The organism is Streptomyces sp. AMJ-169 (assembly GCF_055597585.1).
Genome location: NZ_JBVLTJ010000011.1, coordinates 285,379 through 338,694, shown reverse-complemented (window position 1 = coordinate 338,694; position 53,316 = coordinate 285,379). Strand labels below are relative to the sequence as shown.

Here is a 53,316-nt window from a genome sequence, read left to right as displayed (position 1 = left end):
AGCGCCTGTCTAGACTGCTCGCCACCACACGTCAGTGATCACGTGTTGCGACGACCTCTGGAATCCGCCGGGGAGGGACAGGGGCTTGCGGGAAGAGGCCCGTCAGCCCGCCCCCACGAACAGCACCAGGAGCGCCCAGCACACCGGCGCCGTCGGCAGCAGCGAGTCTAGGCGGTCCATGATGCCACCGTGGCCGGGGAGCAGCGTCCCCATGTCCTTGATGCCGAGGTCGCGCTTGATCATCGACTCGCCGAGGTCGCCCAGGGTCGCGCTGGCGGCGACGGCCAGGCCGAGGAGGAGGCCCTGCCACCAGGTGCCGTCCTCGATGGCGTACTGCATGAGCAGCGCGCCGGCCGCCATGGCGAACGCGATCGCGCCGAGCAGTCCCTCGCGGGTCTTGCCGGGGCTGATGCGCGGAGCGAGCTTGTGCCGGCCGAAGCGCCAGCCGACGGCGTACGCGCCGGTGTCGCTGACGACCGTCAGCACCAGGAAGACCATGACGCGGCGGGCCCCGTCGTCCGCGGTGAGCATCAGCGCGACGAACGTGGCCAGGAACGGCACGTAGAACGCCGCGAAGACCCCCGCGGTGACGTCCTTGAGGTAGCCCTCCGGCGGTTCCGTCATCCGCCAGACCAGCACCGCGAGCGCCGTGAGCGCCGTCGCGACCCAGGCGCCCTCGGGGCCGCGGACGTACCCGGCGACGACCATCGCGGCGCCGCCGACGGCGAGCGGGACCAGGGGCGCCTTGATGTCCTTGCGCTCCTGGAGCCGGCTGGTCAGCTCCCACAGCCCGACCACCACGGCAACCGCTATCACCCCGACGAACACGGCCTTGACGATGAACAGCGAGGCGACGATCACCACCCCGAGCCCGACCCCGACCCCTATGGCCGCACCCAGGTCACGCCCCGCGCTCTTCTTCTGCGGCGCCGGCTGCTGCGCGTCGGCCATGGGCTCCGGATTCTGCGGCACCGCCGCCTGAGGCTGCGCCGACGGGTTCTCGTCGCGGAACGGGGGACCACCGCCCGCGGCGGCGGCCCCCCAGTCGTCATCCTGGTCTCCGCCATGAGCGGGTACGTCGGGCATGGGCATGGAGCGAGTCTGCTGCGCCGCCGGCGCATCGTAGGCGGGACCCGCCGGAGCAGCCCCCTGGACAGGCCCACGGTCGGCGCCCGCCCAGTACCCGGCATGCCCTGCCGTCGGGTGGCCGGCCTGTCCGACCGGTGGCGGCGCCCCCCAGGAAGAGTCGTTCATCAGACTTCGAGCAGCTCCGCTTCCTTGTGCTTGAGCAGCTCGTCCACCTGGGCGACGTACTTCGCGGTCAGGTCGTCGAGTTCCTTCTCCGCGCGGCGGACCTCGTCCTCGCCGCTCTCCTTGTCCTTGACCAGCTTGTCGAGGGTGTCCTTGGCCTTGCGGCGCACGGAGCGGATCGACACCTTGGAGTCCTCGGCCTTGCCGCGGGCGACCTTGATGTACTCGCGGCGGCGCTCCTCGGTCAGCTCGGGGAACGTCACGCGGATGATGTTGCCGTCGTTGCTGGGGTTGACGCCGAGGTCCGAGTCACGGATCGCCTGCTCGATATTGCGCAGCGCGGTCTTGTCGAACGGGGTGACGACCGCCATGCGCGGCTCCGGCACGGAGAACGAGGCCAGCTGGTTGATCGGCGTCAGCGCGCCGTAGTAGTCGGCCACGATCTTGTTGAACATCGCCGGGTGCGCACGGCCGGTGCGGATCGCGGCGAAGTCCTCCTTGGCGACCACGACGGCCTTCTCCATCTTCTCCTCGGCTTCGAGGAGGGTCTCTTCGATCACCACTTGCTCCTGCGTGTCTTGAGTAGGCCCGGCCGCGGCTTCCTGGCGGGGCGGCGGCCGGCTGCGTCGTGTCTTCTTCCTGCACGGTTCCCGACCGGCAGGACATTGTCCATCCCCCGGTCAGGCCCGGGTGTCCTGGTCACCCACCAGAGTGCCGATCTTCTCACCCTTGACGGCGCGCGCGATATTGCCCTCGGCCAGCAGCTCGAAGACGAGGATGGGCAGCTTGTTGTCACGGCACAGCGTGATCGCGGTGGCGTCGGCGACCTTGAGGTCGCGGGTGATGACGTCGGCGTAGCCGAGCGCGTCGTACTTGACCGCGTCCGGGTTGGTCTTGGGGTCGGAGTCGTAGACGCCGTCGACGCCGTTCTTGCCCATGAGGAGGGCTTCGGCGTCGATCTCCAGGGCGCGCTGGGCGGCGGTGGTGTCGGTGGAGAAGTACGGCATGCCCATACCGGCGCCGAAGATGACGACGCGGCCCTTCTCCAGATGGCGCACGGCGCGCAGCGGGATGTAGGGCTCGGCGACCTGGCCCATGGTGATGGCGGTCTGGACCCGGGAGTCGATGCCCTCCTTCTCCAGGAAGTCCTGGAGGGCGAGGCAGTTCATGACGGTGCCGAGCATGCCCATGTAGTCCGAGCGGGCCCGGTCCATGCCGCGGACCTGGAGTTCGGCGCCGCGGAAGAAGTTGCCGCCGCCGATGACGATGGCGATCTCGGCGCCGTCGCGGACCACGGCGGCGATCTCACGGGCGATCTTGTGCACCACGTCGGGGTCCACACCCAGGCCCCCGCCGCCGGCGAACGCCTCTCCGGACAGCTTCAGCAGAAACCGGCCGCGTACCTTGCCGTCGTCGCTCTTCTGTGTGGTGGTCATGGGTGTTCGCCTCTTTCACGTGGTGCACATACGAAGAAGGCCATTGCCGTGGGGTGTTCGCAACCCGTGCGCGGCAATGGCCTCCTCGTCAGATCTGCTGTCGTCGCTCACGCGCCCCCGACCCTATCGGGACCGGGCGCTCGTAGAGGTACGGACTCAGATGCCGACCTTGATACGCGTGAAGCGCTTCAGGCTGACACCGGCCTCGTCCAGGATCTTCTGGACGGACTTCTTGTTGTCCAGGGCGTACTCCTGGCCGAGCAGCGTGGCGCTCTTGAAGAAGCCGTTGACGCGACCCTCGACGATCTTCGGGAGCGCGGCCTCGGGCTTGCCCTCGGCGCGGGTGGTCTCCTCGGCGATGCGGCGCTCGGACTCGACGACCTCGGCCGGGACGTCCTCCTTGGAGAGGTACTTCGGCGCGAAGGCGGCGATGTGCTGGGCGATGCCCTTGGCGACCTCGGCGTTGGGCTTGTCCAGCTCGACGAGGACACCGATCTGCGGGGGCAGGTCGGGCATCGTGCGGTGCATGTAGGCGAAGACGTAGCCGTCGGCGTACTGCGCGAAGCGGTCGAGGACGATCTTCTCGCCGAGGTTGGCGTTGGCCTCGTCGACGAACGCCTGGACGGTCTTGCCGGGCTCGATCTCGGAGCCGAGGAGGGCGGCGAGGTCGGCCGGGGCGGTCTTGGCGACGTGCTCGGCGACGGCCTGGGCGACGGCCTGGAACTTCTCGCCCTTGGCGACGAAGTCCGTCTCGCACTTCAGCTCGACGAGGACGCCGGAGGTGTTGTCGTCGGCGATGATCGAGACCACGGCGCCGTTCTCGGCGGAGCGGCCCTCACGCTTGGCGACGCCCTTCTGGCCCTTGATGCGCAGTGCCTCGACAGCGGCCTCGACGTTGCCGTCGGCCTCGTCCAGGGCCTTCTTGCAGTCCATCATGCCGGCACCGGTCAGCTCGCGGAGCTTCTTGACGTCGGCGGCGGTGTAGTTCGCCATGAGTCGATAAGTCTTTCTCGAAGTCTGGAGGATCGAAGGCCAGCGTCCGGGCCGGGGGCGGCCTGGTGCGGGCCTGCCGGTGAACGGCGGGGGCGGACTGGGTGTCGCCCGCCCCCGCCGTCAACCTGACGGATCAGGCCGGGGTCAGGCCTGCTCGGCGTCCGCGGCCGGGGCCTCGGCGACGGGGGCTTCCTCGGCGGGGGCCTCGGCGGCGGCCGGGGTCTCCTCGACGACCGGAGCGGCCTCGGCCTCGGCGGCGGGGGCCTCGGCGACGGGGGCGGCTTCGGCGGCGGGGGCGGCCGGGGCCTCCTCAGCCTTCTTCTCGCCTTCGAGCAGGTCACGCTCCCACTCGGCCAGCGGCTCGCCGGCGGCCTTCTCGCCCTTGTCGCCGGTGGCGACGCGGGAGCGGGAGATGAGGCCCTCGGCGACGGCGTCGGCGATCACGCGGGTGAGCAGGGTGACGGAGCGGATCGCGTCGTCGTTGCCCGGGATCTTGTAGTCGACCTCGTCGGGGTCGCAGTTGGTGTCGAGGATCGCGACGACCGGGATGTTCAGCTTGCGAGCCTCACCGACGGCGATGTGCTCCTTCTTGGTGTCCACGATCCAGACGGCGCTGGGCACCTTCTGCATCTCGCGGATACCGCCGAGGGTCTTCTCCAGCTTGGCCTTCTCGCGCGAGAGCACGAGAAGCTCCTTCTTGGTCAGACCGGACGCGGCGACGTCCTCGAAGTCGATCTGCTCGAGCTCCTTGAGGCGCTGGAGACGCTTGTAGACGGTGGAGAAGTTGGTGAGCATGCCGCCGAGCCAGCGCTGGTTGACGTAGGGCATGCCGACGCGGGTCGCCTGCTCGGCGATGGCCTCCTGCGCCTGCTTCTTCGTGCCGACGAACATGACCGTGCCGCCGTGGGCGACGGTCTCCTTGACGAACTCGTAGGCGCGGTCGATGTACGACAGCGACTGGAGCAGGTCGATGATGTAGATGCCGTTGCGCTCGGTGAAGATGAAGCGCTTCATCTTCGGGTTCCAGCGACGGGTCTGGTGACCGAAGTGGACGCCGCTCTCCAGCAGCTCCCGCATCGTGACGACGGCCATGGCCGCACTCCTCATGTTTCTCGGTTGCCGCGAAAGCCGGACGGCTCCCGCGCCTGACGCCCGCGGTGCGCCGAGCCACGAAGGACCGAGGGGCGCGAGTACGGACCGTTTCCGGCTCCGTACCGGGGCGTGCGAAGTCGACCCGGTGGCCCGGGTCGCCAAGAGAAGTGTACGGGACCACCGAACCCCCTCACGACGCCGAGTTGTCCACAAGGGCGCACTGGTCCACAGCCCCGAGCGGAACTCCTCGTGCACACCGGAGGGTGGGCGTATGACGAGAATCCGACTGCTGGTGCTCCTGCTGCTGCCGCTGCTGACCCTGGCGGCGACCTGGCCCCTGACCCCCCGCCCGCCGGTGGTGCGGGGCTGGTCCCCGCCCCCGACGCCCTACGCGAGCGGCCACCGGGGGGTGGACCTGGCGACGACGGCGGGGGCCACGGTCCGGGCGGCGGCGCGGGGAAGGGTGGTGTTCGCGGGGCGGGTGGCGGGGAGAGGGGTGGTCACGGTGGAGCTGGGCGGGGACCTGAGAACGACGTACGAGCCGGTGCGGGCGTCGGTGGCGGCGGGAGAGCCGGTGGAGGAGGGCGCGACGATCGGCACGCTGGAGGAGACGGGGTGGCATTGCGGGACGCCGTGCCTGCACTGGGGATTGAGGAGGGGGGAGACGTATCTGAACCCGTTGTCGCTGCTGACGCGGGGGGTACACCCGAGATTGCTGCCGGTGCTGGGGGTTCCGTTGCCGTGAGCGTCAGCCTCGCACCCCGCGCAGCACCATCCGTACCGCGGCCTCGGCGACCACCCCCGGCTCCTCGGCGGCCCCCAGCTCGATGCGCCGCACGGCCGCGTCCACCACCCCTTGGACCAGCATCGCCGCGAGCCGGGGCTCCTCGTGCCCGAGTTCGGCGAGGGCGTCGACGATCATCGCGACCAGCCCCCCGTGCGCGGCCCGGATCTTCTCCCGGGCGCCGGCGTCGAGTTCGCTGGCGGAGATGGCGACGACGGCCCGGTGCCGCCGGTCCCCGACGAGCTCCAGCTGCTTGCGGACGTACCGCTCGACCTTGGCCTCACCCCCGTCGGCGGCGGCCATGGCCAGCTCGACCTCGGCGGCCCAGACGGGGAAGTCGACCTCGCACAGCTCCTCGACGACGGCCGCGCGGGAGCGGAAGTACTCGTAGACCGACGAGCGCGCGAGGCCCGTCCGCTCGGCGAGGGCGGGGAAGGTCAGCGCCTCCGTCCCCCCTTCGGAGAGCAGGGTGCGCGCCGCGTCCAGCAGGGCGGCGCGCTGCATCGACCGGTGCTCGGCCACGGAGGCCGCTCGAATCCTTGGCACGTCAACCACTCTACGGACGCTTCACCCCGCACGGGAGTTCAGCGGCCGAACCCGGCGAGCTTGGCCCGCAGCTGAAGCACCGACTTGGTGTGGATCTGACTGACCCGGCTCTCGGTGACCCCGAGCACATTCCCGATCTCGGCGAGGGTCAGCCCCTCGTAGTAGTAGAGCGTGACGACGGTCTTCTCCCGGTCGGGCAGCGTGTTGATGGCCCGCGCGAGGAACCGCCGCAGCTCCCGGTCCTCGGCGACCTCGACGGGGTTGTCGGCGGCGTGGTCCTCAAGGGTGTCCATGAAGCTGAGCCCGTCCCCGCCCTCGCCGCCGACGTGCAGCAGTTCGTCGAGGGCGACGACGTTGGCGAGCGAGAGCTGGCTGAAGACGGCGTGCAGCTCCTCGACGGCGATCCCCAGCTCGGCGGCGACCTCCTGCTCACTGGGCGTGCGCCGCAGCCGGGCCTCCAGGGTGGCGTAGGCGCGCTCGACGTTGCGGGCCTTCTGCCGCACGGACCGGGGGATCCAGTCCAGCGCCCGCAGTTCGTCGATCATGGCGCCCCGGATCCGGGTGATCGCGTACGTCTCGAACTTGATCTCCCGGTCGATGTCGAACTTCTCGATCGCGTCGATCAGCCCGAAGATGCCCGAGGAGACGAAGTCGGCCTGCTCCACGTTGGGCGGCAGTCCGACGCTGACCCGCCCGGCCACGTACTTCACCAGCGGCGAGTAGTGCAGGATCAGCTGCTCCCGCAGCTTCTCGTCCCCCGTCGCCTTGTACGACCGCCACAGCTCGTCGAGGGTCGAGGGAGCGGGCGGACGCACGCCGCCCCCGTCTCGGGCGGCTGGGGGGACCGCCGCCCGGTCGGACCCGGAGGTGTGCTGGGGCATTCGTCGCCTTGTGCCGTTCTGCCGTGAAGTACGTGAGGTAGGAGCGTCTGCGGCCGGTCTGTACCGGAATCCTCGTGAGCGTAGCGTGACTGAAGTGTCGCGGTGTGCGAGTAACAGGCCCGAGGCGGTGCGCAGATACGTTCACTCGGCCGTCCCGCGCGGCTCGGCGGGGATCGCCCGCACGCTGCTTCCGGCGTCAACTGCCGGAATTCCCAAGGGGTTACGCATTCCCTCGGACGGCCGAACCGGTACGCTCACCCCGCCGCCGCCCGGCCCCGAACGGACAGCACCGCCTGGCGTGTCAACTTCCAGCTCTCGCCGTGTCGTTCGACGTAGCCGAGCGCGCGCAGCTCGTACAGCCGGGCGATCGCCGCGCCCCGCGTGGTCTGCGCGCCCCGGGCCACCTCCGCCGCCTCGGCGGCCCTGTCGCCCGGCAGCGCGTCCAGCACCTGCCGGGTGCCGGCCTCCAACAGGTCGCGCGGCAGCACCGGTCCGCGCCGCTCAGGCGCCAGTTCCCCCATCTCTCCCACGAGTTCGACGACCTCGGCCGCGTCACCGACCAGCACGGCGTCCCCGCGCAGCAGTTGGTGCACCCCGGCCGACAGCGCGCTGGTCGCGGGCCCCGGCACCCCCATCGTGTACCGCCCGAGCCGCTGGGCCGCGCGGGCGGTGACGAGGGAGCCGCTGCGCAGGGCGGCCTCGACGACGACGGTTCCCCGGGTGAGCGCGGCGATGACCCGGTTGCGCAGCACGAACCGGCTGGCCGTCGGATGGTCCCCCGGCGGCAACTCGCCGACGAGGAGCCCCTGTTCGGCGATCCGCCCGATGAGTTCGGTGTGCCCCGGCGGATAGGCCCGGTCGACTCCGCACGCCAGCACGGCGACGGTGGCTCCGCCGGCGGCGAGCGCGCCCCGGTGCGAGGCCCCGTCGACCCCGTACGCGCCGCCGGACACCACGACCCACCCCCGCTCGGCGAGCCCGCTGCCCAGCGCGGCGGCCATGTACGCCCCGTACTCGGTGCAGGCCCGGGCGCCCACGACGGCGACGGACTTGAGCGCCCAGACCCGCAGATTGGCGCCCCCGCGCACCCACAGCCCGATCGGCTGCCCGTCCCCCAAGTCCCCCAAGGTGGAAGGCCATTCGGCGTCCCCGGGACAGACGAACCTCCCCCCGACCCGCTGCACGGCCGCGAGATCCTTCTCCGGCTCGGCAAGACCGGCCCGCTCCCGCATCCCGCTCCACCGCCGCTCACCGGCCCAGCTCGGCCGCCCCCGCCCCCGGGTCAGCGCATGAACAGCCCCCAACACCCCCACATCCCGCACCCACCGCCCGGCATTCTCATCCCCCGGCTCAACCACCCGAGTAAGAAACACCCGCCCCATCCGCTCGTCCTCGCTCATCCCTGCCTCCTTCGACAACGACACCAACGGCACTGCTGCGGGCCCGAGTTCTTCTTCTCCGCCATCAGCCGCCCCCTCTTCCGCAACAGCACCACCGCGGCCCCGGGTACCCCTTCCCGGCGGCCCTCCAGACGCCGCCGGAGCAGATCCGCGTGTGCCGGGACTCCCCCGTCAGCCGCTCCCCTCTGCCGCAGCAGCACCGCCGAAGTCCCCTCCGGGCCTCCTCGCCGGTCCCGCCGCGAGGCCGGGCGGGCCGCGTCCGCGGCCCGCCCGTGCCGTTCACGTGAGTGCTCCGATCGCCATCGGGACGCCGCGCGGGACGCCGGTGCGCAGTTGCAGGGCCAGGGCGACGTCCGTCGCGTCGGGGCGGTCGTGACCGAGGAGGTCGGCGACCGTCCAGGCGACCCGCAGGACCCGGTCCACTCCGCGCGCGGTGAGCACACCCCGTTCCAGGCCCCGTTCGGCCTCGTCCATGGCGCCCGGCACCGCGTGCCACCGGCCGCGCAGCTCCCGGCCGGGGACCTCGCTGTTCGTCCGCCACGGGGTTCCGGCCAGCCGCGCGGCCGAGCGTTCGCGGGCCGCGAGGACCCGGGCGGCGACCGTCGCCGTGGACTCCCCGCCGGGGCCTCGGTGCGCCAGTTCGGCGCGGCTGACCGGGTCCACCTCGACCCGCAGGTCGACCCGGTCCAGCAGGGGCCCGGAGAGGCGGGCCTGGTAGCGGCGGATCACCGAGGGCGGGCACTCGCACAGCGTGTCCCGCTGCGAGAACCGCCCGCAGGGGCAGGGGTTGGCGGCCAGCACCATCAGGAACCTGGCGGGGAAGCGCACCACCCCGGCGCTGCGGGCGATCACGACATGCCCCGCCTCCAGCGGCTGGCGCAGGGCGTCGAGCGCGGTGCTGCTGAACTCCGGAGTTTCATCCAGAAAAAGCACCCCTCGATGTGCGAGGGACACCGCTCCGGGCCGCGCGATACCGGCACCGCCGCCGACCAGCGCCTGCATCGTCGCCGAGTGGTGCGGGGCGCAGTAGGGGGCGGCGTCGACGAGCGGCTTGCCCGGCGGCAGCAGCCCGGCCACCGAGTGCACCGCGGTGACCTCCAGGGACTCCTGCCGGGCCAGCCGGGGCAGGACGGCCGGCAGCCGTTCCGCCAGCATGGTCTTGCCCGCTCCGGGCGGCCCTTCGAGGAACAGATGGTGGCCTCCGGCCGCCGCCACCTCCACCGCCGTACGGGCCGACATCTGGCCCACCACGTCGGACAGGTCGTGCCCCAGGTCCTGCTGGGCGGCGCCCACGCTGTGCATCCCGGTGGCCGCCCCCGTGCCCGGCATCCGCAGTCCGGCCAGTAGCGGGTCCGGGCGGCCCACGGCATCGGGCTCCTCCTCCGGCACCGGCTCGTCCGCGAGGACGGCGATCAGCTGCCGCAGGCTGCGCACCCCGAGCACGGACATCCCCGGGACCAGGGAGGCCTCGGCGGCGGCGCACTCCGGGACGACGACCTGCTCGAACCCGGCCTCGGCCGCGGCGAGGACCGCGGGCAGGATGCCCCGCACCGGGCGGACCCGGCCGTCCAGCCCCAGCTCACCGATCATCACCAGATCGGCCAGGACCCGGGGGTCGATCCGCTCCGCCGCGCCGAGCACCGCGCAGGCGATGGCGAGGTCGAAGCCAGCGCCCGCCTTGGGCACCGAGGCCGGGCTCAGTCCGACGGTGAGTTTCTTCTGCGGCCACTCGCCCCCCGAGTTCACCACCGCCGCCCGAACCCGATCCCGGCTCTCGCTCAAACTCTTGTCCGGCAACCCCACCAACGTGAACGCCGCCACCCCGGGCTCCAGATCCGCCTGGACCTCGACGACCACCCCCTCGACCCCGACGAGCGCCACGGAACACGTACGCGCGAACCCCATCTCAGACCACCCCCCGCACATGCTCGACGAGAGCGGCCCCGCGCCGGGGCAGGACGACGCCGACGACGTCGATGCGGACCCCGCCGGGCGGCGCGCCCCCGTGGGCGTGCAGCCACTGCTCCGCGAGCCCCCGCAGCCGCCCCGCCTTCCGCCGCGTCACCGCCGCCAGCGGATGCTGGAACCACCCGCCGCGCCGCGTCTTGACCTCGCAGACGACCAGGACGTCCCCGTCCCGCGCCACGATGTCGATCTCCCCGGTCCTGCCGCAGCGCCAGTTGCGCTCCAGGACCGTCATCCCCACATCCGCCAGCCGCCGCGCGGCCAGCTCCTCGCCGTACTCGCCGAGTGCCTTGCGTGCCAGGTCTGCGTTCATCGGCACCACCTCCGGCACCGACGTTCCCGCAACCGCCCACCACCGATTGGATCTTGGTGGACAACCCGGCCCCTGTGGAAAACTCCGTCACCCGATCAAGCGACGCCCACGCAGCGATCAGCTCCCCGGCAACTCCAGATCACTCTTGTTCAGCTCCTCAATGTTCACGTCCTTGAACGTCAACACCCGGACCTGCTTCACGAACCGAGCCGGCCGGTACATGTCCCACACCCAGGCATCAGCCATGGACACCTCGAAGAACACCTCACCCTGAACCGAGTGCACCTGCATCTCGTAGTCATTGGTGAGATAGAACCGCCGCTCCGTCTCGATCACATATTTGAACAACCCGACGACATCGCGGTACTCCCGATAGAGCTTCAGCTCCATCTCGGTCTCGTACTTTTCGAGGTCCTCGGCGCTCATGGCATGTTCCCCTTCAGCCGTGCGGTCCCACCATTGTGCTCCAGTCCTGCGCGCCCCTAGACGATTTCGGTGTCAAGGGTCAGCGGCCGGGCCGGGGGACCTTCGTCGAACAGCCGGCGCAGCAGCTCGGCGAGTCTGGTCGGGTACACCGTCTCATGGGCCCGCTCCAGTTCCCGCCAGGTCCACCACCGCGCTCCGGTCACACTGCGCCGCTCCAGCTCGGTCAGCGCCGCGGCCCGGGTCTGCGTGGTCGTCGTACGGGCCAGGAAATACCACTCGTCCTGGTCCCAGCGCCGCCCCGCGAACGGGAACGAGCACACCCGCCGCCACAGCACCGGGCCCAGCCGTACGTCCGTGATGCCGGTCTCCTCGGCCAGTTCCCGCACGGCGGCCTCCTCCCGACTCTCCGCGCCCTCGACCCCGCCGCCGGGCGTGAACCACCAGTCGTCGGCCGGGTCGTCCGGCTCGTGCCCGTGCAGCAGCAGAATCCGGTCCCGGGGGTCGAGCAGCACGACCCGGGCGACCTTCCGCAGCCCGGCACCCGGTCCCACGACGTCCTCAGGCACCCGCGACCGCCCCCGCCGCCGTACGCGACCGCCGCCGCCCCACGAACCCCGCGACCGGCCCGTACGCCCCGCCCCCGAGCACCAGCGCGGCCCCCACGGCGATCGCCGTGAGCATCAGCCGCAGCGGCCCGGGCCGCGACACCCCGCTGCCCAGCACCTCGAAACCCGTGGCGGGTTTCAGCATCCCGTTCATGGGCCAGACGACCGCGTCGACCCGCGCCTTCACCGAACCGCGCGCGACCGTGCCCTGGGCGGCGTCCGTCAGATGGGCGGTGGAGTCCAGCGAGCCCTGCCGGTCGTCGCCGAGCAGGAACAGCCGTCCCTCGGGGACCGTCACCGTGCCGAAACCGGTCGTCTCCGCGATCCCGTCGGCCAGATACGGCTCGTCGATCCGCTTGCCGTTGACCGTCAGCTTCCCGTCCGTGCAGCAGGAGACGGTGTCCCCGCCGACCGCGACGACCCTCTTGACCACGGGCGCGTTGCTGACCCATGTCCTGTCGGTGAAGACGACGACGTCCCCGCGCCGCACGTCGGCCCCGTCCACCCGCTCGGCCAGCACCCGCGCGCCGACGGCGATCGTGGGCGACATGGAGCCGGTCGGCACGGTGTACGGCCGGTAGACGACCGCCGCCCAGGCGAACCCGCCGAGGAACAGCAGCATCCCTATGGCGATCGCCGCCCCGGACAGCCGCTGCCCGAGCCGCCCGCCCGCCTGCCCACCACTCTCGCCACCCATGGACCCGCACCCTACCCGGCGGTACCGAACCGGGTCAGCCCGAGCGGACCAAAGGTTCTCCCAGCCCACACACCCCGGCCCGCACCCCCGCACAAAAAACGGGGCCCGCCCGGCATGCACCCGGCGGACCCCCCACCTCACATCCCCAGAGGCCCCGAAGAACCCCCGGTCACCCCAGCAGGCCTCAGCCCCGCACCTCGATCGTCATCTTCCGCCGCCGCCACACCGCGACCGGCACCACCCCGGCCAGCGCCAGCCCCTGCGGCGCCACCGTCAGCAGCCCCGCCGCGGCCGACTGGTTCCCCAGGCCGCTCTGATCGAACGTGTCCGGAATCGGCAGCGTCCCCCACCGGTTGATCGGCCAGGCGCGGACGATCGCCCGCCCGACGACCTCGTTGACCGGGACCATGCCGTGGTTCTTGTCGGACTGGTTGTAGCGCGAGTCCCGCGAGTTCTGCCGGTGGTCGCCCATCACCCAGATCATGCCCTTGGGCACCTTGACCTTGAACTGCCCGCCCTGGTCGTCCATGGAGCAGGGCGTGTTGCCCGGGTAGACGTACGGCTCGTCGAGGGCCTTGCCGTTGACCTTCAGCGGGCCCGTCTTGTTGCACTCGACGGTGTCGCCGCCGACCCCGATGACCCGCTTGATCAGGTCCTTCTCCTGGGCGGACGGCATCAGGCCGATCCAGCTGAGGAAGGTCTGGAGCGCGTTGGGCTCGGCGGTCGGCTCGCCGGCCAGCCAGTTGTCCGGGTCGTGGAAGACGACGACCTCACCGCGCTCGGGCTCGGAGCCGAACCAGGGGGTGAGCTTGTCGACGAGGACGCGGTCACCCTGCTGGAGGGTGTTCTGCATCGAGTCGGAGGGGATCGAGAACGCCTGCACGAGGAACGTCTTGATCAGCAGCGCGAGGACGAGCGCGATGCCGATGAGGATCGGCAGCTCCTTCCAGAAGGAGCGCGGCTTCTTCACCTTCGGCGCGCCGCCGGACCCCTCGTTCTCCGTCACCGGGGACTCACTCCCTGAGGTTCCCGAGGTCTCTGAGGTCCCCGGGGTCACAGCGCCGTCCGCACCCGGGACGGCGTCCTCCACGGAACGTCCGCGGTGATCCTCGCCGTCCTGACCGGACCGTGCGCCAACCGCCACATCCCCCACGCCAGCTCCTCACTCTGTGCCGCTGCCCGCCCCACATACGGCGCAGGCCCACTACTCCCATAACGAGCGGGAGTTCCGCAGGGCTCGGGAGTCGGACGGTTCCGTTCGGATCGTCGGAGGCAACCCTATGCGACGGGGAAGAAGCCGAGGCCGTCCTGGAGGTGGACTTGGCCACTGAAGCAAAGGTTTGCGGTTCCTTGAGACTCGTCCAGTGGCCGATGGGCCAGGCGATGACCTTGGCCCTCCCTACCACCTCGTCCAGCGAGACCGTACCGCCGTAAGAGGTGTTCTGGTGCGAGCGCGAGTCCGCCGAGTTGGCCCGGTGGTCACCCATCACCCACAGCCGCCCCTTGGGCACCGTCACCTGGAAGGGGGTCGCCGAGGGGGCGTTGCCGGGATAGAGATACGACCCCTCCTCCAGGGGCACGCCGTTGACGGTCACCCGCCCTTCGGCGTCACAGCACTTGACGACGTCCCCGCCGACCCCGACGACCCGCTTGATCAGGTCCTTCTCGTTGTCGGACGGCAGCAGCCCGATGAAGGTGAGGGCTTCCTTGACCTGCTTGACGACGATGGGGTCGTCCTTGGTCGTCGTCGACGTCTCGTCCTGGAGCCAGCCGCCGGGGTCCTTGAAGACGACGACGTCCCCGCGCGTGGGCTCGGAGCCGAACCAGGGGGTGAACTTGTCGACCAGGACGCGGTCGCCGATGCGGATCGTCTGCTCCATCGAGCCCGAGGGGATGACGAACGCCTGCACCAGGAACGTCTTCAGGACCAGGGCTATGAGGACGGCCACCCCGATCAGCAGCGGTATCTCCCGCACCGCCGAGCGCCGGCGCTTGCGTTTGACCTTGCGCTGGAGTTTGCGCCGCTCCGCGCGCGAACGCCCGCCGGAGGGGCTGGACGCGCGCCGGGCGCCGGTCGGCAGCAATTGTTCCGCCCCTCCTGTGGGCACCCCGCGCGGTTTGCCCCGGTTACCCATGCGCGCCCGCCGCGGCCGGCACGCGCGCGTAGGCGTCGGTCCCCTTGAGGCTCCCGGCGCGCGCCCAGGGCCAGACGATCCACTGCGCCCGCCCGATGACGGCGCCGACGGGGATCATCCCGCCGCCGGGCGAGCCCAGGTGGTCGCGGGAGTCGCTGGAGTTGCCGCGGTGGTCGCCCAGGACGAAGAGCGTGCCCGGGGGCACGACCACGTCGAAAGGCACCGAGGACGGACTGTCACCGGGGTACAGGAACGCCGTCTCGTCGACGGACCGGCCGTTCACCTCGATCTCGCCCTCCTTGTCGCAGCAGACCACTCGGTCACCCCCTACCCCCACGACGCGCTTGACGTAGTCGGAGTTCCCGAAGTACCCGGTGCCGTCGAACACGACCACGTCCCCGCGGCCGGGCGCGGCACCGAAACGGTACGCCAACTTATTTACGAGAACCCGGTCCCCGATCCTCAATCCGTTCTCCATGGATCGGCTGGGAATCTCGAAGGGCTGGGCCACGAACGCGTTGAACAGGAGCAGCGAGACCAGGCACAGCAGCGCGGTCAGGGTCCAGTACCCACCGGGGACGGCCCGCGCCGCCCATGCGAAACGCGACCGGCCCTCCCCGTCCGGTTCCGGCGGGGAGGAGCGGTCGCGCTCCGTGGGAACTGCTTCGGTGTCCATCGGGGCCAGATGCTATCCGGCCCCGCTGTGACCCCTACGGTGACGTCACTTGTCGCGCTTCTCCTTGATCTTCGCGGCCTTGCCGCGCAGCTCACGGAGGTAGTACAGCTTCGCGCGACGCACGTCACCGCGGGTGACGAGCTCGATCTTCTCGACGATCGGGGTGTGCACCGGGAAGGTGCGCTCGACGCCCACGGAGAACGAGACCTTGCGGACCGTGAAGGTCTCGCGGACACCGCTGCCCTGGCGGCGGATGACAACGCCCTTGAACTGCTGCACACGGGAGCGGTTGCCCTCGATGACGCGGACGTGGACGTTGACGGTGTCACCCGGGCGGAAGGCCGGGATGTCGTCGCGCAGCGACGCGGAGTCGACGGTGTCGAGCAGGTGAGACATTTCGTCTGCTTTCTTCGCCCATGCCACAGGTCATCGGCGGGAACTAGGTTTCACAAAAGAGGTCTGCCGCGGCTGTCGGGGCGGGCGTCGTGTCCCCCCGTGGCAGGGGCGCACGCCGGACGGCGACACAGCAGCTGCCTATTCTTCCACGTCAACGACGCGACGCCAAAATCGGCCGTACGCGGCACCCTTCGGATCGGGTGCCCAGCCCAGGATGGAGAGCATCTCGCGGTCCTTCTTGTCGAAGGCCTTGGGGTCGCAGCCCTCGATGAGGTCCGGCCGGCTGGCGGTCGTGCGCCGCAGCGCCTCGTCGCGCCGCCAGCGGGCGATCTTCCCGTGGTGGCCGCTGAGCAGCGTCTCGGGGATCTCCCGGCCGCGCCAGGCGGGCGGCTTGGTGTAGACGGGCCCTTCGAGGAGGCTCGCCATCGCGCCGGGCGCGAAGGAGTCGTCCCGGTGCGACTCGGCGTTGCCCAGCACCCCGGGCAGCAGCCGCGCGACGGCCTCGGTGACGACGAGGACGGCCGCCTCCCCGCCGGCGAGGACGTAGTCCCCGATGGACACCTCGTACACCGGCATCCGCGTCGCGTACTCGTCGACGACCCGCCGGTCGATGCCCTCGTACCGGGCCGGGGTGAAGATCAGCCAGGGGCGCGCCGACAGTTCGACGGCGAGTTCCTGGGTGAACGGGCGTCCGCTGGGCGTGGGCACGATCAGCGCCGGCTCCCGCGAGCCGTTCTCGTACCCGTCGGCGAGCACCTGGTCCAGCGCGGCCCCCCACGGCTCGGTCTTCATGACCATGCCGGGTCCGCCGCCGTAGGGGGTGTCGTCGACCGTGTTGTGCCGGTCGTACGTCCAGGCGCGCAGGTCGTGCACCTGGACGTCGAGCTGCCCGCGCGCGCGGGCCTTGCCGACGAGGGAGACGTTCAGGGGGTCGAGGTACTCGGGGAAGATCGTGACGACGTCGAGCCTCATGCGCCGTCGCCCTCGGGGTCCTTGCTGGAAACGACCTCCGCGCGGTCGTCGATCAGCCCGGGGGGCGGGTCGACGACCGCCTTCTGCTCCTCCAGGTCGATCTCGACGACGATCTCCTCGACGAACGGGATCATCACCTCGGTGCCGTCGGCGCGCTCGACGATGAAGAGGTCCTGGGACGGCAGGTGCGAGATCTCGGTGATCCGGCCGACCTCGGTGCCGTCGACCGTGACCACGTCGAGGTCGATCAGCTGATGGTCGTAGTACTCGTCCTCGCCCTCCGGCAGCTCCTCCGGGTCGATCTCGGCGATCAGGAGGGTGTTGCGCAGGGCCTCGGCGCCGTTGCGTTCGGTGACGCCCTCGAAGCGCAGCAGGAGCCGGCCGCTGTGCACCCGGCCGGTGGCGATGGTGAGCGGTCCGGCGGCGGCCGGGTCGGTGGCCAGGACGGCCCCCGGGGCGAGCCGCAGTTCCGGCTCGTCGGTGCGGACCTCGACGGTGACCTCGCCCTTGATGCCATGGGCACGGCCGACGCGAGCTACTACCAGCTGCACTGTGCTTGCTCTCCTGTAGACAGCGGCTTGATACGACTACGGGCCGGGAACGGCCCCTTGGGACCATTCCCGGCCCGAGCCGGTTGCTGACGTGTCAGCGGACGTGATCGACGTCGACCAGGTCGACGCGGACCCCACGGCCGCCGATGGCGCCCACGACGGTACGCAGAGCGCGCGCGGTGCGGCCGTTGCGGCCGATCACCTTACCGAGGTCGTCGGGGTGGACCCGGACCTCAAGGACGCGCCCACGGCGCAGGTTACGGGAGGCGACCTGCACATCGTCGGGGTTGTCGACGATGCCCTTCACGAGGTGCTCAAGAGCCTCCTCGAGCATGCTCAGGCCTCGGTCGACTCGGACTCGGCAGCGGCCTCGTCCTTCTTGTCGGCCTTCTTCTTCTGGGTGATGGCCTCACCCTTGCCCTCGTCGTCGCCGCCGAGCGCCTCGAAGGACGGGCGGGACGTCTTGGGCGCGGCCACGAGCAGAGGCGCCGGGGCGGCCTCGCCCTTGAACTTCTGCCAGTCGCCGGTCTTCTTCAGAATGGCGAGCACCGGCTCGGTCGGCTGCGCGCCGACACCCAGCCAGTACGCCACACGCTCGGCGTCCACCTCGATGACCGACGGGTTGTAGGTCGGGTGGTACTTGCCGATCTCCTCGATCGCACGGCCGTCACGGCGGGTGCGGGAGTCGGCGATGACGATGCGGTAGTGAGGCGAACGGATCTTGCCCAGACGCTTCAGCTTGATCTTGACTGCCACGGGAGTTGGCTCTCCTGGTTTTGACGTGGTTGGGCACGGCGAGCTGCCGCGTGGGGTTGCGGTACCCGAGTGCCCGATGGACGCGTCAGCCGGAGGAGAGAGGGGTCCTGTGCGACTGTCGAGTACAGCTAGCCATTGTGCCACAGCCCTGGGGAGGCCATCGCCGCGGGTGGGAGGGGGCCACGCGGACGTGGCCCCCTGACCAGAAACACCGACAGCCACGAGATGCCGGTGGATACGGCCGTTCTTCAGGCTGCGGCGATCTCCGGGATGCGGAACGGCTTTCCGCACCCCCCGCAGACGATCGGTGCCTGGGCCAGCACCGAGGGCACCACGCGCACATTGCGCCCGCAGTCGCACACGGCCTTGACCCGGACCCCGCCCCCGGAGGAGCCGTGCCGGGCGGCCGGACCCCGGAAGGCGCGGGTCGTCTCCGCGGTGGTCGCGACCAAGTGGGCCTTCAAGGCCCGCTGGAGCCGCTCGATGGTAGGCCGGTACCTGCGCTTGGCCTCGGGACTCAGCGTCACCAGTGAGAAACCGCTGCTGGGATGCGGCTCCTCCGGATGATCGAGCCCCAACTCCTCGGCGATCGCGAGGAATCTGCGGTTGTGGTAGCGCCCGGCGCGGCTGGTGTCACGCACGCCGCGCGAGGCGGCGATGCCATGGACTGCCTCATGAAGCAGTCGCTCGAAGGAGAGCTCGTGACCGCACGCGGACGACGACTCCCCGATCAGGGACTCTGGCGCGGCTAGGTCTGGCAGCTCGGGGTGGTACCGCTGGATGTCGGCCCACGCCTGTGCCAGCTCTGCGGCGAGAACAGGTGGTGTCTGTGTCGTGCTCACGTAATGACAACGAGCGGGAGTGCCCCTGTGTTCCTATTCCGGGGCATCCCAAATAATTTGCACGTACCCGTCAGTTGCCGCTGATGCGTGGAGACGAGGGCGGGTGCGCTGATCTGCGGAGAAGCCTCACAGCTCGTCCCAAGCCGGTGCGTAGGCCCAGATACGCACCGGCGCGTACGCCCGCCCCGCGCGCCAGGTGAGGCGCCACCGGGCGGGGCGCAAGAGCCCTTTCGGCCGCCTCAAGCCCTCAGTACGCGCGGGCCACGATCGCGACGTTACCGGGTGCGTCCCCGTCCTCGGGCACCGACCCGTCCGCCCCGACCAGACACCGTACGGTCACCGACCGCTGCGCCAGTTCGGCCTCGCCCTCCTCCCCGAGCACGGCCCACGGGATCCGCGCCCAGCCGCCCGCGCCGGCGACCTCGGCCGCCTCCCCGGCCGTCGAGACATCCTGCGTACGACCCTCGCGCCGCTCCCGCGACTGCCGCAGCAACAACGCCTGGTCCTCTTCGAGATACCCAGGCAGCACCGCGTCCAGTGTTCCCAGCGCGACCGATTCCTTGCCCCCAGGAATCCGCCGCGCCAGCATCGCCGTGCCCGCCTCCAGATCGCGCGGCCCGATCTCCACGCGCGCGGGGACGCCCTTCAGCTCCCAGTCGACCGCGCGGCGGCCGAAGGGGACGTCCGTACGGTCGTCCACCCGCACCCGCAGCCCCGCCGCCGTCAGCCGGGCGGCGACCTCGCGGGCCTTGGCGACCGCCTCCTCGCCCTTGACGGCGAGGACGACGACCTGCACCGGGGCCAGCCGCGGCGGCACCCGCAGTCCGTCGTCGTCGCCGTGGGCCATGATGAGACCGCCGACCATGCGCGTGGACGTGCCCCAGGAGGTCTGCCAGACCAGCTCCTGGCCGCCGTCCTTCGACAGGTACCGGGTGTCGAAGGCCTTCGCGAAGTTCTGCCCGAGCTCATGGCTCGTGCCCATCTGGAGCGCCTTGCCGTCGCCCATCATGCCTTCCAGCGTGAGCGTGTTGACCGCCCCCGCGAACCGCTCCTTGGGCGTCTTGCGGCCCGGTACGACGTCCATGGCGAGGACGTTCACCATGAAGTCCTCGTACACCTCGCGGTGGATGCGCGCGGCGAAGTCACGCGCGTCCTCGTACGTCGCGTGCGCGGTGTGGCCCTCCTGCCACAGGAACTCCGTCGTGCGCAGGAACACCCGCGGGCGCAGCTCCCAACGGACCACGTTCGCCCACTGGTTGATCAGCAGGGGCAGATCCCGGTAGCTCTGCACCCACTTCGAGAAGTACTCGTTGACGATGGTCTCGGAGGTGGGCCGTACGACCGCCGGCTCCTCCAGCTCCTTGCCGCCGCCGTGCGTGACGACCGCCAGCTCCGGCGCGAACCCCTCGACATGGTCGGCCTCACGGGTGAGGTACGACTGGGGGATCAGCAGCGGGAAGTACGCGTTCTCGGTGCCCGTCGCCTTGATGCGGGCGTCCATCTCGGCCTGCATCCGCTCCCACAGCCCATACCCGTACGGCCGGATCACCATGGTGCCGCGCACCGGCCCGTTGTCGGCCAGTTCGGCCTTGGTGATCAGATCCTGGTACCAGCGCGGGAAGTCGTCGGCCCGCGGGGTGAGTACGGGTGCTTTGGCCATGGGCGTGATGGTACGGGCGCACGTTGCCGCCATGTGAATTCTTTTCGCCCACGCGGGCGCGCACGTAAACCCGCCCCTTCGACCCCTGGACGGCACCCCCGTCCGGGAGTTACCTGGCACTGCGGGGAGAAAAACGCCGCAGCACTCCACGGGGGCCGCTCGACCCGGCGGCGACATCCTTCGGCACTCGACGGATCGGAGCGCTCTTCGATGACACCTACGCTCGTGCGCCACGCCCTTCCCCGTACTCAGCCGGGTGCCTCCCGCGCACGTGACTGGTCCGAGATCCAGGAGCGGATGCTCGTCCCGCTCTACGACGCCGTCCACGCCCGCCTGGACGTCGGTCCCGCGACCCGGCTGCTCGCCCTCGGCTGCGGCTCGGGCCTCGCCCTCCTCATGGCCGCCGCCCGGGGCGCCGAACTCACCGGCGTCGAACCCCGCTCCCCCGGACTCCTCGCGCTGGCCCGCGAACGGCTCCTGCCGGACAGCTGGTCACCCCGCGCGCGCGTGGGGACGCGGTTGTGCGAGCGGCTGCCCGAGCCGCAGGAGGAGCCGGGCTTCAACCTGGTGACCGCGTTCGACCCGCTGCACGACCCCGACGGCCTGGCCGACGCCGTGCGGCTCGCGGAACGCGGAACGCCGGTCGTGCTCACCGGCTGGGGCCCGCCGGAGCGCTGCGCGGCCTCCGGGGTGCTGCGGGTGGCCGCCAAGCTGGCCGACCCCGTCACGCCCGGCTGCTGGCACCCCGCCCACCGCGACGACCTGGAGGACACCGCCCGCCACGCGGGCCTCACGCCCGACGGCTCGGGCCGCGTCGCCTGCCCCTTCGGCTACGCCGACACCGACAGCGCCGTCCGCGGCCTGCTCTCCACCGGCCTCTACGACGACGCCGTCGCCGCCACGGACCCCGTCCAGGTCGACAAGGAGATCAGGGAGGCGCTGCACCCGCACCTCCGCAAGGACGGCACCGTCTGGATGCCGAACATCTTCCGCTACCTGATCGCCCGCGTCCCATAAAGCGAGGATCTGATCGAAACGACGTCCCTATAGGAGCCCGTTTCCGACACCGTCGCCCCTAGTCGACGTCCTTCGTCAGCCTCGTCACCCCCGCGATCCGGTACGCCTCCGTCTCCTCCAGCGTCTCGCTCTCCAGCAACGCCTGCGCGAGCGCGTCGAGTTGATCCCGGTGGTCGGTCAGCTTGCGGCAGGCCTCCTCGTAGCACTCGTCCACGATGCGCCGCATCTCGCCGTCGATGACGTCCAGGGTCTGCGGCGCGGCGGCCAGCCCGTACGCCTGCTGGGCGTCATTGGGGAGAGCGGACAGCCGGCCGACGCGTTCGCTCATGCCCCAGCGGGCGACCATCCCGCGCGCGATGTTGGTGACCTGCTCCAGGTCGCTCTCCGCACCGGTCGTGATCACCCCGTACACGACCTGCTCCGCCGCCATGCCGCCGAGCGCGCCGATGATCCGCCCGCGCAGGTACTCCTCGGTGTACGCGTACTTGTCGGCGTCCGGAGTGGACAGCGTGACACCCAGCGCGCGCCCGCGCGGGACGATCGTGATCTTGCGTACGGGGTCGGCGCCCGGCTGGAGCATCCCCAGCAGCGCGTGCCCGCCCTCGTGGTACGCCGTACGGCGCCGCTCCTCCTCCGGCATCACCAGCGGCCGTTCCGCGCCCAGCTGGACCTTCTCCAGGGCCTCCGAGAGGTCGGCCTGGGTGACCTGGTCCTGGCCCCGCTTGACGGCGAGGAGCGCCGCCTCGTTGGCGAGGTTGGCGAGTTCGGCGCCGGTCATCCCCGGGGTCGTCCGCGCGACCTGCGCGAGGTCGACGCCGGGGGCGAGCGGGATCTGGCGGGTGTGGATCTCCAGGATCGCCTTGCGCCCGCCCCGGTCCGGCGGCGAGACCTGCACCACCCGGTCGAAGCGGCCCGGACGGGTCAGCGCCGGGTCGAGGACATCCGCGCGGTTGGTCGCCGCGATCACGATGACCCCCTCCGAGCCGGAGAAGCCGTCCATCTCGGTCAGGATCTGGTTCAGCGTCTGCTCACGCTCGTCGTGCCCGCCCATCCCCGAACCGCCGCCGCGCGCCCGCCCGATGGTGTCGATCTCGTCGATGAAGATGATCGACGGCGCCACCTTCCGCGCCTCCGCGAACAGCTCCCGCACCCGCGACGCCCCGACGCCCACGATCATCTCGATGAACTCCGACGCGGACGCCGAGAAGAACGGCACCCCCGCCTCCCCCGCCACCGCCCGCGCCAGCAGCGTCTTGCCGGTGCCCGGCGGCCCCGCGAGCAGCACACCGCGCGGCATCTTCGCCCCCATCCGCCGGTAGGCGTCCGGGTTCTTCAGGAAGTCGACGACGTCGTTCAGCTCACCCTCGACCTCGTCGATCCCCGCCACGTCCTCGAACGTCGTCCGCTTCTGCCCCTCCTCCAGCTCCACCGGCTTCGGCGCCGACCTGCGGCCCAGCATCCCGCCCGCGCCGCCCATCCCCGCGCTCATCCGCCGCGCGATGAAGATCCACAGCACCACCAGCAGCAGCATCGGCGCCAGCGAGATCAGCAGGTTCGCCAGGAAGCTGCGGTGCTGGACGACCGGCTCCGCCGTGACGTTGACGCTGTTCTTGGTCAGCCCCTCCCACAGCTTGTCGTCCGCGAACGTCGGCCGCTCGGTGCTGAACTTCGTGTACTTCCCGCCGCCGTCCGGGTTCGTCTGCTCCTTCTTCAGCTGCCCCTGGATCGCGTCGCCCTTGGCGTAGATCTTGCTGACGTTCCCCGCGTCGACCTGCTTGCTGAACTCCGTGTAGGAGATCGTCGGCTCGCTCTCCTCGCCGAAGAACGACAGCACGAGGTTCGCGATCAGATAGACGACCAGCGCGAAGAGGATCACGCTCCACCAGCCGCCCCGCATCTTCCGCCCGCCCGGCGGCTGCTTCGGCGGCTCCTCAGGGGTGCCCTCGGTACGCCAGGGCTGATCCGGCGACTTGCGCGGCGGAGCGGGGTTCGTCATAGGGGGACGTTACGACAGGGGCGTGCGACCGGCATGCGCAAGGGCGCCCCTCACACAGAGGGACGCCCTTCGAAGTCGTACAAGACGACAGTCAGCTGACCGGACCCACAGCTCAGCCCATGAACTTCTTGAACTCGTCCGGCAGCTCGAAGTCCTTCGCCTCCTGCTGCGGCAGACCGAACGCGCCGCCCTGCGCCGCCGCCTCCCGCCGCTGCGCCTCCTCCAGCTCCTGCTGCCTGCGCTTCATCGGGTTGCCGGAGCGCTGCTTGCCCTTGGCCTGCTTCGGCTGCTTCTTCGTCCGGCCGGGCCCGCCGCCCATGCCCGGCATCCCGGGCATCCCCGGCATTCCGCCGCCCTGGGCCATGCGGGACATCATCTTGCGGGCCTCGAAGAACCGCTCGACCAGGCCCTTCACCGCGCTGACCTCGACGCCGGAGCCCTTGGCGATACGGGCGCGGCGGGAGCCGTTGATGATGTTCGGGTCCTGGCGCTCGGCCGGGGTCATCGACTTGATGATCGCGGCCGTGCGGTCGACGTCCCGCTCGTCGAGGTTGTTGATCTGGTCCTTGATCTGCCCCATGCCGGGCAGCATCCCGAGCAGCTTCGAGATCGAGCCCATCTTCCTGACCTGTTCCATCTGGGACAGGAAGTCGTCCAGGGTGAAGTCCTGGCCCTTCTTCGACGCCAGCTTGGAGGCCATCTTCTGGGCCTCTTCCTGGCTGAACGTCTTCTCCGCCTGCTCGATCAGGGTGAGCAGGTCACCCATGTCGAGGATGCGGGAGGCCATCCGGTCAGGGTGGAACGCGTCGAAGTCCTCGAGCTTCTCGCCGTTCGACGCGAACATGATCGGCTTGCCGGTGATCTGCCGGATCGACAGGGCGGCGCCGCCTCGGGCGTCACCGTCGAGCTTCGACAGCACGACACCGTCGAAGCCGACGCCGTCGCGGAAGGCCTCGGCCGTGTTGACGGCGTCCTGGCCGATCATCGCGTCGACGACGAACAGCACCTCATCGGGGCTGACCGCGTCCCTGATGTCCGCCGCCTGCTGCATCAGCTCGGTGTCGATGCCGAGGCGGCCGGCGGTGTCGACGATCACGATGTCGTGGACCTTCGACTTCGCGAACTCGATGGAGTCCTTGGCGACCTGTACGGGGTCGCCGACGCCGTTGCCCGGCTGCGGGGCGTACACGGCGACGCCCGCGCGCTCGGCGACGACGCTCAGCTGGTTGACGGCGTTGGGGCGCTGGAGGTCGCAGGCGACGAGGAGGGGGGAGTGCCCCTGCTCCTTCAGCCACTTGCCGAGCTTGCCGGCGAGGGTGGTCTTACCGGCGCCCTGGAGACCGGCCAGCATGATGACGGTGGGGGGGGTCTTGGCGAAACGGAGGCGGCGGGTCTCGCCGCCCAAGATCGCAATCAATTCTTCATTGACGACCTTGAGGACCTGTTGCGACGGATTAAGCGCCTTGGAGACCTCGGCCCCGAGGCTGCGCTCCTTGACATTCTTGATGAAGGACCGGACGACAGGGAGAGCGACGTCCGCTTCGAGAAGCGCGATGCGAATCTCACGCGCCGCGGCATCGATGTCCGCCTCAGAAAGTCGCCCCTTGCCGCGCAGGCTCTTGAAAGTGACTGACAGGCGGTCGGAGAGAGTATCGAACACGGCGGCGTCGGTCCTCGGAGTCGGGAGCAGTATGAGTGTCTTCCAGGGTATCTGGCCGCGCCACGGATTCGCCCCCGCCCGCTGGATGAGCGGACGGGGGCGGGAAACCCCGCAGCGGCGGGGACAACTCCTTGACGACCTTGAGCACTTGCTGTCCGGGCGGACCACCCCCGCACCAGCGGGGACCACTCAGCTAAACGCACAAGCTGCCGACCAGTTACGCCCGCAACCCCTCCTCCAGCTTCCGGGCCACCGCCCCCGCCTCCTCGGCGGGCAGCGGCACCCCCACCCCCGATGTCACGTAGAACGCGTCCACCACGTTCCCTCCCAGCGTCCCCGCGTGCATGCTCCGTACCCGTACCCCCGCGTCCTCCAAGGACGAGCCGATCCGGAACAGCAGCCCAGGCGCGTCCTGGGCGCGTACCTCGATGACCGTCGCGTGCCGGGAGGCCGCCGAAGCGACCGTCACCCGAGGCGGCGGAGCCACCCAGCCCCGGCGGCGCGGGTAGGCCGCGTCCCGTTCCGCGAGGCGTCCTGCGATGTCCAGGGAGCCGTCCAGCGCCCGCACCAGGTCCGCCCGCAGCCGGGCCGCCTGCGGCAGGGAGCCGTACTCCGCCGCGACCCGCCAGTCCAGGAGCAGCACGGCCCCCTGCTCAAGGCCGTCCGGCAGCTCCAGGGCGCGCAGCTCCGCCGTGCGGACCGTCAGCCGGTGCATCGCCAGGACGCCGGCCACCGCGGGGAGCACCCCGGGCTGGTCCGGCACCGCGATCAGCAGCTCGACGCCCAGCGGCTCGCCGGGCTCCTCGTCCTCGACGGCCGTCTGGGCGCGCAGCGCGAGGACGGGCCCGCCGGTGCGGAACGCCTCGATCGACAGCCGTTCCTGCTCGGCCGTGGGCGCCGCGTCCTCGGGCGCCTCGGGTTCGTCCCCGGCGAGCACCGCAGCGACCCGTTTGACGAGGTCGGCGACGAGCGAGCCGCGCCAGGACGACCAGGCGGCGGGTCCGGTGGCGAGCGCGTCGGCCTCGGTCAGCGCGTGCAGCAGCTCCAGCGTGCTGTGCGTCCCGACCGCCTCCGCGACGAGCCGTACGGTCGCGGGGTCCTCCAGGTCGCGCCGGGTGGCGGTCTCGATGAGCAGGAGGTGGTGGCGGACGAGGGAGGCGAGGACGGCGACGTCCGCGCGGTCGAAGCCGATCCTGGCGGCGACGTCCTTGACGATGATCTCGCCGGCCACGGAGTGGTCGCCGGGCCAGCCCTTGCCGATGTCGTGCAGCAGGGCCGCGACCAGCAGCAGGTCGGGGCGGCTGACGCGGCGGGCGAACTCGGAGGCTTTGACGGCCGTCTCGATGAGGTGGCGGTCGACGGTCCAGACGTGGACGGCGTTGCGCTGCGGGCGGCAGCGCACGCGCTCCCAGTCGGGCAGCATGCGGGTGATCAGGCCCTCGGCCTCCAGCGCCTCCCAGACCTCGATGGTCGGGCGCCCGGCGCCGAGCAGCGTCACCAGCTGCTCGCGGGCCTCGGCGGGCCAGGGGGTGGGCAGCGGCCGTACGGTCGCGGCGAGCCGGCGTACGGCGTGCAGGGACAGCGGCAGGCCCGCCTGGGCGGCGGCCGCGGCGGCCCGCAGCGGCAGGACCGGGTCGCGCTCGGGGCGGGCGGCGCGGGCCAGGACGACCTCGCCGTCCTGTTCGACGACGCCTTCGGCGAGCGGTGAGCGTTCGGTGACCGGTTTCCCGGCGCCGAGCATCGCGCGCAGCCGGGGCCGGACCGCGCGGGAGCGCAGGACGCGGCCCACCTCGCGCCAGGTGACGTCGCTGGCGTAGGAGATGACGCGGGCAGACTCGTAGACCTGGCGCAGGAGGGTGTCGGCGTCGAGGAGGCCGAGTTCGGCGGCGACCTGGTCCTGTTCCTGGAGGGCGAGGCGGTCGGTGGCGCGGCCGGTGGTGAGGTGGAGGGCGTCGCGGACGTCGAGGAGGCGGCGGCGGGCGTCGTCGAGGCCCTCGCGGGGGGCGTCGGCGAGCCAGGAGGCGGCGACCGCGCGGAGGGTCGTCGCGTCCCTGAGGCCGCCGCGCGCCTCCTTCAGGTCGGGCTCCAGCAGGTACTGCAACTCGCCTTGGCGCTCGGCGCGTTCGAGGCAGAGTTCGTGGAGTTCGGGGAGGCGTTTGGGGGCCTGGTTGCGCCAGTCGGTGAGGACGGCGGTGCGCAGTCCCGAGGTGAGGGTGGCGTCGCCGGCGAGGTGGCGGGCGTCCAGGAGGCCGAGCTGGACCTTGAGGTCCTCGCCGGCCGTCTTGCGGGCCTCGGCGGGGGTGCGGACGGAGTGGTCGAGGTCGAGGCCGAGGTCCCAGACGGGGTACCAGAGGCGGTCGGCGAGGGCGGCGACGGCCTTGGGGTCGCTGCCGTCGTGCAGGAGCAGCAGGTCGAGGTCGCTGCGGGGGGAGAGCTCGCCGCGTCCGTAGCCGCCGACGGCGACGAGACAGACTCCGGGGAGGGCGTCTGCGGCGGTGGTGAAGAGGCCGCCGAGCCAGTCGTCGGTCAGCTCGGAGAGGGCGGTACGGCGCGGCGGCCCGGACCGCGCCCCCTCTTGGAGGAGGCGCAGCCGGGCCGCCGCGTAGCCGCTGGGTCCCGAAGTCTCGTCGTCCTGAACGTTGGTACTCGTCACCCAGCGACTCCTGTTCTGTTCTTCGTTCAGAGTGCGTCCGGGCCGCGTTCGCCGGTGCGGACCCGTACGGCCGTCTCGACCGGGAGGGACCAGACCTTGCCGTCCCCGATCTTGCCGGTGCGGGCGGCCTTGACGATGACGTCGATCAGCTGCTCGGCGTCGTCGTCCTCGGCCAGCACCTCGATGCGGATCTTGGGGACGAGGTCGACGGTGTACTCGGCGCCCCGGTAGACCTCGGTGTGCCCGCGCTGCCGACCGTATCCGCTCGCCTCGGTGACCGTGAGTCCGTGGACGCCGAAGGCCTGGAGGGCTTCCTTGATCTCGTCGAGCCGGTGGGGCTTGACGACTGCGGTGATGAGCTTCACGCGTCCACCTTCTTGGCTGCGGCGACGGGGGTCGCGGAGGACTTGGCGATGCCGCCGCCGGCGCCGCTGAAGTCGTAGGCGGTCTCGGCGTGTTCGGCCTGGTCGATGCCGGAGATCTCGTCGTCCTCGGGGACCCGCATGCCGATGGTCTTGTCGATGAGGAAGGCGAGGATCGCGGAGGCGATCAGGGAGTAGGCGAGGACGGCGAAGACACCGGCGCACTGCTTCCAGAACTGGTCGAGGCCGCCGCCGTAGAAGAGGCCCTTCACGTCCGACTGGCCCTTGCCGCTGGCGAAGAAGCCGATGAGCAGGGAGCCGAGGATGCCGCCGACCATGTGGACGCCGACGACGTCGAGGGAGTCGTCGTAGCCGAACTTGTACTTCAGGCCCACGGCCATGGCGCAGACGACGCCGGTGATGAGGCCGATGGCGATGGCGCCCATGGGGGTGATCGCGCCGCCGGAGGGGGTGATGGCGACGAGGCCGGAGACCGCGCCGGAGGCCGCGCCGAGGGTCGTGAAGGCGCCGTGGCGGATCTTCTCGTAGGCGAGCCAGCCGAGCATGGCGGCGGCGGTGGCGATCTGGGTGTTGACGAACATCAGCGCGGCGACGCCGTCGTCGTTGCCCAGCCAGGAGCCGGCGTTGAAGCCGAACCAGCCGAACCACAGCAGGCCCGCGCCGAGCATCACCAGGGGGAGGCTGTGCGGGCGCATCGGGTCCTTCTTGAACCCGACGCGCTTGCCGATGACGAGGATGACGCCGAGGGCGGCGGCACCCGCGTTGATGTGGACGGCCGTACCGCCGGCGAAGTCGATGACGCCGAGGTCGAAGGCCCAGCCGCCGGTGCCCCAGACCCAGTGGGCGACGGGGAAGTAGACGATCGTGGCCCACAGGACGACGAAGAGGGACCAGGCGGTGAACTTGACGCGGTCGGCGATCGCACCGCTGATCAGGGCGGGCGTGATGATCGCGAACATCATCTGGAAGACGGCGAAGACGAACACCGGGATGCTGTACCCGGACCAGATGTCCATCTTGTCGATGCCGGCCCAGCCGACGAAGTCGGACTCCCAGCCGATCAGCGAGCCGTGGTCGGTCCCGAACGCCATGGAGAAGCCGTAGAGCACCCACAGGACGGTCACGATGCCCATGCTGATGAAGCTCATCATCAGCATGTTCAGAGTGCTCTTGACCCGGACCATGCCTCCGTAGAAGAAGGCGAGGCCGGGGGTCATCAGCAGCACCAGGGCGGAGCAGATGAGCATGAAGCCTGTGTCGGCGGCGGACAGTTTGTCCGCGGCGATGGTGATGGCTGGAGCCATCGGCGTCTCCTCGTCGTCGTACGGCCCCGTGCGGGCGAAGCCCTCGGCTGCGGAGTGGGGGCGGGCCGGCTATGGGGCTAGAGATTGGCCCAGCGCGGTTTCGGCCCGTGCCCCGCGTTGTTTCGCGGGGGTGACGAAGGAGTCGCCGGTGTTACGCGTCGATGAATTGCCTGTACGGCGGTCGGCGGATCGTTATCGTGGCGCAATCTTCGGCCGGGAGGCGTCCGGGGGCCGCTGAAGGGGACGCGGACCGGCCGCGGTCGGCCTTCCGATGACCTGGCATGGGGGAGCCGAGTCGGGCAGTTTCGGGAGGGCCGGCCGCGGCCGGGGTATCGGGGTTGTCAGACAGTCGTCAGACGGCTTCGGCGGTCTCCGGCAGCTCGATCGCGAGCCGGTCGGTGAGGTCGATGACGTCGGTCAGATCGCCGAACTCGCGGACGGCGTTGTCGACGGTCTTGCGGATGCGGGTGTTGACGCGTTCGGAGCGGACCTTCTTGGCGACGGCCATGGCCTCGGTGACGTACCGCGTGGACTGCTCGGGCTCGTGCTTGAGGAGGTGGACGGTGGCCATGCCGATGAGGTTGAGGGCGTAGGAGCGCTGGTAGTCGGCGGACTCGCGGGCGAAGAGGTCGACGGCGCGGCGCATGACGGGCTCGGCGAGGGAGGCGTACGTGGGACTGCGGCCGGCGACGTAGGCGAGGTCGCGGAAGGAGTGGGAGTTCTCGCCGTACAGCTCGGCCTCGGTGAAGAAGCCGATCCAGTCGGGGTCCGGCTCGTCCCACTCGCCGGCGTCGGCGAAGGTGTCCTCGGCCATCCGCACGGCCCGTTTGCAGCGTCCCGGCTGGCCCATGTTGGCGTACGCGCGGGCCTCCATCGCATACAGCATGGCCTGCGTGCGCGGGCTGGCGCAGTCGCGGCTGCCGTACTGCGCGAGGTGGATGAGCTCCAGGGCGTCCTCGGGCCGGCCGAGGTGGATCATCTGCCGGCTCATGTTGGACAGGATGTACGACCCGAGCGGCCGGTCCCCGGCCTCCTTCGCGGCGTGCAGGGCGAGGACGAAGTACTTCTGCGCGGTGGGCTGGAGGCCGACGTCGTACGACATCCAGCCGGCGAGTTCGGCGAGTTCGGCGGCGATCTTGAACAGGCGGCGGGCGGTCTCCTCGGGCTGGGGTTCCTGGAGGAGGTCGGTCACCTCGTGCAGCTGGCCCACGACCGCCTTGCGGCGCAGTCCGCCGCCGCACTGGGCGTCCCACTTGCGGAACATGCTCGTCGTGGCCTCCAGGAGCTCCAGCTCGGGCTGGGAGAGGCGGCCCCGCGCGCGGCTGGTCGGCAGGGCGGCGCTGTCGCGCGGCGGGGCGGGCGGGGCGGGGACGAGCCAGCGCTGCATGGGCTCGATGAGGGAGGGGCCCGCGGAGAGCATGAGGGAGGAGCCGAGGAAGCCGCGGCGGGCCAGCATCAGGTCGCTGCGGGAGAACTCGCTGAGCAGGGCGACGGTCTGGGGGGCGGTCCAGGGCAGGTCGACGCCGGAGGCGGAGGGCGACTGGCGGGCGGCGCGCAGGCCGAGGTCCTCGACGGAGACGACGCAGCCGAACCGCTCGGAGAACAGCTCGGAGAGGATGCGCGGGATCGGCTCGCGCGGGTTCTCGCCGTCCAGCCAGCGGCGGACCCGGGAGGTGTCGGTGGAGATGTGGTTGGCGCCCAGCTGGCGCGCTCTGCGGTTGACCTGGCGGGCGAGTTCGCCCTTGGACCAGCCGCTGCGCACGAACCAGGAGGTGAGCAGTTCGTTGGGACGCTTGTCAGCACCCGCCGCGCCCGTCCCGCTTCCGCTCTTGCCGCTCACTGGAACGCCCCCATCCCTCGAGACCATGTGCAGCCCGGCCGCTTCCGGCGACTGCGCCAAGCCCTATCAGAATGCCGGTAAATAGGCCTGTCGTCCGCCAGTTGTCACCCTTCGAACTGAAACCCGAGTTGCCCCGGGCATACCCTCGACGGCACATGCCTGCGACATCCGCATACTCAACGTAATCCTACGATCACCGGCCCGGCCACGGAGTTCCCGGAATCGCCACCATTCGCCACCCCTTCGAATGAACTCTCGGTGCTCGACACGCGATTGACTTGACGCGGACCCCTTCGGATCAAGCAGCTCAGGCGCACCAAGCGGAACGAAGCATTCAGGGGCGCGCGGGGCATCACTCACGACCCCGTGTGCCTCAGGGCGCTGCCCCGCTCCGACGGGTTTCCGGAGATCATGTACAGAGAGTCACGTCACGCACCCACTGCGTGACCCTCAGCGTGTCGTACCCGTTGGAGGGGGCATGGGCTTCACGATCGGCGGTATCCGCGAGATCCGTTCCGGTGCGCGCAGGCGTTCCCGTTCCGCCGAGTGCGTCGCGATCGCCGAGTTCACCGGGCTGTGGGGCTGGGAGGTCGTCCCCGGGGCCCGCGCAGCGGCCGGCGTCTGCTCCTGCGGTCGCGCCGCCTGTCCCGCTCCCGGCGCCCACCCCTTCTCCTTCGCCCCCCGCCTCTCCCCCGGCGCGACCCTCGACGAGGTGACCGCGCTCTGGTCGGAGTTCCCCGGCGCCGCCGCGATGCTCCCCGTGGGCCGCGCCTTCGACGTCATCGAGGTCGCGGAACCGGCGGGCCGCCACGCCCTGGCCCGCCTGGAGCGCATGGGCCTGCCCCTGGGCCCGGTGACGGCAACTCCCGACGGCCGCACCCACTTCTTCGTGGCCCCCGGCGCCGCCGCGGGCCTGCCCGACCTCCTCTACAGGATGGGCTGGGACACCCCACCGGCCCTGGACCTGCGGGGCCTGGGCCCGGGCACATACATCACGGCCCCCCCGTCGGACCGAGGGGGCCTGGGCCCGGCAACCTGGCTGAGGCCCCCCGATCTGGACTCGGCGACGAGGCCGCCTGAGGCGAGGCTGATGCTGGGGACGCTGGCGTATGTGGCGCACAGGTCGAGGGCGTAGACACGAAGAAGCGCCTGCTGCAAGGCAGGCGCTTCTTGATGTCGGCGAGGCCGCGGCTCAGTCTCCGATAAGCGCATCGACGAACGCCCCAGGCTCGAACGGCGCCAGATCATCGGCACCCTCCCCCAGCCCGACCAGCTTCACCGGCACCCCCAGCTCCCGCTGCACCGCCACCACGATCCCGCCCTTGGCGGTCCCGTCCAGCTTGGTCAGCACGATGCCGGTGATGTCGACGACCTCGGCGAACACCCGGGCCTGCACGAGCCCGTTCTGCCCGGTGGTCGCGTCGAGCACCAGCAGCACCTCGTCCAGCGGAGCGTGCTTCTCGACGACCCGCTTCACCTTCCCCAGCTCGTCCATGAGCCCGGTCTTGGTGTGCAGCCGCCCGGCGGTGTCGATGAGGACGACGTCGACCCCCATCTCCTTGCCCTCCTTCACCGCGTCGAACGCGATGGCGGCGGGGTCACCCCCCTCGGGCCCGCGCACAGTGTGCGCCCCGACCCGGTCCCCCCAGGTCTGGAGCTGATCGGCGGCGGCGGCGCGGAAGGTGTCGGCGGCGCCCAGCACGACGGTCCGCCCGTCGGCGACGAGCACGCGCGCGAGCTTCCCGGTGGTCGTGGTCTTGCCGGTGCCGTTGACCCCGACGACCATCACGATCCCCGGCTTGCGACCGTCGGGCTCGGTCCTGACGGCCCGGTCGACATCGGTCCCGACGAGCTTCAGCAGCTCCTCGCGCAGCAGCCCGCGCAGCTCGTCCGGCGTCCGCGTACCGAGCACCTTGACCCGCTCGCGCAGCCCGTCGACGAGTTCCTGGGTGGGCAGCACGCCGACGTCGGCGGTGAGGAGGATCTCCTCGATCTCCTCCCACGTGTCGTCGTCGAGGTGCTCGCGCGACAGCAGCGCGAGCAGCCCCTTGCCGAGGGCGTTCTGGGAGCGGGAGAGCCGGGCGCGCAGCCGGACGAGCCGCCCTGCGGTGGGCTCGGGGATCTCGATCCCGGCGGGCTCTTCGAGGACGGGCTCTTCAAGAGCGGCGTCGGCGCCCGGAAGCCCGACCTCCTCTATCGTGCGCCGCTCTTCGTCCCGCGGCGTCTCGGCCTCGTCGCCGACCTGCGGTTCGGCGGGAGGGGCGGTGAGGTCGGGGGCGGCGGTCGGCGGCGGCAGCGGCTTCTTGCGCCGGCTCCCGACGACGAGCCCGCCGATCGCGCCGAGCACCAGCACGGCGATGATGACTGCAAGGATGACGGTTTCCATAACCCGTCCAGTATGCGTGACCCCTCCCGCCCCGCACGGCCCCCGCCGCCCGCGCCGACGGCCCCGGACGAACGCCGGCACCCCATGCCCACGGCCCCGGACACCCCGCGCCGAACCCCGCCCCGCACCCCTGGCCACCTGACACACCGTCAGCTAAGGTCCGCCCATGCCGGTGACAGTCCTGCGCTTCAACCTGGCCGCCCCCGACGCCCGCCCCGCCGAGCTGGGCGCCCGTTACCGCGCGGCCCTGGAGATGGCCGCCTATGCCGACGCCCACGGCGTCACGACCGTCCAGACCGAGGAGCACCACGGCGCCGCGAACAACTGGCTGCCGTCCCCGTTCGTCTTCGCGGGCGCGGTCCTGGGCGCGACGCGCACCCTGTCGGTGACGGTCTCGGCGGCGATCGGCCCCCTGCACGACCCGCTGCGTCTGGCGGAGGACATCGCCGTCCTCGACCTCCTGGGCAACGGCCGCCTCATGACGGTCGTAGGCATCGGCTACCGCCGCGAGGAGTACGACCGCGCGGGCGTCGACTGGCGGCGGCGCGGCCGGCTCCAGGACCGGCTCCTGGAAACCCTCCTCGCGGCCTGGACCGGCGAGGAGTTCAGCTATCAGGGGCGTACGGTACGGGTCACCCCGCGCCCCTTCACCGATCCGCACCCCCTGCTCCTGGTCGGCGGCTCCTCCGAGGCCGCCGCCCGCCGCGCCGCCCGCCTGGGCCTGCCGTTCTTCCCCAGCGCGCATCTGCCCGAGCTGGAGTCGTACTACAAGGACCGGCTGACCGAGTACGGCACGGCGGGCTGGACGCTGATGCCGCCCGCCGAGACACCGTTGCTGCACCTGTCCGAGGACCCGGACCGCACCTGGGCGGCGTACGGGGAGCGCTTCCTGCACGAGGCGCGGACGTACGCGGGCTGGCAGGCGGCGGGCGTCCGCTCGGTCGTGCGGTCGACGGCGGGGAGCGTCGAGGAGTTGCGCGCGGAGGGGGTGTACCGGGTGCTCACGCCCGAGGAGTGTCTGGCGCAGGGGCTGGACCATCTGATCCTGCATCCGCTGGTCGGCGGGATGCCGGTCGCGGAGGGGTGGCGGAGTCTGCGGCTGTTCGGGGAGCGGGTGCTGCCGGCGCTGCGGGACTGACCGGCCCAAAAGACCGCCGCCCCAAAACCGCCGCCCCCGGAGCTGGTCCGGGGGCGGCGGGAGGTGCACGGGGAGGAGGACAGCGGGGACTTGGTCCTCCTCCCCGGGTATGCGGGGCCCTCCGAAGAGAGCCCGGACAAGGGGCCTAGCCCATCTCCTCCAGCGACTTCCCCTTCGTCTCCTTGACGAACTTGAGGACGAACGGGATGGAGAGCGCGGCGAAGACGGTGTAGATCACGTACGTCGCGGAGAGGTTCCAGTCGGCCAGCGAAGGGAAGCTCGCGGTGATCGCCCAGTTGGCGATCCACTGCGCGGAGGCGGCGACACCGAGGGCGGCGGCGCGGATCCGGTTCGGGAACATCTCACCGAGGAAGACCCACACCACGACGCCCCAGGACAGGGCGAAGAAGAGGACGAAGATGTGGGCGGCGACGAGAGCCGTCCAGCCCTGCGCGGCGGGCAGCTTGCCGTCGACCAGGTCGTACGAGAACGCCCAGGCCTCCAGCGCGAGGCCGATCACCATGCCGACCGAGCCGATGAGCGCGAGCGGCCGGCGGCCGATGCGGTCGACGAAGATCATGGCGATGACGGTGCCGACGATGTTGATGATCGACGTCGTGAAGGAGTAGAAGAACGAGTCCGTCGGGTCGACGCCCACCGACTGCCACAGCGTCGAGGAGTAGTAGAAGGCGACGTTGATGCCGACGAACTGCTGGAAGACGGAGAGGCCGATACCGACCCAGACGATCGGCTTGAAGAAGAAGCCGCCGCCGAGCAGGTCCTTGAACGACGACTTGTGCTCGCTCTTCATGGCGTGCTCGATCTCGGCGACCCGCGCGTCCAGATCGGCGCTCTCGCCCTCGACCTCGGCGAGGATCTCCCGGGCCCGCTCCCGCTTGCCGACGGAGAGCAGGAAGCGCGGCGACTCGGGGATCGCGAAGGAGAGCAGCCCGTACAGGACGGCCGGTACGACCATCACACCGAGCATGACCTGCCAGGCCTCCAGGCCCATCAGCTTGCCGCGCTGGTCGCCGCCGGCGGCGTTCAGCAGGCCCCAGTTGACGAGCTGGGAGATGGCGATGCCGATGACGATCGCGGCCTGCTGGAAGGAGCCGAGCCGGCCGCGGTAGGCGGGCGGGGCGACCTCGGCGATGTAGGCCGGGCCGATGACGGAGGCCATACCGATGGCGAACCCGCCGATGACCCGCCACATGGCGAGGTCCCACAGCGCGAACGGCAGCGCCGAGCCGATGGCGCTGACGGTGAACATCGCCGCGGAGATCTGCATGCAGCGGATACGGCCGATGCGGTCGGCGATCCGGCCGGCGGTCGCGGCGCCGATGGCACAGCCGATCAGGGCGATCGCGATGACCTGCGCGAGGGCGGCGGAGCCGATGTCGTACCGGTCGCGGATCGCCTCGACGGCGCCGTTGATGACCGAGCTGTCGTAGCCGAAGAGGAAGCCGCCCATCGCGGCGGCGGCCGCGATGAAGATGACGTGCCCGAGGTGATCGGGGTGTGGAGCGGTCGCTCCTGGCTTCGATGTCTGGGCCGGACTGGTCACGTTCAACTCCTCGGGCCACCGGCAGCGCTGCCGGGTGGGGGACGACCCTTCCAGTGGGACACAGCGGGCTGTAGCGCACCACCTGAAAGGAAAACCAACGCCCCAGAGACTATGCCTACAACTTATGAACGCCAATGCCCGGGGATGTGAGATACGAGCCACAACGATCAGGGAATACGTTCAAGTCTTGAATGTACGATCCCGGCGCCGCCCGGCCGGATCGGTCACCGCAGCCGCTGCGAGATCACCTTCGACACCCCGTCCCCCTGCATCGACACCCCGTACAGCGCGTCCGCGACCTCCATCGTCCGCTTCTGGTGCGTGATGACGATCAGCTGCGACGACTCCTGCAACTCCTGCATGATCCGGATCAGCCGCTGGAGGTTGGTGTCGTCCAGGGCCGCCTCGACCTCGTCCATCACATAGAAGGGGCTGGGCCGCGCCTTGAAGATCGACACCAGCAGCGCGACGGCCGTCAGCGAGCGCTCGCCGCCCGACAGCAGGGAGAGCCGCTTGACCTTCTTGCCCGGCGGGCGGGCCTCGACGTCGACGCCGGTGGTGAGCATGTTGTCGGGATCGGTGAGCAGCAGCCGGCCTTCGCCGCCGGGGAAGAGCCGGCCGAAGACCCCCTCGAACTCCCGTGCCGTGTCCCGGAACGCCTCGCTGAAGACCTGCTCGACGCGCTCGTCGACCTCTTTCACCACCTGAAGCAGATCGGTCCGCGTCTTCTTGAGGTCGTCCAGCTGCTCGCTGAGGAACTTATGGCGTTCCTCCAGCGCGGCGAACTCTTCGAGGGCCAGCGGGTTGACCTTCCCGAGCTGCTGGTAGGCGCGTTCGGCGGCTTTGAGGCGCTTTTCCTGTTCGGCGCGGACGAAGGGGACGGGGGTTTCGGCGGGGTCGGAATCGGAGTCGGGGTCGGGGTCGGGGTCTGGGCGTTCGCCGGAAAGGGTGACGGTTGCCGAGGGCCCGTCGGAGACGGCTGCTGCGCCGAACGCCGGCACCAGCTGATGCGGCCCGTACTCCGCGACCAGCACCTCCGGCTCCACCCCCAGCTCCTCCAGCGCCCTCGTCTCGACCTGCTCGATCCGCATCCGCTTCTCGGCGCCGAGCACCTCCCCCCGGTGCACGGAGTCGGTGAGCTTGTCCAACTCCCCCTTGAGCGCCCGCCCGGCATCCCGCGCGGAGCCCAACTCCTGTTCCTTGAGCGCCTGGTCGGCCTCGACGCCGGCCCGTTCGTGCTCGGCGCGGGCGACGGAGTCCTCGACGTGCGCAAGAAGCCGCCGAGCCCCGTCACCGACGGCCCCGGCGACGCCGGCCTCGTACTTCAACCGCCGAACCCGCCGCTCGGCCCGCTCCCGGGCCTCCCGCTCGGCCCGCGCGGCCCGGTCCAGCGAATCGGCCCGCCCGGCCAGCCCTTTGACCCGCTCCTCATGCGTACGGGCCTGAAGCCGGGCCTCCATCTCGGTCTGCCGCGCGTTGGCCCCATCGGCGACGAGCCGGTCCCGCACGGAGGTGTCGGGCTCCTCCTCAACCGGCATCTCCTCGGCGACGGCAAGCCGCTCGACCAGCACTTCGACGTCCTCAAGCGCGGAATCCAACGCCTCCTGAGCCCGCCCGGCGGCAACACCGGCCCGCTCGGCCTCCCCCACAGCCCCCCGAGCCTGCCCCCCGAGCCGCCCAAGCCGCTGAGCGACAGCCGACTTCCCCTTGTCGGCGTCCCGCCGCCGCTCACCGACCCGCTCAAAAAGAACAGAACACTCCCGACGACGCCCCAGAGCCGCTTCCTGCGCGGCCCCCAACTCCTCACACTGCCCGGCCAGTTCCTCCAGCTCAGCGGCAGCCTCGTCAACAGCGGCCTGCACCTCGAGAAGGCTGGGCGCACCGGCGGACCCACCGTGCGCGAAGTGCGCCCCGAGAAGATCACCTTCGACGGTGACCGCGGTGAGGTCGGGACGGGCACGGATGAGCTGTTCGGCGTCTTCGAGGGTGTCCACGACGACGATGCCCTGGAGGAGGCGGCGGATGGAGGGGGTGAGGTCGGAGGGGGCTCGGACCAGGGTCGCGGCGAGAGGGGGGTGGCTGGTCGCGTCCCTTGGGTTCGTCGTCCCGCCAGTTCTCCCGTCCCCCTCCGGCGCCCCCGCCACCAGCAACGACGCCCTCCCCCCGTCCTGCTTGCGCAGCAGTCTGATCGCTTCTGCCGCCGCGCCCGGGCCGCTCACCGTCAGCGCGTCCGCCGCCGCTCCGAAAGCCGCCGCGAGGGCGATCTCGTAACCCGGTTCGATCGTCAGGGACTCCGCCGCCGGGCCCAGTACGCCCGTCAGCCTGTCTTTCGCCGCCAGCAGTATTCCCGTGCCGTCTTTTCGTCTGAGCCCCAGCGACAGGGCCTCGTGTCGCGCCTTCGTCGCCGCGTGTTCGCGGTCCGCCGCCGTCAGGGCCTCCCTCGCCGCCGAGAGTTCCTGTTCCGCCTCCGACAGTTGCCGTTTCGCCTGGTCGTGGGCCTCGGACAGGTCGGCGTCGGCCGCCTCTGCCACGTCGACCTCCGACCTCAGGGCCTCGTACTCCTCCTGAGCCGAGGCCGCGCGCTCCTGTGCCTCGTCGCGTGCCGCCGTCAGGCGGTCGATCTCGGACTGGGCCGAGGCCGCTCTTGAGCGGGCCGCGTTGACCTGGCCGCTCAGGCGGGCGAGGCCCTCCCGGCGGTCGGCGATGGCCCTGGCCGCGTCCTTCAGGCGGCGTTCCTCCGCCGCCAACTCTCGTTCCAGGTCGGCGCGGTGGGCGACCGTGTCCTCCAGGGCGCGCTCCGCCGCCTCCAGGGCCGCCTCCAGTTCGGCCTCCTGTTCACGGACCCGCGCCGCCTCCCGCTCCAGGTCCTCGGGGTCGCGGCCCCGGCGTTCCTCGGGCGGGGCCGACGTCGCGCTCTTGACGCGGGCGTCGGCCAGGGAGATCGTCCCCCTCACCCGCTCGGCGAGCCGGGACAGCTCGTACCAGGTGGACTGCGCGCGCTGGAGGCGCGGGGTGATGCGGCGGACCTCGTCCTCCAGCGCCGCCTCCTGCTGGAGGGCCTTCTTCAGCTCCTGCCCGGCGCTCTCCTTGCGCTCCTTCAGCGCGGCCTCGTCGGCGATCTCGGTCCGCAGGGCGGTGCGCAGGCGTACGAGGTCGTCGGCCAGCAGGCGCAGGCGGGCGTCGCGGAGGTCCGCCTGGATCACCGCGGCCCGCCGGGCGACGGCGGCCTGCCGGCCCAACGGCTTGAGCTGGCGCCGGAGTTCATCGGCGAGGTCCTGCACGCGGGCGAGGTTGGCCTGCATGGCGTCCAGTTTCCGCAGCGCCTTCTCCTTGCGCTTGCGGTGCTTCAGGACGCCGGCCGCCTCCTCGATGAACGCGCGGCGGCCCATGGGGTCGGCGTGCAGGACGGAGTCGAGCTGGCCCTGGCCGACGATGACGTGCATCTCGCGGCCGATGCCGGAGTCGGAGAGGAGGTCCTGGATGTCGAGGAGCCGGCAGGTGTCGCCGTTGATCTGGTACTCGCTGGCGCCGCCGCGGAACATGATCCGGGTGATCGTGACCTCGGTGTACTCGATCGGCAGGGCGCCGTCGGAGTTGTCGATGGTCAGGGAGACCTCGGCGCGGCCGAGCGGGGGGCGCCCGGTGGTGCCGGCGAAGATGACGTCCTCCATCTTGCCGCCGCGCAGGGATTTGGCGCTGTGCTCGCCCATGACCCAGCTGAGCGCGTCGACGACGTTGGACTTGCCGGAGCCGTTGGGGCCGACGACGCAGGTGATGCCCGGTTCAAAGCGGAGTGTGGTGGCCGAGGCGAACGACTTGAACCCGCGCAGGGTCAGGGCCTTGAGGTGCACGCCGTCGGACTCTACCCGGCGGGCGGGCCGCGGCCGGTGAACGGCTGGCGACCTCGCGGTTTCACCCATGAACGCGCAGGGCACACCACTCGGTGAAGGGGGAGGGAACACAGGGCAGAAAAGAAGGGACGCCGGGGCGTCCCTTGCAGATCTTGTACTACGCAAAGCGTGACTACACAGCGGTGCAGCGATCAGGTGAGCGCAGGCTCCGCCTGGTGTGCGTCGATGCTCTCCATGATCCTGTCGTGAGAAGCGGCAGCCGTCAGGGCGTCGTTCTCGGCCTGGATACGTCCGAGTTCGGATTCCAGGTCCTGGACGCGCTGCTGGAGCCGTCGCATCTCGGCGAGGAGTCGCGGGTCGGAGCCGCCGACGTAACCGAGAAGCGCCTTTGCCATGATGGATGGTCCTCCACACTGAGTGACCGACCGAAGCGGTGTGGGTCGTGAGGGATTCGCACCCGCTCTATAGGCAGGATCTGTTGTTGCTGCCGTTCATCCATGCCAAACAGCTAGGTGCGCGGGGTTCCTTCAGAGTCTCACCAAAAAGTTTGACGGTCAACACGATCACGCCCCGTACAGACGGGCCGACCGGAGCGGGCGCGGCCTTAAGCGGCGGCGCCTGACACTTCCCGGGGCGGCGGGGCGTGGCGATCATCTTTGCGTGCGCGGCGGTTTCGGGCAAGCCCTTCTTGGCGACCACCTGCTTCTTTCCCTTCGCGGGCGGTGACCGTGCGCGCGCCCGCGGGCCCGCCCGCCGGGGGCCCGCAGCCCGGGTCAGCGGATCGCGAAGCCGTCGTAGCCGCCCCGGGGTGTGTCCCATATCTCGGTGACGCCGTCGACGTGACCGGGCGTGTCGGCGCCGGTCAGCCAGTCGAGCAGGCCCTCGCAGTCGCCCCGGGCGCCCTCCGCGACGACCTGTACCCGCCCGTCGGCCAGATTGAGAGCAAAGCCACTCAGGCCCCCGATCTCCAGCGCCTTGGCCCGGGTGAACCAGCGGAAACCCACGCCCTGTACGTGTCCGCGGACCCAGGCGACCAGTCGTGCATCCTCACTCATGAGGGCAACCTAACCGGCCGGATGTAGCTCAGGACACTTACACCCCGGGCGTCATGGGGTACCGTCCCCACCCAACGAATCTCATATGAAACTCACCTGATCGGGGTGAGTTCGGCCGATCACAGGGAGTCAGTGCCCCGCGGGGCTAGGGTCCACTCGAAGGACACCTAGGGATCGGCCCGGACGCCGCAGGACGAGGAAGGCCAGGACATGGGACGCCACCGACGCTCCGCCGCCGGGGACATACCCGGGCAGGGCCCCGCCCCGGAGAGCCCCACCCCGGACGACATGGGCACCGCGCCTTTCCTGCGCCCGGAGGAGTACGCCGACGTCAACGCGAAGAGCCACGATTACCTCTACGCGACCGGGGCGACTGGGACGACCGAGGTGACCGGGACGGCCGGGACGGCCGCGCAGGAGGATGCCGCTCACGCGGACGCTGGCACCCCGCTGCCCTACGGCTCCGCCGAAACGACCGCCGAGATCCCGGCACAGGCCGCAGCCCCCGGCACCCCCGCCACCCCCACCGCCCCGCACCGCCGCCGCAAAAAGCGCGCCCCGGTAAAAACCGGCCTCCTCGGCGTCTCCGCCGCCGTCGCCATCGGCGCCGTAGCCGTCGCGACCGGCGCCATCCCCGGTCTGGAGAGCTACAAGCTCGGCGGCGAGTCCTCCTCCGGCGACAACGTCCGCGCGGCGGACTCCCCCTCCAACTCGGCCTCGGAGCAAGGCGGTACGGCCGGCAAGGCGGACGGTACGACGGGCAAGGCGGGGACGATCCCGGCCCAGCGCACCCCGTCGGCCTCCCCCTCAACCCCCTCGCAGTCGCCGTCCCCCTCCCCCACCCCCTCGAAGGAGGAGGAGACCCCGGCGAAGAAGGCGGCGCCGGTCGCGGAGCCGGTGAGCGAGGCGCCCGCGAAGGCGAAGACCCCGGCCGCCCGGACCCCGTCGGCGCAGGAGCGCTCCACGGTCGCGGTGAGCGCGGAGGTCCAGGCCGGCGCCCAGGTGCTGGCCCTGGTCAACGAGGAGCGGGCCAAGGTCGGTTGCAGCCCGGTGTCGGCGAACAGCGCGCTGACCCAGCTCGCCCAGAAGTTCAGCGAGGACATGGCCGCCCGCGGCTTCTTCGACCACACCGACCCCGACGGCAAGTCCCCCTGGGACCGCGCCTCGGCGGCCGGCGTCACCGACCTGGGCGGCGAGAACATAGCCCGCGGCCAGACCGACGCGGCGGCCGTCATGGACGCCTGGATGAACAGCCCCGGCCACAAGGCGAACATCCTGAACTGCGACTTCAAAACCCTGGGAGTAGGCGTCCACTTCGGCGACGGCGGCCCGTGGTGGACCCAGGACTTCGGCTACTGACCACCCCGCGTCCACTAACCACCAGTTAGCGCAACCTATCGGGTGCCGTCGAGTTGGCCTACCCTTTTCGTATGACCAGTACCCCAGAGCTTCACGATCTGCCCTACAGCGTCTTCGCGAAGGCGTGTCCCTCGCGGGGGACGCTGGAGCATGTGACCGGGCGCTGGGGCGGGCTGACGCTGGGGGCGCTGTACGAGGGGAGTCTGCGGTTCAACGAGCTGCGGCGGCGGGTGGACGGGGTCAGCGAGAAGATGCTGTCCCAGACCCTGCACGCGCTGGAGCGCGACGGACTGGTCCACCGCGAGGCCCAGCCGGTCAACCCGCCCCGCGTCGACTACGAACTGACCCCCGCCGGCCGCGAGATCGCCGAACGCCTGCTCGCGCTGATCCAGTGCGTCGAGGACCACATGGACACCGTCATGGCCGCCCGCCTCCGCTACGACGAGACGCGCGGCGCCCGCTGACACCGGGGACAGAAGTAGCTGGACCGGTTCATCCAGGACTCCCTGCGCATCGGCGTACCGCACCTGTTGCAGGGCTCGCCCTCGCGCCCGTACGCGTCGAGCGAGCGGTCGAAGTAGCCGGACTCGCCGTTGACGTTGACGTACAGGCTGTCGAAGCTGGTGCCGCCGACGGCGAGGGCCGCGTTCATGACGTCCCGGACGTGGCCGAGGAGTTCGGCCGTACGTGGCCGGGTCAGGCCCGCTGTCGGGCGGTCGTAGTGCAGGCGGGCGCGCCACAGCGCCTCGTCCGCGTAGATGTTGCCGACCCCGCTGATCAGCGACTGGTCCAGCAGCGCCCGTTTGATGGTGGTCCGCTTGCGGCGCAGGGCCTGGTGGAAGGCCTCGTCGTCGAAGAGCGGGTCCAGGGGGTCGCGGGCGATGTGCCCGATGACGTCCGGGAGTCCGTCGTCGGTGGTGTCGTGCAGGGAGAGCCCGCCGAAGGTCCGCTGGTCGACGAAGCGGAGTTCCGTTTGTACGTCGTCGGCGAACCGGACCCGGATACGCAGGTGCTTCTCGTCCGGCGCGGTCGGCGGCTGGACCAGGAGCTGGCCGCTCATCCCGAGGTGGGCGAGGATCGCCTGGCCGGAGTCCGCCAGCGGGACCCAGAGGTACTTGCCGCGCCGCGCGGGCGTCCCCAGCCGGTGCCCCTTGAGCCGGTGCGCGAAGTCGTCGGGTCCGCCGAGGTGCCGGCGTACGGCCCGGGGGTGCAGGACCTCCGCGTCCGCCACGGACCGGCCGGCCACCCACCGCTCAAGACCCCGCCGGACGACCTCGACCTCGGGCAACTCGGGCATGACTCTCCCCCAGGGATGAAACCGAGCGCCCGCCGCTCCGGGGACGGAGGGCGAGCGCTCGGTGCTGTCTGACTCTTCTGCTCAGGCGACGGACTCAGGATCGGCCGCGGGGGCCTCTTCCCGCTGCTTGGCCCGCTCGTCCGCAGCCGCGCGGATCGCGCGCCAGGCGGACTCGGCGGCCTGCTGTTCCGCCTCCTTCTTGCTGCGGCCGGTGCCGGTGCCGTACGAGACGCCTCCGACGCGGGCAGCAGCGGTGAAGGTCTTCTCGTGGTCGGGGCCGGTCTCCGTGACCAGGTACTCGGGGACCCCGAGCCCTTCGGTCGCGGTCAGCTCTTGCAGGGACGTCTTCCAGTCCAGGCCCGCGCCGAGGTTGGAGGACTTCTCGATGAGCGGGTCGAACAGGCGGTGCACCAGTTCGGAGGCCGCGTCGAGGCCCTGGTCGAGATAGACCGCGCCGATCACCGCTTCGAGGGTGTCGGCGAGGATGGACGCCTTGTCCCGGCCGCCCGTGCCCTCTTCACCCCGGCCGAGCCGGATGAAGGAGCCGAGGTCGAGGCCGCGGCCGACTTCCGCGAGCGCACGCGAATTGACCACCGCGGCCCGGAGCTTGGCCAGCTGGCCCTCGGGCAGATCGGGGTGGGTGCGGTACAGCGTGTCCGTGACGACGAGACCGAGCACGGAGTCCCCGAGGAACTCCAGCCGTTCGTTCGTCGGCAGACCGCCGTTCTCGTACGCGTAGGAGCGGTGCGTCAGCGCACGCACCAGAAGGGCGGACTCCAGCTGGTAGCCGAGCCGCCCTTCCAGAAGCGTGTGGGACGAGGCTGTGTGGTCCGCAAGATTCTTCTTCGGCGTGGACACAGTGCCTCTCACCAGCCTCAGACTTCGAGGACCTGGCGCTTGTTATAGGTGCCGCACGACGGGCACGCGATGTGCTGCAACTTGGGCTCGTGGCAGCGCTCGCACGCAACCAGGGTGGGGACCGCAGCCTTCCACTGCGACCGGCGGTGGCGCGTGTTGCTGCGCGACATCTTCCGCTTCGGAACAGCCACGGCTACTTCTCCTGCTTCTCGTCGGCGCCTGCTTCAGCGCCGCTCATCTCGTCCTTCTCACTGCCCTTGGTGGATACAGCGAGTCCCTGCAACGCCGCCCAACGGATGTCGACGGCGTCATGGTGGTGGGCCGGGTCGTCCGCGAGCCGCGCTCCGCACTCGGAGCACAGGCCCGGACAGTCTTCCTGGCACACCGGCTGCATCGGCAGGGCGAGCACCACCGCGTCACGCAGCACTGGTTCGAGGTCGAACATGCCGTCCTCGATGAAGAGCCTGTCCTCGTCGTCCTCAACGTCGTCGTCGGGCTCCGCCTTCTTCGGGCGGCCCCGCTCATCGGCGTCAGGGTACGAGAACATCTCCTGGAAGTCCGCGCCGAGCTCCAGCCCGACCGGCTCCAGACACCTTACGCACTCCCCCTCGGCCCGTGCACGGGCGGTGCCTGTGACAAGCACCCCGTCCATGACGGACTCCAGACGGAGTTCCAGCTCCAGGGGGGTGCCTTCCGGCACCCCGACGACTCCCGGGATACCGAGATCCCTGGGGGCGTCGATCTCGCGGGTCAGGCGCTGGAGCGCACCTGGCCGCCGACCCAGCTCGTGCGTGTCGAACACGAGGGGGTTGCGGTGGTCGAGGCGGGCGTTCGCGGCCATTCCTGCTTTCGATCTTTTCCGAGCCGGAGGGACGCCGCCCCTCGGTGCTCGGGGGCAGCGCTGATCGCGGACGTACACGCGACCGAAGAGCCAGGATACTGGAGCTTTCGCCCACAGCCCAATCCGGGTCCCTCAGGACCCACTTCTCAGAGCCCGCGCCCCTGTTCGTAGGCGCGCAGCTGCTCCGGGGTGATCATGCCGGTGTCGAACAGGCTGGTCTCGTCGAGCGCGTACGGCTGGCGGGCCGGCTGCTGCTGTTCGTAGCCGCCCTGGCCCTCGTACCCGCCCTGGTAGCCGCCCGCCGCGTACGGGTCGGCCTGCTGGTAGCCGTAGGGGTCGGCCTGCTGCGCGTACGCCGGGTCGTAGCCGTAGCCGTCCTGCTGCTGGTAGCCGTACGACTGGGCGGCGGCCGGTTCGTACGCCGGCTCGGGCGCGGGGGTCTGGGCGCTCGCCTGGTTCTCGCGGTCGGAGAGGGCCGCGAGGTCGGCGAGGTAGTCGGCGTCGGAGGAGTGCTGGAAGGTCGTGGTGTCGTCGGCGAGGGCGCCGAGGTCGTCGGTGGCGATCCGGCCGTGCAGCTTGGCGCGGCCCTTGCCGACGGCCTCCAGGGTCTTGGCGAGGACGGCCTCGAAGGCGCCGAGCTTGGCGTCGACGTAGGAGTCGGCGTCGCGGCGCAGGGTCTCGGGGTCGTGGCTGCGCTCGGGGGCGTCGGGGTCCTCGTAGCCGTTCTCGTCGAGCCCCGGCCCGGTGCCCAGCAGCTTCTCGCGGCCCCGGCCGACCGAGCCGAGGGTCTTGGTGAGGACGACCTCGAAGTTGGCGAGCTTGGAGTCGACGTAGTCGTCGGCCTCCGCGCGGACGTCCTCGGCCTCCTGGCGGGCCTCGGTGAGGATGCGGTCGGCCTCGGCCTGGGAGCGGCGGGCGACCTCGGTGCCGGAGACGAGCGAGCCGCGCTCGGCGTGCGCCTGCCCGATGATCCGGTCCGCCTCCTGGCGGGCCTCCTCGACCATTTGCTCCCGGCCGCCGATGAGTTCCTGGGCCTGGGCGAGCGAGTCGGGGAGCGCCGCGCGGACCTCCTCCAGCAGGGCGAGCAGCTCGGCGCGGTTGACCACGCAGGACGCCGACATGGGCATGGACCGGGCGCTGGAGACCGTGGTGACGATCTCGTCGAGCTTGTTCTGTACGTCCACCTGGCTCGCCGCTCTCTACCTGTAAGGGGCCGGACGGGGACGACTGTAGTCCCCCGCGCGGCCCCCGTGAGAGGCGGTCAGCCGTTGCGCAGACGCTCGTTGAGGGCCTCCAGGACGAGCGGGGGCACGAGGTGCGCGACGTCGCCGCCCCAGGTCGCGACCTCCTTCACGAGGGAGGAGGACAGGAAGCTGTAGGTGGGGTTCGTGGGCACGAAGAGGGTCTCGACGCCGGAGAGGCCGTTGTTCATCTGGGCCATCTGGAGTTCGTAGTCGAAGTCGCTGACCGCGCGCAGCCCTTTGACGATCGCGGGGATGTCGCGCTGCTTGCAGAAGTCGACGAGGAGCCCGTGGAAGGACTCCACGCGGACGTTGCCGTAGTCGGCGGTGACCTGGCGGATGAGGTCGATCCGCTCGTCGACGGAGAAGAGTCCCTGCTTGGACTTGTTGATCATCACCGCGACGTAGACCTCGTCGTAGAGGCGTGAGGCGCGGGAGATGATGTCGAGGTGTCCGTTGGTGATCGGGTCGAACGACCCGGGACATACGGCGCGGCGCACTTGTGATCCCTCGCTCTCCGGTCCGGTCATCGTGCGTCTTCGCACGGGGCGGCGGCGCGACCGTACCAAAACGTTCCCTCGCCGTAGCGACGGGACCTCAGTGCCTCGAAGCCGTCCGGCCAGGGGAATTCGCCGCCCCTGGTGCTGCGCTCCACGGTGACGAGGGCTTCGGGCGCGAGCCAGCCCCCGGTGCGGAGTGTGAGCAGGATCTCTCCGATTTCCGCATCCGGGACGGCGTACGGGGGGTCGAGGAAGAGGACGTCGTAGGGGGCCGCGGGGGGGCTCTGGACGACCTGCTGGGCTTTGCCGGCGCGGACTTCGGCGCCGGGCAGGCCGAGGTTCTTGACGTTCTCCCGGATCGTGCGCACGGCCTTGGGGTCGGCTTCGACGAGGAGGGTGTGGGCGGCGCCCCGGGAGAGGGCTTCGAGGCCCACGGCTCCGGAGCCCGCGTAGAGGTCCAGGACCCGTTCGCCGTCGAGGGGGGCGCCCTGGAGGGCCTGCCAGGTGGAGAAGAGGCCTTCGCGCGCTCTGTCCGAGGTGGGCCGGGTGCCGGTGCCGGGCGGTACGGAGAGGCGCCGTCCGCCTGCCCGGCCGGCGATCACGCGGGTCATGTAGGGGGTTCCTTCGTCGTGGGCGGCGTTGTCCGACCAGTCTGGCAGCCTGATCGGCGCTAGCCCTTCTCCAGGTACTGCTCCCGCTCCTCGTCCAGCAGCGCGTCCAGTGCCGTCCGCAGCCCGGGGAGGCCGTCCAGCTCGGGGTCGGCCTCGACCAGGGTGGTCGCCTCTTGTCTGGCCTGGGCGATGACCTCCTCGTCCTCGATGACCTCCAGGACGCGCAGGGAGGAGCGGGCGCCGGACTGGGCCTGGCCGAGGACGTCGCCCTCTCTGCGCTGTTCCAGGTCGATGCGGGACAGCTCGAAGCCGTCGAGGGTGGAGGCGACGGCGTTCAGGCGCTGGCGGGCGGGGCTGGCCTCGGGCATCTCGGTGACCAGGAGGCAGAGTCCGGCGGCCGAGCCGCGTCCGACGCGGCCCCGGAGCTGGTGGAGCTGGGAGACGCCGAAGCGGTCGGCGTCCATGATGACCATCGCGGTGGCGTTGGGGACGTTGACGCCGACCTCGATGACGGTGGTGGCGACGAGGACCTGGGTCTCGCCGGCGGCGAACCGGCGCATGACGGCGTCCTTGTCGTCGGGGTGCATCCGGCCGTGCAGCACCTCGACCTTGAGTCCCTGGAGGGGGCCCGCGGCGAGCTGGGCGGCGACGTCGAGGACGGCGAGCGGGGGGCGCTTCTCGGCGTCGTCCTCGGGGGACTTCTTCCTGGCCTTCTTGGGGTCGTCCTCCTCGTCCCCGATGCGGGGGCAGACGACGTACGCCTGATGCCCCTTGCCGGCCTCCTCGCGCACCCGCTCCCACGCGCGCGCGAGGAAGTGGGGTTTGTCGGCGGCCGGGACGACGTGGGTGGCGATGGGTGAGCGGCCGGCGGGGAGCTGGTCGAGGACGGAGGTCTCCAGGTCGCCGAAGACGGTCATGGCGACGGTCCTGGGGATGGGGGTGGCGGTCATGACGAGGAGGTGGGGCGGCTGTTTGCCCTTGCCGCGCAGGGCGTCGCGCTGTTCGACCCCGAAGCGGTGCTGTTCGTCGACGACGACCAGCCCCAGGTCGTGGAACTGCACCTTGTCCTCGATCAGCGCGTGTGTCCCGATGACGATGCCGGCCTCCCCGGTGACGAGGTCGAGCAGCGCGTGCCGGCGCGCGGCGGCCCCCATGGAGCCAGTGAGCACCACGACCTTGGTCGCCTTGTCGGACCCGCCGAGCATCCCGCCCTCGGCGAGGTCCCCCATCATCTCGACGACCGACCGGTGATGCTGCTGCGCGAGCACTTCGGTGGGCGCGAGCATGGCGGCCTGCCCTCCGGCGTCGACGACGGCGAGCATGGCCCGCAGGGCGACCATGGTCTTCCCGCTGCCGACCTCGCCCTGGAGCAGCCGGTGCATCGGGTGGTCGGTCGCGAGGTCGTCGAAGATCTCCTTGGAGACCTTCCGCTGGCCGTCGGTGAGGGTGAAGGGGAGGCGGTCGTCGAAGGCGGTGAGGAGGCCGTCGGGGGCCGGTTTCCTTGGGATCGCGGGGAGTTGGGTGTCCGCGTGGCGGCGGCGGGCGAGGGCGACCTGGAGGACGAAGGCCTCGTCCCACTTGAGGCGGGCGCGCGCGTCGGCGATGTCGGCCTTGGTGTGCGGGCGGTGGATCTTCAGGAGGGCTTCGGGCAGGTCCAGGAGGCCGCGGCCCTCGCGGAGGGCGGCGGGGAGGGGGTCGAGGGCTTCCTGGGCGCTGGGCAGGACCGTCTGGACCGCTTTGGCGATCTTCCAGGACTCCAGTTTGGCGGTGGCGGGGTAGAGCGGGATGAGGGCTCCGGCCCATGTCTCCACCGGGTCGTCGCTCTCGCCGCGCAGGAGTTCGTAGGCGGGGTGGGCCAGTTGCAGGCGGCGGTTGAAGACGGAGACCTTGCCGGCGAACATCGCGCGGGTGCCGGGCAGCAGTTCTTTGTGCGGTTTGTGCACGCCGTTGCCGAAGAAGACGAGCTGGACCCGGCCGCTGCCGTCCGTGATGGTGACTTCCAGTCGCTGGCCCTTGCCCCGGGGGGCTTTGGAGGAAGCGAACGTGTGCAGCCGGGCGTTGGCGACCATCGCCACGACCGTCGCGTGCTCGTCCATCGGCAGGTCCGCGAGGTGCGTGAGCTGGCCGCGCTCCTCGTATCTGCGCGGATAGTGATGCAGGAGGTCGCCCACGGAATGCAGGCCGAGATGCTCGGCCATCACCTTCGCGGTGGCGGGGCCGAGCACTTTTTTGAGTGGTTCTTCCAGTGCGGGCACGAGATCCATTGCACACCACACCACTGACAATGCCGATACGTGTCCTGAAACCCCTGGTCAGGCGCGTCGCTCCGGCCCTAGGATGGCGCGCCTCACGCCATCCCTCTTCGCGGTCACCACCCCACCAGGGACCGCCCGACCCCGCGCCGGAGAGTTCTCCCCCCACCGGCGCTGCGACGATGGACTCCCAGACCTCACAGTCATCCCAGGCATCCCAGTCACCTCATACCTTCCAGGTCGACCTGCGTGGCCTGGTGGACCTGCTCTCCCATCACCTCTACTCCAGCCCCAAGGTCTACCTCCGCGAGCTGCTCCAGAACGCCGTCGACGCGATCACGGCCCGGCGCGCGCAGGAGCCCGAAGCACCCGCGCGCGTACGGCTGTTCACGGACGGCGGGACGCTGCGGGTGGAGGACACCGGCATCGGGCTGACCGAGGCCGACGTGCACAGTCTGCTGGCCACGATCGGGCGCAGCTCGAAGCGGGCCGAGGGCCTTCAGGAGGCCCGTTCGGACTTCCTCGGGCAGTTCGGCATCGGTCTGCTGGCCTGTTTCGTGGTGGCCGAGCGCATCCGGGTGGTGAGCCGCAGCGCGCGCGGTCCGCGCACGCCCCCGGTGGAGTGGACGGCGCGCGACGACGGCTCGTACACGGTGCGCACGCTCCCGGACGAGGCGCGGCCCGAGCCGGGCACCACGGTGTTCCTCCAGGCGCGCGCGGGCGCGGCGGAGTGGCTCGACGGCCCCCGGGTGCTGGCGCTGGCCCGGGACTTCGGCTCACTGCTGCCCTACGACGTGCGGGTGGACGAGGAGGCGGTGACGGACCTGCCGGCGCCCTGGGACCGCGCGTACCCCTCGCCGGCGAACCGCAGGGTGGCGCTGGCGCGGCACTGCCAGGAGCTGTTCGGGTTCGCGCCACTGGACGCGATCGACCTGGACGTGCCTTTGGCGGGCATCCGGGGGGTGGCCTATGTGCTGCCGTCGGCGGTGTCCCCGGCGCAGCGGGCGACGCACCGGGTGCACCTGAAGGGCATGCTGCTGACCGAGCGGGCCGAACAGGTGCTGCCGGACTGGGCGTTCTTCGTGCGCTGCGTCCTGGACACGGACGCGCTGCGGCCCACGGCGTCGCGCGAGTCGCTGTACGAGGACGAGACGCTGGCGGCCGTGCGGGACGCGCTGGGCGAGCGCATCCGGGGGTGGCTGTCGGGGCTGGCGGCGGGCGATCCGGAGCGGCTCGCGGCGTTCCTGGCGGTGCATCACCTGGGCGTGAAGTCGCTGGCGCGGCACGACCGGGAGATGCTGCGGACGATGCTGCCGTGGCTGCCGTTCGAGACGACGGACGGCCGGCTGTCCCTGGAGGAGTTCGCGCAGCGCCACCGGGTCGTGCACTTCACGCGCACGGTGGAGGAGTTCCGCCAGGTCGCCCCGATCGCGTCGGCGCAGGGCATCGGGGTGGTCAACGGCGGTTACACGTACGACGCGGAGCTGGTCGAGGCGCTGCCGTCGGTCCGCGCGGGGACGGCGGTCGCGGAGCTGGACTCCGAGACGGTGACGGCCCATCTGGACGCCGTCGACCCGGCGCAGGAGCTGGCGCTGGCGGGTTTCCTGGCCGCCGCGCGGGCGAAGCTGGACCCCTTGGGGTGTGACGTCGTCCTGAGGTCGTTCCTGCCGCTGTCGGTGCCCGCGCTGCACCTGGAGGACCGGCGCGCGAGGCACGAGCAGGCGCGCGCGGAGGCGCAGGCGCAGGCGGACGACCTGTGGGCGGGCATCCTGGGTTCGCTGCGTGGGGAGACGCCCCGCGCGCGGCTGGTGCTCAACCATCTCAACCCGCTGATCCGGCGGATCAGTTCGCTGCGGGACCCGGAGCTGGTCGGGACGGCGGCGGAGTCGCTGTACGGGCAGGCGCTGCTGATGGCTCAGCGGCCCCTCAGGCCCGCGGACTCGGCGCTGCTGAACCGGGCGTTCGCCGGCCTGCTGGAGTGGGCGGCGTATGGGGAGCCCGGGGCGCAGGGAGAGGGTCGGCGATGAGTGAGAGCGTGGAGTTCGAGGCGCTGCGGCGGGCGATCGCGGAGAACGGCGAGCAGCCGGAGGGCCCGGCGCGCAACGCGCGCGCGGAGCAGCTGCTGGTGGAGGCGGAGAAGCTGGATGTCCCGCTGGCCGTGATCGAGGCGCTGGGGCATCAGCTGAAGGTCTACAACTACAGCTCCGAGAAGGACAAGATGTTCGTCCCGTTCGCGCGGTTGCTGCGGATGTGGGACGAGCGCCCTGAGGACTTCGACGCGTACGAGGCGCACACGCTGCACTGGGTGTTCAAGTGGATGTCGGCGGGGATGCTGGACCAGCCGCACGTGCCGCTGGCGTCGGTGGAGAAGTGGCTGGCGGAGATGGAGCACCGCTACCGGCTGGCGGGCCACTCCGAACGGGCGGTGCGCGGCGCGGAGTTCAGTGTGGCCTCGCATGTGGGCGACGTCCCGCGCGCGGAGCGGGCGTTCACGGCGTGGCTGGCGGCGGACCGGGACACGATGGCCGACTGTCACGCGTGCGAGCTGCACGGGCAGGGCTGGTGGCGGGCGGAGCGCGGGCGGGACGAGGAGGCGCTGGAGCTGTGGGCGCCGGTCCTGCGGGGCGAGTTCTCGTGCGCGCACGAGCCGCACAGCGTCCTGGCGTCGTCCTTGCTGCCGCTGCTGCGCCTGGGCCGCCCCGAGGAGGCGCGGGCGCACCATCTGCGGGGTCTGCGGCTGGTGCGGGCCATGGAGAGCATGCGGGGCGCGTACGCGGACCATGTGGAGTTCTGCGCGCTGTCGGGGAACGAGGCGCGGGCGCTGGAGCTGCTGGCGGAGCGTCCGGCGTACTTCACCGACGACGGTCATCCGCGCAGCAAGCTGGACTTCCTGAGCGTGGTCGCGCTGGTCATGGACCGGCTGTGCGCGCTGGGCCTGGGCGGGCAGCGGGTGCCGGGTCCGGCGGGCCGCTCCTGGACGGCGGCCGAACTGGCGCTCCACGCGCGCGGGGAGGCCCTGGAGCTGGCCGCGCGGTTCGACGCGCGCAACGGGACGCCGTACGTGGGTGAGCGTGCCCGCGCGCGGATGGACCAGGAGCCGCTGGCGGACCGGCTGCCCTTGGGCGTGCGCGCG

The 53,316-nt window shown here is 71.0% G+C and carries 50 protein-coding genes (1 of these 50 only partly in view); 8 read left to right on the top strand and 42 right to left on the bottom strand.

The features are described 5' to 3' along the window. Window positions 1-102 precede the first annotated feature (102 nt). From ACYUD3_RS27150 to rpsB, 5 genes are all read right to left on the bottom strand, one after another. Window positions 103-1,254 (bottom strand): phosphatidate cytidylyltransferase, encoded by a 1,152-nt coding sequence (locus ACYUD3_RS27150; protein WP_470974945.1) that lies wholly within the window; start codon window positions 1,252-1,254, stop codon window positions 103-105. Beyond that, the gene (gene frr / locus ACYUD3_RS27145; protein ID WP_470974942.1) at window positions 1,254-1,811 is read right to left on the bottom strand and encodes a ribosome recycling factor; all 558 of its coding nucleotides are present in this window, start codon (window positions 1,809-1,811) and stop codon (window positions 1,254-1,256) included. Before frr ends, ACYUD3_RS27150 begins: the two co-directional genes overlap by 1 nt. A gap of 120 nt (window positions 1,812-1,931) precedes the next feature. After that, complete coding sequence (gene pyrH, locus ACYUD3_RS27140; RefSeq protein WP_470974939.1) at window positions 1,932-2,687, bottom strand: UMP kinase; 756 nt, start codon at window positions 2,685-2,687, stop codon at window positions 1,932-1,934. Between the two features lie 156 nt (window positions 2,688-2,843). Next, complete coding sequence (gene tsf / locus ACYUD3_RS27135; protein WP_470974936.1) at window positions 2,844-3,680, bottom strand: translation elongation factor Ts; 837 nt, start codon at window positions 3,678-3,680, stop codon at window positions 2,844-2,846. 144 nt (window positions 3,681-3,824) lie between these two features. Next, complete coding sequence (rpsB, locus tag ACYUD3_RS27130) at window positions 3,825-4,772, bottom strand: 30S ribosomal protein S2 (RefSeq protein WP_470974933.1); 948 nt, start codon at window positions 4,770-4,772, stop codon at window positions 3,825-3,827. A 271-nt stretch (window positions 4,773-5,043) separates the two neighbouring features. Here rpsB and ACYUD3_RS27125 point away from each other — a divergent pair, with 271 nt between their 5' ends. Further along, window positions 5,044-5,517, top strand: a complete 474-nt coding sequence (locus ACYUD3_RS27125) for a murein hydrolase activator EnvC family protein (RefSeq protein ID WP_470974930.1) — start codon at window positions 5,044-5,046, stop codon at window positions 5,515-5,517. 3 nt (window positions 5,518-5,520) lie between these two features. Here ACYUD3_RS27125 and ACYUD3_RS27120 read toward each other — a convergent pair whose 3' ends face one another. The 18 genes from ACYUD3_RS27120 to proS form a co-directional block, all read right to left on the bottom strand. Then, the gene (locus ACYUD3_RS27120; protein ID WP_470974977.1) at window positions 5,521-6,078 is read right to left on the bottom strand and encodes a TetR/AcrR family transcriptional regulator; all 558 of its coding nucleotides are present in this window, start codon (window positions 6,076-6,078) and stop codon (window positions 5,521-5,523) included. Window positions 6,079-6,140: 62 nt separating this feature from the next. Further along, window positions 6,141-6,983: an RNA polymerase sigma factor WhiG gene (whiG, locus tag ACYUD3_RS27115; RefSeq protein ID WP_470974927.1), complete on the bottom strand. Its 843-nt coding sequence runs from the start codon at window positions 6,981-6,983 to the stop codon at window positions 6,141-6,143. A gap of 254 nt (window positions 6,984-7,237) precedes the next feature. Beyond that, window positions 7,238-8,383 carry a DNA-processing protein DprA gene (gene dprA, locus ACYUD3_RS27110; protein ID WP_470974924.1) on the bottom strand — a complete coding sequence of 382 codons (1,146 nt, stop codon included), beginning with the start codon at window positions 8,381-8,383 and terminating at the stop codon, window positions 7,238-7,240. A gap of 279 nt (window positions 8,384-8,662) precedes the next feature. Next, the gene (locus ACYUD3_RS27105; protein ID WP_470974921.1) at window positions 8,663-10,288 is read right to left on the bottom strand and encodes a YifB family Mg chelatase-like AAA ATPase; all 1,626 of its coding nucleotides are present in this window, start codon (window positions 10,286-10,288) and stop codon (window positions 8,663-8,665) included. A 1-nt stretch (window position 10,289) separates the two neighbouring features. Further along, window positions 10,290-10,661: a YraN family protein gene (locus ACYUD3_RS27100; protein ID WP_470974919.1), complete on the bottom strand. Its 372-nt coding sequence runs from the start codon at window positions 10,659-10,661 to the stop codon at window positions 10,290-10,292. 117 nt (window positions 10,662-10,778) lie between these two features. Continuing rightward, entirely contained in the window at window positions 10,779-11,087 is a 309-nt protein-coding gene (locus ACYUD3_RS27095; RefSeq protein ID WP_005311352.1) for a DUF2469 domain-containing protein, read from the bottom strand. Between the two features lie 56 nt (window positions 11,088-11,143). Further along, complete coding sequence (locus ACYUD3_RS27090) at window positions 11,144-11,653, bottom strand: NUDIX hydrolase (protein WP_470974916.1); 510 nt, start codon at window positions 11,651-11,653, stop codon at window positions 11,144-11,146. Beyond that, window positions 11,646-12,389, bottom strand: coding sequence for a signal peptidase I (lepB, locus tag ACYUD3_RS27085; RefSeq protein WP_470974913.1), 744 nt, complete (start codon window positions 12,387-12,389; stop codon window positions 11,646-11,648). Before lepB (ACYUD3_RS27085) ends, ACYUD3_RS27090 begins: the two co-directional genes overlap by 8 nt. A 184-nt stretch (window positions 12,390-12,573) precedes the next feature. Further along, window positions 12,574-13,479: a signal peptidase I gene (lepB, locus tag ACYUD3_RS27080; RefSeq protein WP_470974911.1), complete on the bottom strand. Its 906-nt coding sequence runs from the start codon at window positions 13,477-13,479 to the stop codon at window positions 12,574-12,576. Then, window positions 13,403-14,524, bottom strand: coding sequence for a signal peptidase I (lepB, locus tag ACYUD3_RS27075; RefSeq protein ID WP_470974908.1), 1,122 nt, complete (start codon window positions 14,522-14,524; stop codon window positions 13,403-13,405). The genes lepB (ACYUD3_RS27080) and lepB (ACYUD3_RS27075) overlap by 77 nt, the downstream gene beginning before the upstream one ends. Beyond that, complete coding sequence (gene lepB / locus ACYUD3_RS27070) at window positions 14,517-15,200, bottom strand: signal peptidase I (RefSeq protein WP_470974906.1); 684 nt, start codon at window positions 15,198-15,200, stop codon at window positions 14,517-14,519. The genes lepB (ACYUD3_RS27075) and lepB (ACYUD3_RS27070) overlap by 8 nt, the downstream gene beginning before the upstream one ends. Before the next feature lie 45 nt (window positions 15,201-15,245). Then, window positions 15,246-15,596, bottom strand: coding sequence for a 50S ribosomal protein L19 (rplS, locus tag ACYUD3_RS27065; protein ID WP_470974903.1), 351 nt, complete (start codon window positions 15,594-15,596; stop codon window positions 15,246-15,248). 138 nt (window positions 15,597-15,734) lie between these two features. After that, window positions 15,735-16,568, bottom strand: coding sequence for a tRNA (guanosine(37)-N1)-methyltransferase TrmD (gene trmD / locus ACYUD3_RS27060; RefSeq protein ID WP_470974900.1), 834 nt, complete (start codon window positions 16,566-16,568; stop codon window positions 15,735-15,737). Next, window positions 16,565-17,119: a ribosome maturation factor RimM gene (rimM, locus tag ACYUD3_RS27055; protein WP_470974897.1), complete on the bottom strand. Its 555-nt coding sequence runs from the start codon at window positions 17,117-17,119 to the stop codon at window positions 16,565-16,567. The genes trmD and rimM overlap by 4 nt, the downstream gene beginning before the upstream one ends. A gap of 94 nt (window positions 17,120-17,213) precedes the next feature. Next, on the bottom strand, window positions 17,214-17,453 hold the full coding sequence (locus ACYUD3_RS27050; RefSeq protein ID WP_003973401.1) for an RNA-binding protein: 240 nt from the start codon (window positions 17,451-17,453) through the stop codon (window positions 17,214-17,216). Window positions 17,454-17,455: 2 nt separating this feature from the next. Next, the gene (gene rpsP / locus ACYUD3_RS27045) at window positions 17,456-17,875 is read right to left on the bottom strand and encodes a 30S ribosomal protein S16 (protein ID WP_470974894.1); all 420 of its coding nucleotides are present in this window, start codon (window positions 17,873-17,875) and stop codon (window positions 17,456-17,458) included. A 248-nt stretch (window positions 17,876-18,123) separates the two neighbouring features. Then, window positions 18,124-18,717 (bottom strand): hypothetical protein, encoded by a 594-nt coding sequence (locus ACYUD3_RS27040; RefSeq protein ID WP_470974891.1) that lies wholly within the window; start codon window positions 18,715-18,717, stop codon window positions 18,124-18,126. Window positions 18,718-18,964: 247 nt separating this feature from the next. Continuing rightward, the gene (gene proS / locus ACYUD3_RS27035; protein WP_470974889.1) at window positions 18,965-20,377 is read right to left on the bottom strand and encodes a proline--tRNA ligase; all 1,413 of its coding nucleotides are present in this window, start codon (window positions 20,375-20,377) and stop codon (window positions 18,965-18,967) included. 210 nt (window positions 20,378-20,587) lie between these two features. On the opposite strand from proS, the gene ACYUD3_RS27030 reads away from it, so the two are divergent. Beyond that, window positions 20,588-21,394, top strand: a complete 807-nt coding sequence (locus tag ACYUD3_RS27030; RefSeq protein WP_470974885.1) for a class I SAM-dependent methyltransferase — start codon at window positions 20,588-20,590, stop codon at window positions 21,392-21,394. 58 nt (window positions 21,395-21,452) lie between these two features. Here the strand turns inward: ACYUD3_RS27030 and ftsH are convergent, their stop codons facing one another. From ftsH to nsdA, 6 genes are all read right to left on the bottom strand, one after another. Then, a complete protein-coding gene (gene ftsH, locus ACYUD3_RS27025) occupies window positions 21,453-23,390 on the bottom strand; it encodes an ATP-dependent zinc metalloprotease FtsH (RefSeq protein ID WP_470974882.1) in 1,938 nt (645 codons plus the stop codon). A gap of 112 nt (window positions 23,391-23,502) precedes the next feature. Continuing rightward, window positions 23,503-25,050, bottom strand: coding sequence for a signal recognition particle protein (gene ffh / locus ACYUD3_RS27020; RefSeq protein WP_470974879.1), 1,548 nt, complete (start codon window positions 25,048-25,050; stop codon window positions 23,503-23,505). A gap of 217 nt (window positions 25,051-25,267) precedes the next feature. Further along, window positions 25,268-27,703 (bottom strand): [protein-PII] uridylyltransferase, encoded by a 2,436-nt coding sequence (locus tag ACYUD3_RS27015; protein ID WP_470974876.1) that lies wholly within the window; start codon window positions 27,701-27,703, stop codon window positions 25,268-25,270. A 26-nt stretch (window positions 27,704-27,729) separates the two neighbouring features. Continuing rightward, window positions 27,730-28,068, bottom strand: coding sequence for a P-II family nitrogen regulator (locus ACYUD3_RS27010; RefSeq protein ID WP_003997576.1), 339 nt, complete (start codon window positions 28,066-28,068; stop codon window positions 27,730-27,732). Further along, entirely contained in the window at window positions 28,065-29,390 is a 1,326-nt protein-coding gene (locus ACYUD3_RS27005; RefSeq protein WP_470974873.1) for an ammonium transporter, read from the bottom strand. Before ACYUD3_RS27005 ends, ACYUD3_RS27010 begins: the two co-directional genes overlap by 4 nt. Before the next feature lie 352 nt (window positions 29,391-29,742). Beyond that, window positions 29,743-31,230 (bottom strand): transcriptional repressor NsdA, encoded by a 1,488-nt coding sequence (gene nsdA / locus ACYUD3_RS27000; RefSeq protein ID WP_470974870.1) that lies wholly within the window; start codon window positions 31,228-31,230, stop codon window positions 29,743-29,745. 478 nt (window positions 31,231-31,708) lie between these two features. On the opposite strand from nsdA, the gene ACYUD3_RS26995 reads away from it, so the two are divergent. Then, the gene (locus ACYUD3_RS26995; protein WP_470974867.1) at window positions 31,709-32,365 is read left to right on the top strand and encodes a bifunctional DNA primase/polymerase; all 657 of its coding nucleotides are present in this window, start codon (window positions 31,709-31,711) and stop codon (window positions 32,363-32,365) included. A gap of 57 nt (window positions 32,366-32,422) precedes the next feature. Here ACYUD3_RS26995 and ftsY read toward each other — a convergent pair whose 3' ends face one another. Then, on the bottom strand, window positions 32,423-33,616 hold the full coding sequence (gene ftsY, locus ACYUD3_RS26990) for a signal recognition particle-docking protein FtsY (protein ID WP_470974864.1): 1,194 nt from the start codon (window positions 33,614-33,616) through the stop codon (window positions 32,423-32,425). Window positions 33,617-33,782: 166 nt separating this feature from the next. Between ftsY and ACYUD3_RS26985 the strand changes: the two genes are divergently transcribed. Further along, window positions 33,783-34,754 (top strand): LLM class flavin-dependent oxidoreductase, encoded by a 972-nt coding sequence (locus ACYUD3_RS26985; protein ID WP_470974862.1) that lies wholly within the window; start codon window positions 33,783-33,785, stop codon window positions 34,752-34,754. A 145-nt stretch (window positions 34,755-34,899) separates the two neighbouring features. Here the strand turns inward: ACYUD3_RS26985 and ACYUD3_RS26980 are convergent, their stop codons facing one another. From ACYUD3_RS26980 to ACYUD3_RS26965, 4 genes are all read right to left on the bottom strand, one after another. Further along, window positions 34,900-36,318, bottom strand: coding sequence for a sugar porter family MFS transporter (locus tag ACYUD3_RS26980; RefSeq protein WP_470974859.1), 1,419 nt, complete (start codon window positions 36,316-36,318; stop codon window positions 34,900-34,902). Window positions 36,319-36,542: 224 nt separating this feature from the next. Next, on the bottom strand, window positions 36,543-40,169 hold the full coding sequence (smc, locus tag ACYUD3_RS26975; protein WP_470974856.1) for a chromosome segregation protein SMC: 3,627 nt from the start codon (window positions 40,167-40,169) through the stop codon (window positions 36,543-36,545). 191 nt (window positions 40,170-40,360) lie between these two features. Next, the gene (locus tag ACYUD3_RS26970) at window positions 40,361-40,564 is read right to left on the bottom strand and encodes a hypothetical protein (RefSeq protein ID WP_030048901.1); all 204 of its coding nucleotides are present in this window, start codon (window positions 40,562-40,564) and stop codon (window positions 40,361-40,363) included. A gap of 378 nt (window positions 40,565-40,942) precedes the next feature. Continuing rightward, window positions 40,943-41,224, bottom strand: coding sequence for an acylphosphatase (locus ACYUD3_RS26965; protein ID WP_470974852.1), 282 nt, complete (start codon window positions 41,222-41,224; stop codon window positions 40,943-40,945). A 210-nt stretch (window positions 41,225-41,434) separates the two neighbouring features. Between ACYUD3_RS26965 and ACYUD3_RS26960 the strand changes: the two genes are divergently transcribed. Further along, window positions 41,435-42,583, top strand: coding sequence for a CAP domain-containing protein (locus ACYUD3_RS26960; RefSeq protein WP_470974849.1), 1,149 nt, complete (start codon window positions 41,435-41,437; stop codon window positions 42,581-42,583). 71 nt (window positions 42,584-42,654) lie between these two features. Beyond that, window positions 42,655-43,047 (top strand): winged helix-turn-helix transcriptional regulator, encoded by a 393-nt coding sequence (locus ACYUD3_RS26955; RefSeq protein WP_470974846.1) that lies wholly within the window; start codon window positions 42,655-42,657, stop codon window positions 43,045-43,047. Here the strand turns inward: ACYUD3_RS26955 and mutM are convergent. From mutM to recG, 8 genes are all read right to left on the bottom strand, one after another. Beyond that, window positions 43,020-43,880, bottom strand: a complete 861-nt coding sequence (gene mutM / locus ACYUD3_RS26950) for a bifunctional DNA-formamidopyrimidine glycosylase/DNA-(apurinic or apyrimidinic site) lyase (protein WP_470974843.1) — start codon at window positions 43,878-43,880, stop codon at window positions 43,020-43,022. The genes ACYUD3_RS26955 and mutM overlap by 28 nt on opposite strands. 81 nt (window positions 43,881-43,961) lie before the next feature. Next, entirely contained in the window at window positions 43,962-44,750 is a 789-nt protein-coding gene (gene rnc / locus ACYUD3_RS26945) for a ribonuclease III (protein ID WP_470974840.1), read from the bottom strand. 5 nt (window positions 44,751-44,755) lie between these two features. Beyond that, window positions 44,756-44,929 (bottom strand): 50S ribosomal protein L32, encoded by a 174-nt coding sequence (gene rpmF, locus ACYUD3_RS26940; RefSeq protein WP_007493396.1) that lies wholly within the window; start codon window positions 44,927-44,929, stop codon window positions 44,756-44,758. A gap of 2 nt (window positions 44,930-44,931) precedes the next feature. Continuing rightward, entirely contained in the window at window positions 44,932-45,579 is a 648-nt protein-coding gene (locus tag ACYUD3_RS26935; protein ID WP_470974837.1) for a YceD family protein, read from the bottom strand. Between the two features lie 146 nt (window positions 45,580-45,725). After that, complete coding sequence (locus ACYUD3_RS26930; RefSeq protein ID WP_470974832.1) at window positions 45,726-46,763, bottom strand: DivIVA domain-containing protein; 1,038 nt, start codon at window positions 46,761-46,763, stop codon at window positions 45,726-45,728. Window positions 46,764-46,840: 77 nt separating this feature from the next. Beyond that, window positions 46,841-47,320, bottom strand: coding sequence for a pantetheine-phosphate adenylyltransferase (gene coaD, locus ACYUD3_RS26925; protein WP_470974830.1), 480 nt, complete (start codon window positions 47,318-47,320; stop codon window positions 46,841-46,843). A gap of 26 nt (window positions 47,321-47,346) precedes the next feature. Further along, a complete protein-coding gene (gene rsmD, locus ACYUD3_RS26920; protein WP_470974827.1) occupies window positions 47,347-47,931 on the bottom strand; it encodes a 16S rRNA (guanine(966)-N(2))-methyltransferase RsmD in 585 nt (194 codons plus the stop codon). Window positions 47,932-47,990: 59 nt separating this feature from the next. Next, entirely contained in the window at window positions 47,991-50,195 is a 2,205-nt protein-coding gene (gene recG / locus ACYUD3_RS26915) for an ATP-dependent DNA helicase RecG (RefSeq protein ID WP_470974824.1), read from the bottom strand. Window positions 50,196-50,365: 170 nt separating this feature from the next. Here recG and ACYUD3_RS26910 point away from each other — a divergent pair, with 170 nt between their 5' ends. Both ACYUD3_RS26910 and ACYUD3_RS26905 read left to right on the top strand, forming a co-directional pair. Continuing rightward, window positions 50,366-52,210: an HSP90 family protein gene (locus ACYUD3_RS26910; protein ID WP_470974821.1), complete on the top strand. Its 1,845-nt coding sequence runs from the start codon at window positions 50,366-50,368 to the stop codon at window positions 52,208-52,210. Further along, window positions 52,207-53,316: the beginning of a tetratricopeptide repeat protein gene (locus ACYUD3_RS26905; RefSeq protein ID WP_470974818.1), read on the top strand. It continues 1,848 nt past the right edge of the window; only the first 1,110 of its 2,958 coding nucleotides appear in the window; its start codon is at window positions 52,207-52,209; the stop codon falls past the right edge of the window. The genes ACYUD3_RS26910 and ACYUD3_RS26905 overlap by 4 nt, the downstream gene beginning before the upstream one ends.

Excerpts from the sequence above, each read along its gene's own strand:
- ACYUD3_RS27150 (WP_470974945.1), bottom strand. The coding sequence starts at position 1,254 with ATGAACGACTCTTCCTGGGGGGCGCCGCCACCGGTCGGACAGGCCGGC.
- pyrH (WP_470974939.1), bottom strand. The coding sequence starts at position 2,687 with ATGACCACCACACAGAAGAGCGACGACGGCAAGGTACGCGGCCGGTTT.
- tsf (WP_470974936.1), bottom strand. The coding sequence starts at position 3,680 with ATGGCGAACTACACCGCCGCCGACGTCAAGAAGCTCCGCGAGCTGACC.
- rpsB (WP_470974933.1), bottom strand. The coding sequence starts at position 4,772 with ATGGCCGTCGTCACGATGCGGGAGCTGCTGGAGAGCGGCGTCCACTTC.
- ACYUD3_RS27125 (WP_470974930.1), top strand. The coding sequence starts at position 5,044 with ATGACGAGAATCCGACTGCTGGTGCTCCTGCTGCTGCCGCTGCTGACC.
- whiG (WP_470974927.1), bottom strand. The coding sequence starts at position 6,983 with ATGCCCCAGCACACCTCCGGGTCCGACCGGGCGGCGGTCCCCCCAGCC.
- dprA (WP_470974924.1), bottom strand. The coding sequence starts at position 8,383 with ATGAGCGAGGACGAGCGGATGGGGCGGGTGTTTCTTACTCGGGTGGTT.
- ACYUD3_RS27105 (WP_470974921.1), bottom strand. The coding sequence starts at position 10,288 with ATGGGGTTCGCGCGTACGTGTTCCGTGGCGCTCGTCGGGGTCGAGGGG.
- ACYUD3_RS27100 (WP_470974919.1), bottom strand. The coding sequence starts at position 10,661 with ATGAACGCAGACCTGGCACGCAAGGCACTCGGCGAGTACGGCGAGGAG.
- ACYUD3_RS27095 (WP_005311352.1), bottom strand. The coding sequence starts at position 11,087 with ATGAGCGCCGAGGACCTCGAAAAGTACGAGACCGAGATGGAGCTGAAG.
- lepB (WP_470974913.1), bottom strand. The coding sequence starts at position 12,389 with ATGGGTGGCGAGAGTGGTGGGCAGGCGGGCGGGCGGCTCGGGCAGCGG.
- lepB (WP_470974908.1), bottom strand. The coding sequence starts at position 14,524 with ATGGGTAACCGGGGCAAACCGCGCGGGGTGCCCACAGGAGGGGCGGAA.
- lepB (WP_470974906.1), bottom strand. The coding sequence starts at position 15,200 with ATGGACACCGAAGCAGTTCCCACGGAGCGCGACCGCTCCTCCCCGCCG.
- rplS (WP_470974903.1), bottom strand. The coding sequence starts at position 15,596 with ATGTCTCACCTGCTCGACACCGTCGACTCCGCGTCGCTGCGCGACGAC.
- trmD (WP_470974900.1), bottom strand. The coding sequence starts at position 16,568 with ATGAGGCTCGACGTCGTCACGATCTTCCCCGAGTACCTCGACCCCCTG.
- ACYUD3_RS27050 (WP_003973401.1), bottom strand. The coding sequence starts at position 17,453 with ATGCTCGAGGAGGCTCTTGAGCACCTCGTGAAGGGCATCGTCGACAAC.
- proS (WP_470974889.1), bottom strand. The coding sequence starts at position 20,377 with ATGGCCAAAGCACCCGTACTCACCCCGCGGGCCGACGACTTCCCGCGC.
- ACYUD3_RS27030 (WP_470974885.1), top strand. The coding sequence starts at position 20,588 with ATGACACCTACGCTCGTGCGCCACGCCCTTCCCCGTACTCAGCCGGGT.
- ftsH (WP_470974882.1), bottom strand. The coding sequence starts at position 23,390 with ATGACGAACCCCGCTCCGCCGCGCAAGTCGCCGGATCAGCCCTGGCGT.
- ACYUD3_RS27005 (WP_470974873.1), bottom strand. The coding sequence starts at position 29,390 with ATGGCTCCAGCCATCACCATCGCCGCGGACAAACTGTCCGCCGCCGAC.
- ACYUD3_RS26995 (WP_470974867.1), top strand. The coding sequence starts at position 31,709 with ATGGGCTTCACGATCGGCGGTATCCGCGAGATCCGTTCCGGTGCGCGC.
- ftsY (WP_470974864.1), bottom strand. The coding sequence starts at position 33,616 with ATGGAAACCGTCATCCTTGCAGTCATCATCGCCGTGCTGGTGCTCGGC.
- ACYUD3_RS26985 (WP_470974862.1), top strand. The coding sequence starts at position 33,783 with ATGCCGGTGACAGTCCTGCGCTTCAACCTGGCCGCCCCCGACGCCCGC.
- ACYUD3_RS26970 (WP_030048901.1), bottom strand. The coding sequence starts at position 40,564 with ATGGCAAAGGCGCTTCTCGGTTACGTCGGCGGCTCCGACCCGCGACTC.
- ACYUD3_RS26965 (WP_470974852.1), bottom strand. The coding sequence starts at position 41,224 with ATGAGTGAGGATGCACGACTGGTCGCCTGGGTCCGCGGACACGTACAG.
- ACYUD3_RS26960 (WP_470974849.1), top strand. The coding sequence starts at position 41,435 with ATGGGACGCCACCGACGCTCCGCCGCCGGGGACATACCCGGGCAGGGC.
- ACYUD3_RS26955 (WP_470974846.1), top strand. The coding sequence starts at position 42,655 with ATGACCAGTACCCCAGAGCTTCACGATCTGCCCTACAGCGTCTTCGCG.
- mutM (WP_470974843.1), bottom strand. The coding sequence starts at position 43,880 with ATGCCCGAGTTGCCCGAGGTCGAGGTCGTCCGGCGGGGTCTTGAGCGG.
- ACYUD3_RS26935 (WP_470974837.1), bottom strand. The coding sequence starts at position 45,579 with ATGGCCGCGAACGCCCGCCTCGACCACCGCAACCCCCTCGTGTTCGAC.
- rsmD (WP_470974827.1), bottom strand. The coding sequence starts at position 47,931 with ATGACCCGCGTGATCGCCGGCCGGGCAGGCGGACGGCGCCTCTCCGTA.
- recG (WP_470974824.1), bottom strand. The coding sequence starts at position 50,195 with ATGGATCTCGTGCCCGCACTGGAAGAACCACTCAAAAAAGTGCTCGGC.
- ACYUD3_RS26910 (WP_470974821.1), top strand. The coding sequence starts at position 50,366 with ATGGACTCCCAGACCTCACAGTCATCCCAGGCATCCCAGTCACCTCAT.